Consider the following 54,498-nt stretch of genomic DNA (forward strand, 5'->3'; position numbering starts at 1 on the left):
ATGGCTTGCAGTAAATTTGCGACGTTGATGCTACCGAGGTAGCTGTCAATAGTCGCCAACGGGGTAACAATCCCCAGAGCGTAGAGAGCAATGAGGCCGAACACGGAGGCCAACCAGGACGCCCGGGCCTCTTTCACCTTCACCACGGTAGGGACCCTAAGTAGACAGAGGGCGCTCAACAGCGTGAAGAGTATTAGCCTCATCGTTCAGCAGAGGAAAGGATCGAGAGCAGAACGGCTGCGTGCGCGGGTCTTTTTAGACATCATGAAAGCAAAATTCTCCACCCAACGCTCTACGGGATCGTCCTCAATGTGCCGGCAACTAACGCTGATTGCGTCTGCGGTCTGATTCAAGAGCGATTGAGGAATCTCGGGTAAGGCCAGATCTAACTTCTCCAGATAAATGTGACCAAGCTCGTGATAAATACAGTGAAGCTTGTATTGCAACGAATTCTGAGGCGGAAAGAGGACGTTGATATGGTCCTCAAACTCGACCTTTAGTGCGGTCAGCGATCCCCATTCTCCATCATGTTCAACCAAGTTAATCGGCTTCTGACAGATCACTACCAAACGCTCAATAACTTCCGTCATCGAGGTAGTACCGGTACCGCACAGATCGCGGATCTTTTCCTCAACCGGAGGGAGAACCATTCACTTGTCACCATTCATTGACTCATCAATAATCTTGGTGATCGTCTTAAGGATTTCCGGGGAAGTCGCTCCCAAATTTCTCGCGGCGAAGTTCTTCACTTTGAGCTTTCGCATCTGATCAAGAAACTCCATCCGTGCTTCCACATCAGGTGGTGTCTCACTGTATAGATCAGTCAGATAAGTAGCGGGTACTTCGAAGACGAACTTTGCGATGCCTTTCAGGAGATCTTGATCCGTCACCAAACTGCCGGTGCCGTTGATCAAGTAGGACCAACGTGTCCGTGAAAGCTGGATTCCATTGGCGGAGAGTGCTTCCTCAACATGCGGGTACGTGAGTGCGGTGTTGTTGTCGGATTCCCAAATATCCACAAGGATGCCCATGCGGTCCGCTAGCCGTTCCTTCTTCTGCTGTTGCGTAAGGAAGACGCTACGGCCTGCTTTTGCCATCTTTATAGCTCCTCGCCAAGGTCAGCGGTTGTAGTGTAGGCCGCCACACAACGTAGAGGGACAGCTAACTTCAAATCTTACCTGATTCCACCAGGAGCGTATAAGAAGCGCGCAACCATTGAGTTGTGCATGTACAAAGCATGTATGTAAACTATCGCTTACTTAGCAAATGAAGCCAGAATCTCTATACCGCGACACGACTTGTATATCTACAGGTTCTCTTAAAACGGAGTTATGGTGGTCCACATGGAGGAATACCGTGCACCCAAGCTGATTGGAAAGAAGACACCACTGAACTGTCTGGTGCTCCCGGAGCAGCACCACAGCGCTTGGGTGGCGATGCAGCGGTACAACATGTCCTTCGGGGAGTATGTAGGCGCGCTGATCGACCGCGCAGAAGGACGCCCCAACAAACTTGACGGTATGCACCAGGAGGCGCTGCCCTTAGAACAGACGAGTTAAACGAAGAAGCCCCGCTTAGCGGGGCTTCGGTCCGTATAAAGTTTTTCAAGCTTTTCACCATCAGATCTTGGCGGGTCCTGGTGAAAGGCTTCGACAGTTACACCCTCAAGGAGTCTCTGTATGTCATTTACCTTACACGCAACTGTCCTCAGTGGTCCAGAAAACACACCGAGCAGTAAAGCTCATACCCCTGTAGTACGTCACCGATCAGTGTGCCGCGGCACAAGCGCACAAGCATTATGGGTGGCCCCAAAACTTTCGCGTTCGGTAGCCTCACGGTTGCCATCATCTCCGGAGTGCTACCGGAAAGTGAATAGCTAAGATGGTTATCCGCGCAAATAGACCTTCGATCACTTACGGACCCTCGTGAACATTATGTTTCTTAGCGACACGCCGTGTCGCGGTACCGGTATCGCGCATATTTTCGGGAAGGATGGAGCTATGAACACACAACCCGTGTATGTCACTCCCAAACTTGATGGCAATCGTGTTGCCCTTCGGGGTCGATTGTTACCGGAACAACATAAGCGTGCCCACGAGGCTGCGCACGCACATGGATTGTCTCTGAGTGAGTATGTAGGTGCGCTCATTGATCGGGACTCAGGGCTGTCGAACAAAATTGACGACGCACAGCAGGAGGCTTTGCCTATAGCAAAGGCTTCTTAAACGGCAAAAGGCCCGCAGACTGCGGGCCTTGCCTGAAACTCAATCTGTAGCTAAAAACCTCTAACCGCCAAGTTTCTCGGTTTGTAGCTACTTCAACAACAGCGGCTTTGTCATGCCCGCTTTTGCTAAGGAATGGTTCCATCATACACGCACACGCTTTTTTGGGTAAAACCCACTCCGCTGACACACCTAACGTGTCGGCGAGTGGCTCTGTCCATGCTCAAGCATGGGCTGCTCTCGCGCCTTTAATTGCCGGCGCCCCTGTCATGCGTTTTGCTACCCGCGGCGGGAAATATCCTCGCTCTCGCTCCAATCCGCCCCACATCACCAAAGCTCTTCCGGCTCGTGCTGTCGCAGTGATGGTCCATGGTGCAGATGGCTCCGTAGCAACTTTGTGCCTTGACCTTGACACCTCTAAAGCCCTGCAGGCAGTGGTTGACGATGATGCGGAGGCGATATGCGCCTTACTTACATCCTGTGGATTGAGGTTTGTGGCTGACCACTCCCCCAGCGGTGGACGCCATATTTACGTTCCTGTTATTGATCGGCTCTCTGCTGAAGACGCTCGAGAACTCGTAGAGGCTCTTGCTACGCGCTTCCCTAGCTTGGACCCAGGCCCACACCAGAACATTACTGATGGTTGCATTCGCCCACCTGGCTCTTTGCACAAGTCGCTCACTGGACACCAAGTCCTAGATACACCCCTTTCAGAGGCATACGACGTTTTGATTCGCCGTAACCCGGCCGCTGCTGTACAAGCGCTAAGACAGGCGCTGGCCGCATCTATTCTTCAAGTACGCGCCAAAAAGACCAGCAAAAAAAGCTTCCTTGCTGTCAAAGACACCAACCCCGGGGTCGGTCCCTCCACTGACTTGATCCTGCGCGGCTCCGTGTTGCGCAACATCGCTCGCACCGGCCGCTATGACCCCACACGGTACAAAAGCGACTCAGAAGCCCGCATAGCTGTACTAAATCACCTATGCGCCTGGCAGGTCAGCCTGCCAGAGATACAAGCACGACTCAGCACCGATTTCGCTGGTCTCCGGGCGCTCTACGGTAACGACACACGCCTGGAGAGGTTACTGGTCAAGGAATGGGAGAACGCATCCGCATGGGTAACCGAGAAACAACGCCATCAACCAGTGGGGAAAGGTTCTAGCAATAAATACGACACAGAGCCTCCCTTAACCCACAGCGGGGGTGCCGCTGAACCTCGATCTCGTCTGTCGACGATGAGCGAGATCAATGACATCGAAAATGTTCTTTATTCCGTTATTGACCAACGCCTCGCTCGTACCGGGCGTGAAGGAATCACTCTCCGCTTCCTTCTTCGGGCTGTTCTAGGTTTCGCGCGTGCGAAAGGATCTTTAGCGATCAATGTGGGCTGTAGGGCGTTCGCTCTCGCTATGGGGCACCACCACGGGACTATAGCCAGGTTGCTACCGCATCTAGTGAAGTACAGCGGCGGTCTTCTCTCTAAAATTGAGAACGCTCATGGCAAGCAGGCTGATATCTACCTGCTTGGTCTCCCTGAACACTGGCAAGACCTGGCTAACGCTACTGCGTGGAGAAAAGGTAAAATCTACGGCATTCGTCCTGTATTTCGAGCTCTCGGTGCACCAGCAGCCCTGGTATACGAGGCCATTGAACGAGGGCGGCACTCCCCCACCACCGCTGACATTGTCAGGGCTACAGGAATGAGTCGACCTACGGTGGCCAGAGAACTCACTACTTTGGCGGAACTGTCTATGATTGAGCGCCACCATGGCTACTGGCAGCTCATCCACAGCACCAACCTCACCACAATTGCCGAATGGTTGGGTGTCCAAGGAGATTACGAAGAACAGCGCAGCATCGTCAAAGCACAACGCCGAGTTTGGCACGCCCATCTTGAACGGCATCTTGTCCCCGTGATTTACGAAGAAGATCTCTACGACCAAGAACAATCGGAATGGGACCCCTGGATACCCAATGACTACGGAGAGCTCAGTGCACTTGAACGACACCTCCTAGCTGTTTAGACGGTTGGTGTGGATAAAGAGTCAGAGTTCTCGCTTCCTCCTCGCCGCCGTCACACCATCTCCGGGCTTCAGCCGTCACCAGCGACACAAAAAATCAGTATCTAGACGCCTTCACATGAACAAGCCCCACGGGCTCTGCGAGGAAGCACCGCTCCTGGAGGCAAAAGACTTTTGAGAGACGTGTTCCTCTTGTGTTCTCGGTAATCGGTCTTGCGTATGTCGTCGTGCTGGGCATCCAAATCGAACTGGACCGGCAACGTATGAAAGAGGCGGTTATAATCAACGTTAAGTCCAGTGGCGGGGAGGTCATGAGGATTGTTTGGCCCGCTCCCAGAGAAAAATCCGGGTACGCCGTAGTTATGTTCGATGGCCAGCGAAGTGAATGTCTGCTGCATCTTTTGGATCGGGATCCGTCCGTTTTCAAGTGCGAGCCGTCTGTCAAGCGTCAAGGAGGTACCGGTTGAACTTCCATGGTCTTTGCCCTAGCTGAGACGCAAGGGCCCGGCTATCGGTCAGATCCCACGCTACATAGGCCCACGAGCCGGGTCTCACCTACACCACAACACGATTGAAGCCAAATGTTATTATAATAAATAATTATGTCATGACGTAATGAAAGACAGCCATAATTATTTAGATCTATGCTTCAATGAAATAGTGAGGCAACTGAACCACCGCCTTGGGGACCGGTGAGATTCGATTCTAGTGAAGAAATAGGGATGATTAAATAATTACGTCAGGACATAATGAAAGATTGACGTATAGACGTACATCTGTCATTCTTTAAGTAAATATTCTTCAAGGAGGGCTTATGTCGACGGTGATAACAGCGGTGGGAAACCGTAAGGGTGGTGTTGGTAAGACATCAGTGACCCTCGGTCTCGCTATTGGGTTGAGCCTGCTGGGGAAACGAGTTCTCGTCGTTGATCTTGATCCACAGGCCAACGCTACGACAGCACTAGAAGCCGAGGGTGAATTTAATATCTTTGATGTCCTTTATGGGGGAGAGGCCGGCACTCTTGGGCAGGCCATCGTCGCTACTTCTTGGTTGGGCATTGATGCAGTGCCTGGCTCCGAAAGCTTGTCACGCATCGAGTCCGAAGTGCTCATGACACCTGAATTAAGGCTAAAAACGGCTGCGTGGACCTCAGTAGAGCTCGAAAAGTACGACCACATTCTGATCGATCTCCCTCCGGCCCTAGGCCGACTCACTCTTAACGGCCTGATTTGGGCAGATCAAGTCATTGCAGTCACTGAAGCCGCGGCGTTCTCCGTAAGGGGAGTGACTGAATTTCTGGAAACTGTAGCCAAAGTCCAGTCATTACCCCATCTGAACCCGGAGCTTAAATTCGCTGGCATCATCATCAACAAAACTAGTGCACCGTTGACGGGGGAGCATTCCTACCAAATAGGTGAACTCCAGGCCGAGTATGGTGACAGCGTGATGATGCCAGCCGTACCTCAACGGACAGCCATGCAGGACTCCGTTAGCTCACGAACGCCACTAACAAAATTGTCCGGTCCAGGTGCCGCTGCTCTGACGGAGATTTTCGTGAAGCACGCACGACGATTAAATGGGGAGAAATAATGGCATCGATTGAACGCAAATCATCAATTCGTAAAGCGCCGATTGCGGATGTTGTCGAGTCACTGACGAGGCCGTCAGAGACCATATCATCCGAGCAAGGTATGGATGGACGTACCAGGCTCGAAGAGCGTAGTGAGGTAATTCGCCCCGGCCCTGGCCGGCCCCGATCCAAGCGACGTATGGAGCCCTTCTCGTCCAAGATAGAAATTAGCCTACGAGACGATCTGGACGACTATCTTGCACAGCATAGGATGACAGTTGTCGACTTTCTGGACGAAGCATTTAGGGACAGGTTACAAAAAAAATAATTATATCTTTACATAATTATTTATTTTTATATTCGCTGCTTTGCCCAGATTCTCCGGGAGGTGAATCTCTGTCAGTAGTGAATGGTCGCAATGAGGATTCTTATCAGTTCGGGTTTTTTCAATTAGTCATTGGGGTTATCGGAGCTGTGGCTGGCGCGAGGCGCTTGGTAGTGTCGCGCAACAGTGGGTGCCTACCGCGACTCCATTTTTTTGTTTATGGGACATGACTGCAAGTCAGTGACGCACGTGAATTACATGGAATCGTAAAGTGTCTCGATCAGTTGTCACGCAACCCTAGGGCAGACCCCCTGCTAACCAGCGCCGACGATATGATGGCTACCCATACCACCGGGGCAGACGCTGCAGAGCTCCTGAATTGTCTCGTCGATACCGCTAGGCAAGACAGGCGACGCCTCGAGAGCGTGTTTGCCATTGTCGGTGTGATGGCGCCGCCGTTTTGTGGGCGGCAGCGTCGGGTAACGAGCCGGAATTTTCACCATAGTAGATGCGCTCAAATTCCTCTGGAGTCTGGTGACCCAAAGAAGAATGCAAGCGAAGGTTGTTGTACCAATGGACCCAGTCAAAGACGATCTCTACGACGTCAGATTCGGTCTTCAACGCACCGCTGCGGAAGGGCGATCCCTTCGCCACGGCTTCGTTCTTAAACAGGCCCATGACCATTTCTGCGGCGGCATTATAGTAAGCGTCGCCGCCGCTGCCAATCGAAGGCACCAGTCCCTCAATTTCCAGGGTGTCGGTGTAGCGGATCAAAGTATATTGGCTGCCGGCATCTGAGTGATGTAAAGCCCCTTGTCAACAGGTCTATTACTGTGTTTTCGACGCCACAGCGCCATTTTCAGGCATTGCTCCTCGAACGCTGTGTCCTTCACGGTGGAGGTTTCCCACTCCACGATGGCCCTCGAATATAGGTCAATCACCAAAGCCACGTAGACGAAGCCGGAATACACCGGGACATATGTGAAGTCCGTGACCCAGATGCGGTTGGGGGTGTTGGCGCTGAAGTTCCGGTTCAGAAGGTCTCCGGCACGTTTGCAGTCCTTGGCGGGGATGGTGGTGCGGGTCTTGCGCCCCCGGATCAGGCCGTTCATGCCTTCGTCACGCATGAGCCGGTCCACGGTGTGTTTGGAGACCACTGGGAAGTCGTTGCGGCGCAACCAGGCCGTCATTTTCCGGCGGCCGTAGAGGATTGCTGGCCTCGGTCTTCCCTTACGGTCTTATTCTTTGAGGCTGCGTAACGTGTCAATGACCTTCGCGTCCTCGATGGCCCGCAGGGCCGGCAGTCGTGTTTTCCAGGCTCGGTAGGTTCGTGCGGCGACCTGCACCCCCTGCTCACGCAGAGAGGTACAGATCGACTCTTTACACATGATCTTTGCATCGCTGTTGGTCAACGAAACGGCAGATTAGCGGCGGCGAGGGTCGAGCTCCCTCGTGAAAAAATCGATGCCGCTTTCAGGATTTCGTTAGCTTCCGTCAAGTCCCGATTTTCGACCCGCAACGCCTTGAGCTCATCAAGTTCAGCGGTCGTCGGCCCCTCCTTCACACCGGTATCGACCTGGGATTGGAGCACCCAGCGCCGCAATGATTTGGGGCCGACATCAAGCTTCGGGGCCAGGGCCTTGCAGGCTGCAAACACGGAGGGATATTCGGAGAGTCGGTCATTGATCATCCGCACGGCACGGTCGGAGACTTCGGCAGGGTATTTTTTGGGCATGGTTGCTATCTTTCTCAAGAAAGACAGCGGCATCAAATCTGGGACAGTTCACTAAAGACTATTCGAATGGTCAGTTGACCGCCAAAAAGCGAGTTTTTCTGGCAGAAACAACCGAATATTACTGCCCTTTTGGTTAGTTTGATGCAGAAATTTCATCTGTAGAATCTTCTTTCCAAGGAGAGGCCCCACGAGTTTCTAGTTTTTCTGAGCAAGGTCATATATGCTCTTCGAAACAACTCAAAAGTACCGAAATTGTGGCGTAAAGTTTCAGTTTTAACATTTTGGACAAATCTCTTTGGGGTAAATTTGGCTATTGCTGTGGCTATAAAAAATTTAAGTCGAAACTATCGTGAAGTTAAAGCTCTTTCAGAGATTAATCTTTCACTGGAGTCTGGTGAAGTTCTTGGGCTTCTAGGTCCAAATGGTGCGGGAAAGACTACTTTAATTCGTATCCTTCAAGGCGTTTTGCAACCGAGCCAAGGATCAGTAGAAATCTGGGGGTCAAACCCTAGCGCGTCTTTAGTGCGTACGAAATGTGGTAACACACCACAGGACGATGCCATTCCAGAAGGACTCACTGTTAACGAAGCCCTATCTTATGTGGCACGACACTACCCTGCGCCTCGATCTCTTGGGTCAATCCTCGAGCAATTTAGAATCCAGGACATTGCGAAACAACGTATGTCGAAACTCTCGGGCGGTCAACGAAGACGCGTGTCAGTTGCCATGGCATTCATTGGCTCCCCATCATTAGTACTGCTAGATGAACCAACAGCGGGGCTCGACGTTCAGGCGAGACGGGAAATAATTGAAACTATCCGATACGAGCTTTCTCGGGGAGTTACTGCCGTCATTACGAGCCACTATCTTGACGATATTGAGGCATTGGCAGGAACTGTAGCGGTACTCCAAGCTGGCTACTTGCGCACATCAGGTCCATTGGACAAATTTGTCGGAAAAACCGATGATACCGTCATAACAATTCACAGTCTCTTTCCATCACAAGTGGCAAATTTTTTCTCTGATCTTGATAGGTATGATATTCAAGATAATCTCATACGTGTCAAAACGACTCAACCCGAACTGATACTTCACAATCTCCACACGTCTTTTGTAGAATTTGAAATTCGCTCCTTAGAGCGTGGAAATCTTGAAGAAGCTTTTGTTGGTCTCTTGCGAACAGACAGGAGTTCAAGTGACAGCTGAAACAGTCAATACTTTCCGACTTGGTCTCACACATGCCCACTACCAGTTCCTGGATCGGATTCGATCGCCATTTAGTTTGGTACTCGGGCTCGGGGCGCCTGTAATGACCTTCACATTCTTCATCGTGCCACAACGTGCACTTGCAAACGACCCAGGTATCGCAACCGCGGCACTTGTGGCGTTCTGCGTTTTTGCAGTCATGGCAAACTCCCTTTTTGGATTCGCAGTAGAAATCGCACAGAATCGGGAAAAAACGTGGGGCGTATTTCTAAAGTCGCTTCCGGGATCAGTTTTGTCAAGATTACTGGGCTACGTGCTTTCCGCTGGATCGCTGGCGATTCTTTCAATTATTCCGCTACTAGTAGTGGCGTTCCTGACCACTGAAGCCCGCATTGATGGAAAATTCTGGATACCCGGTCTATTAACACTCGTACTTACCAGTGCTCCCTTTATGCTGATAAGCGCCGCAATTGGTTTCATTGTCTCTGCACGTACATCGGTTGCTATCGTTCAGGTGCTAATGCTTGGTCTTGCTTTTGCAGGCGGGCTATTTATGCCACCGAGCGCGTTTCCTCCATGGTTGGATGTTGTTTCTACTCTCTTGCCTTCGAGAAGCGCACTGGAATTGAGTTTGTGGGCCGCCACCGGTGGGAGCTTCCCTATAAATCACGCATTGATTTGGTTGGTTTGGATGATAATTTCCTTGGCAGCAGCCTTGGCATGTGCAACTTGGGACCGTACTAGAAGGGAGAGCCGATAACGTGGCTGTTAAATATTGGGGAGCCAGATCTGAGATTTTTACCAGTCGCTTTGATCCGTCACTCAACATGCAGATCGCGGATCTAGCTGCGCCTGGAGGTCCACTAGACAGCGACGATTGTCCTAAGTGGTGGGACGAGAAAGCGCCCACCATAATTCTTTCTATTCGAAGATACGACCTCAATGACCAGCTGGGTGTTAGAGAGGCGAGGATTCTGGAACGTGCTTCACCGGCAGTCATTCTACGTTGCTCTCCATTGGACAGGAGTATTCCTATTTATAGAGAGTGGTCTTCGTATGGGGGCCTGTTAGCGACGTCCTTTGACCCAACGGGTGTTGCATGGCTTGCTCTGGATGACCTAGTAGCCGCAATGACAAAGATGTCATCGGCAATTGAGAATAGAGCCGGCAAAGCCTATGACATCACCGGACCTCGGAAGTTTTCTATGAATGAAATGGCCGATATATTTGCCAATCAACTGGGCTCTAGTGTTTCCGCAGAGTATGTATCCCCTGAGGAAATGATGAAGTACTTGGTTCAGAATGGCGTCGATAAAGAATTCGCTAGATGGACCGTAGAGCTTCAGGCCGCAACCTCGGATACGCGTTTACCGGATTCCTCCACCACATTAGAGCGAATTTTGGATCGACCACTCACAAATCCTTTCGATTCTGTAAATATTTAGTTAGGAAAGATAAGTATGGTTTCTCTTCTATATTCATTTTCATTGCAAAAATCACTTGCCGTAGGCAAGGAATCAGTATTTGCATTGGAGAGTGAGCATGCAATCAGACTTAGCGCTGCTGGCATGCCAGAATTTATAACAAAGCTGAACGAAATAGGTCTTGATGCAGAATCAGGATTATCATGTGCTGAGCTATGCCACGCACTCAAAGTCAATGAAGACGAGCTTCAACCGATGCTGGACAAGCTTGTCGAAGTCGGAGTCCTAACTGTAAATGATGGGGCTAGCACCTCCTTCGCTGTGCTTGCTGCACAACGATCCGGTGGGGGCCATAAGCCTGCTGATGTTCAAGCCAATCTTGATCGAACATCTATCAGGATTCTTTCCAAGAGAGACTCCCCACTTACAGATGCAATCGCTGCTGCCTTGAATCGGGTTGGGGTGAGCGTGTCTGATAGCGAGTCTGCGGATTTGACTATTGTTATAGGAACATCTGCACTCGATACAGATCTCTTCGAATTCAACCAAAAAGCCTTGTCGGACATTGCGATCGGACCGTGGCTAGCCGTAGTACCCTTCGATGGTGGAAATGCCTGGGTTGGGCCATTCCAACTGCCTCACAGATCGGCATGCTACACCTGTTATCGTCTACGGCGGTCAGGCAACTTTGGTGATGAAGTCGTTCGCGGAGAGCTACTCGAGCTTACCGGTCTTCCTACTCCAAATTCCGTTATCCTCGATCACCCGGTCACTTTAGTCCAGGCAGGTATCGTCGCAAATATTGTGTCAGATTGGGCTGCACTAAGGGAGTATGCGCCATCAGCTATCCCAGGTGCGGTATCGAGGATTACTCTTGACACATCGGGAATTTCGGTTGATTCGAGTCGTGTTCTGCGAGTACCTCGCTGCCCAGAATGCTCGCCCGCCCGAGATATAGGATCTCCTCAAGTATGGTTCCATCGGGCAGACACTGATCTTGATTTCGAACATGAAGTCAACATGAGTATTGGAGTTCCTGTGGGTGCTTCGGGGTCTAACAATGAGTAGTTGGACTGCGCTTAAAGATTCACATCGAGTGCTAGAGACATTTGCTGACCCTTATGTAGGTCTAGTAAGTCAAGAATATGAGAAACTGAATGACTTAGACGATGTTCGTGGCTTTTCCTTCGGATCCCATGCTACAGATTCGCTTCACCTTCTGGGTGCCCGGGGGAACGCCTATAACGGTGGGGGAGCTAGGAGCCGACTAGCTGCTCGTCTGGCTAGCATTGGAGAAACTGTCGAGCGCTATAGTGCCGCTTACCTTCCAACTATCTCGGATGATTTATTCAAGGATAGCCAAGCTTCGGTGGTAGGCAAGGGCGGCGAAGTCTGGACGCCAGAGACACTCGGCCTATTTGCCCCAGAACAGTACGATAGCCCGGGATTCAAATATAAAAGGCTTCCACAAAATACCGATATTGTGTGGCGAAGAGGAGCTAACCTATCCACAGGAACTGAAGTTCTGGTTCCAGCCCAGTTCCTTTATTTTGTTCCGGATTGGCCAGGCGAACCGGTCTTGGGATATGCGACAAGCAACGGGCTGGCTTGTGGAATTCAAGATGTTGAGGCTTGCCTCTCCGGACTTTTTGAGGCAGTCGAGCGCGACGCATTTATGATCGCATGGTACAACAGGCTAAGTATGCCTCTAATCGACATCGAGTCCTCTCCGATCCTTTCGGCACTTGTGAATCGGCATGTTGAGACTACTGGGCTGAAATTGGAACTGATTGACATGAGTGCCTTTTGTGGGTTACCTGCAGTGGTCGCAATTGTAAGAAATCCCAATACCAGTGTCGCACCATTCGCTATTGGAGCGTCATGTGCTGCGACTATAGAACGCGCAGCTGAAAAGGCTATGTTTGAAGGCTTACACACTCGAGCCTGGATAAAATCTGAGCAGAGAGCAGACAACGTTCTCTTTAGTGACGATTGGACTAGAGACATTAATAGCTTTGAGGATCATGTGAAGCTTTACGCTAATCCGGAATTCACGCACCATGCAGATTTCTTGGATGCATCTGACAAGCGAACTAGGGTCGAGGATATCCCGAGATTCGATGACAGTGATCCCGAAATACTTTGGGAAACCCTAGTCTCACATTTGACGAACCGAGGACTGGAAGTGGGCGTCTTTGACATGACCAGTCCCGACGTCCGCGAGGGCGGCGCCTCAGTCATGAGAGTTTTGATTAAGGGTCTGATGCAACTGGACGCTCCTTATGGAGGACGAATGTATGGGGGTGGACGTGTACTCAAACACGCTCATGACCTAGGTATCTCAACAAAAGTACTGGCCCGTGAAGAACTCAATTCAATTCCTCATCCATTCCCATAACGAGGTAAATCGTGACTGATATTAAGAGAACAGATATAGACCGCCACGCTACGAACCTGGCTGACGTCGTTTATGGCAATGAATCCCTCCGATTTGACGACGCCGGTGAGAACTGGTTCGAGGCCACCAAAATATACAGGGACTCGATGTCGTGGGACGCCCCAGGGGTCGGAGCTCTGCTCAGATCTCAGGCGTTGCAGAAGATGAGTCAGCGAGCGGGAAAACGCTATACCAACCGGCCCGTCGTGCGGCTTCCGAAGGCCGCGGAAACGAAGGCTTCGTTTACTGATCTGCTAGCCAATCGATGGAGTGATGATGAATTTGCGCCAGGTCCCGTTAGCCTTGATGTCGTAACCGCCGTTCTTGAAGCGGGATATGGTGTTATTTCCAGACGAGACGGGTTACGTCGTCCTGTTCCTTCGGGCGGTGCGTTGTATCCACTGGATCTCTACTTGCTCCCTCGAAATGTCGAGGGTCTTGAGGACGTGATCTACCATTATGATCCTTTCCGTAGACTTCTGGTCGCTCTGGGTGATTTTGACGATTCAGAATTCTTGAATTCAACGCTTCGGGCCGATGCGCTCGAGAACATGGCATTCTCGGTGGTTGTATCAGCTACATTCTGGCGCTCTCGTTTCAAATACGGTCCTCGAGCTTACCGTTTCGCCTTTCTGGAGGCGGGCCATATTATGCAGAATATGCTTCTCATGGCGAACGCGCATGGCATAGGGGCCAGGCCTTATGGAGGTTTTATCGATGACGAACTAACAGATATTCTCATCGACCAGAATGGAGTGGATGAAGCTCCTATTTATATGCTGACAGCAGGCCGGCGTGTTGAATGAGTTCTTCCACCGCGGTGCTACTTGGCGCCACGGCCTGTGTACATTTGGCCCTCCCGCTACTCCTTCGCCTGCTAGCAAGGAACAAACGTGCGGGAGGCTTATGTTCATGGGGGCGAGCACAGTATCTCTATGATTCGTTCACCTTTGCGCTAGCTCTAGTAGCTGTATGTATCGGGTCGCGCGTCTTGGGAACCGTGGAATCTATGTGGGGTCCTCGCCCAATTTTGGGTGGAGTAGTCGGTCTCCTTATTGGAGGCTTACTACCTTTTTTGATAGCGGCACTGCGCGGTCGCAGGTTGATGTTTTCCAGTGGGCTTCATGAAACCAAATTGAGTTTGCAGTGGTTGATAATGAGCGCGACCGGCGAAGAAATCATTTGGAGATGGGTGGCCGTTCAGGCCTGCATATCTCTGGGTTTTTCGAATATCACGTCTTACTTCATTGCTTCAGTCGGTTTTATTGTGGTTCATATTGTGTCTTTTGGAATGAGATCCGTTCCATATATATCGATATTCACCATATGTGTGGCCCTTGTTGCAATGGATGGGGGCTTGCCAGCGGCCATTATCATGCATGTAATGCACAATCTTGTTATTTCAAGAACGGTTTCATCTCATGTTGTAGTCAGAAATGAAGTTGTCCCTCCTCGTACCTCTGAATGGTGATAAAGGTAACTAGTGATGAAATCCTTGCCAAGAAGCTCTCGCCGAAGGAACGCCATACGGTGGTTTGAAGACGAAGATCTTTATCAAATAAGTTCTGCTGTAGATGACCGCGAATCCGAATTCAGTCAGATTCTTGGTCCAGCCTTTGCCTTGGACCGGTTTGAAAGACTCTTCGGGCGGCCTGCGCGTTCTGTTTTAGATGCGGGCTGCGGCAGTGGCGCCATGCTTCAAGAATTCAAAAGACTTGGTGTCGTAAATTGCCATGGCTTTGACCCGTCTACTCAAGCGGTTCGTATGGCGGAATGTTCATCCGAAATTGTTTGCTGGGTAGGTGAGGCTGAAGAGGCTAGCACTTATGACCATTTGACCGTGCAACCTGACGTGATTGTTGTACACCTCACATTGGCTTTGTGGTCAGATCCGGTCCAGGGGCTAATCAATCTAGTGAGTGTCTTGCCTGAAGAGGGATTGATTTACGTTATGGATTTATCGAGTGATGCCGAAGGCCTCATTAAGGCAGGTAGGAATGAGCTCGAATGCGATTATCTCCGGGATCAAATTGATTCATCTTTCAACCTGACGGAAATCCAAGGGGTCCTTGCGATGGCTGCGCCCGGCTTGGAGATTGAGACTGGAAATGGTCCGATTGGTGGATTTAACCTGCCCGATCAAAAGGCCCAAGAATTATTGATGGGTTTTAGAACAATGGCCGCTTTGCGGCAGATTTCAACCATGGCTGGATCGGTAGCACCAGATGAGTGTTTCCTTAGTGGTTGGATATTGAAAGGAGGTGAATTGAATGAACGTTCCGTCAGTTAGTCAACTGCGCATCACAACCCATGGGCCGTCGAATGAGCTTTTTGAGCCCATGGCCGCTCGCTGCACAACGACTACTCTCATTTCAACGACTTGTACGTGGGCTTAGCCTGATGTACGAGAGCAGTGCGCTGGTGGACTGATTTGTCGAGTAAGATGTGTCTCCGCTGGTAACTGTTTTCTATGTATCCAATATCGAATCTAGAATTGAGAGGAGGTGGAAGATATTAATATTCCTTCAGTAGTCGAATTGAGTATTACGACACACGGGCCTTCAATTGATTTGTTTGAGCCAATGGCTGCCCGTTGCACGACAACTACGTTGATTTCTACAACTTCATGTTGGGGATAGTTATCAACCGGCATAGTTCATAGGTCTCATTCACGCATTTGGCGATACGTTCGAGATTCAAGAATTATGTTTTACGGTAGTAGTGGAAGAGTCCCCGCGCTCGGTTCGCGGGGACTCTTCTATGGGAGTTCAGTCAGCGATTTCTCAATAACTGCGAGTCTTTCATCGATGGAGTTTAACTTGGTGGTCACTTCATTGATTGACTTGCTAAACTTATCTGAGCTTTCGGCTTGAGCTGTTTTGGTCTTGGACCAGGACGAGACGCTGTAGGCGGAGTAGCCTAGAGTCGCGATTACAATAATAATTAGAGGAATCCAAAAATAGTCCATGACTTATCCTATCGATTAATCTGATTCAATCGTCAGTGACTGATGAATCGATTCGTTTACCGTGTCAATGTTGATAATTAGGTTGAAATTAACGAGTTCGTATTCTTTAATTGCTTGTCCAGTTTTTGACAGCTTGAGGTCTCCTTTTACTATTCCACAGTCTTCAAGTTTGGCTAGATGCATATATAGAAGTGGTCGTGATATTCCTACGCGACGCGCGAGTTCACTGACATGCAATGGACCGTCTGTTAGCTCAGCGATCGCCCGAAGCCTAGTTTCACTGCCTAAAGCAGAAAGAGACTGGACCAACTCTTCGAGTTTCATAGCGCTTCCCATCGTTGTCATAATAAACTTACATATGTAGGTTCTTGGTGTCAACATCTAACTGGAAATTGCCTAGATCCCGCGTTTCTTGGTCCGACAGAGGGCGGTGCCATACCCTCGAAGCAACAACATAGTTGAATAGAGGAGTCGCTAGTGGGGCGCAAGGCGTTGTCGTTTTCGGATCGGGCGGACACTAGTGATGGCCGCATGTGCCTTAGGCTGTGACGCCGTGTACGAACGCGGATACATCAAAGTCAACCAACAAGGGGTCATCGAAAAAGGCCCCCGCCCAGCAATGACCAATCACCTCACAGCCTTCGTCGAGGACCTAGTGGGTAAAGACGTCTCAGCGTTTACGGAACACACAGTGAAGTACTTCGCCTGGCACCGAAAATGGCACAACCAAAAGATTCAGTCTCCGACACCAGCGCACGTCCAGTAAGTCCTCTTATACCTCCATGTGCATGACTGATAGTAATGACTGACCGACCAGAGCCTTCTTTCGCACGCAGACAGAACACTCAACTTCTGGCATAGCTTTTGGGACACGCAAGTTACGCAGAATCTTGGTGTGTGTCGTGGGGAGATTGTCCCAATGGGGGACTGTTCCAGTTCTAAGGAAGTGGAACGGTCCCTGTGGACCGGTCTTTTCTCAGATTGCGAGGATCGATACAGGGGGGCAGGCTATTGTGCAGTTGCGTTCTATGACTACCAACTGAGGTGTATTACTGATGTGAGACAGTCTTTGAAAGGATTGTTCCCATGTCTTCTCGACCAACCTATTCCGATGAGTTCAAAGCTGATGCTGTTGCCTTGGCTGAATCCTCTGGCCGCCCTTTAGCTCTTGTAGCTGCTGAACTCGGCATCTCCCTGACCGCACTCAAACGCTGGATCAAGCTCTCCCACGAGGGCCACGAAGGCGGCGGCCGGAAACCTGATTTACCCGTGGATACCGCTAAATACAAGGCCATGGAAGTGCGGCTACGTGAGCTTGAACGGGAGAATGAATTCCTAAAAAAAGTTTCAGCGTGTCTATCGCCAGAGAACAACGGTAGATGACCTCTATCGTCTTGTTCAGCAGCAGGAGAACGCTGGAGAAAAAGTGGCCTGGATGTGCCGAGAACTACGCGTCCCACGGTCGTCGTATTATCGCTGGAAAGAAGCACCAGATACGCCCACAACCATTCGCCGCCGGGAGCTGACCGATCAGGTGGAGACTGTCTTTAAATCCTCCGACGGGATCTTTGGCCACCGCATGGTCCACGCAAAACTCAACACAGCCGGTGTTGATATCTCCGTGGGAACGGTGGCCTCGATCATGGCGGAGAATGGCTGGGCAGCCAGACGAATGCGGGCTTTCAGACGCACCACCATCCCCTCAGACCCGGAGAAAGTCTTCAAAGACTTGATCGGCCGAGACTTCACCGCTGCAACTCCAGGCACCCGCCTAGTCGGCGACATCACCTACTTGCGCACCGGTGAGGGGTGGCTGTACCTGGCCACCGTCATCGACCTATGCACCCGTATGATCGTTGGCTGGGCCATGGCAGATCACATGCGTGCCTCCCTGTGTGTCAGCGCGCTGACGATGGCCAGAGACCGCGGCCATCTACAACGTGGTGGAATTTTTCACAGCGATCATGGCGTGCAATACACCTCCCGTGAACTTGGATCCTGGTGCACTGGCAACAGCATCCGCCAGTCCATGGGAGCCAAGGGCGTATGTTGGGATAATGCCGTGGCTGAGTCAGTCTTCTCGTCCCTGAAGAACGAGTTCTACCACCACTACAGCTTTGACACCCGCCAAGAAGCCAGGCGGGCCACCATGCGCTACATTGAGGTTTTCTACAACCGGTGGAGACCACACACCCACAATGACGGCCTACCGCCGGCAACGGCCATGGCCAACTTCACCACCCAAAACCAGCAACAACACCTCGCTGCCTAACCCAGAAAAAAACTAAACAACTGTCCCAGATCCTTGACACACCTCAAACACCCCAGCCCGTCCGCGATGTTGGTTCCGAAGCGGACTGGCTACTCTCTCGCAGAGCTCTCATCGTTCGCGGTCTGCTCTATCCAGTCGATTGCCTCATCTGACAGTGAAAGTCCGTCGCGCCCGGCGTCGTGAATCCAGGAATCATCCGCCGTGGGCTGGCCTGCAACAACCGTGATCTGATCCATAATGTCTGGTGGGACGACGTCGCCGTTGTTGTCGATCAACCGTTGTTGGATTGAAGAGTCAAGTTGCGGCCACCAGTCCTGAATATTCATGGTCTCATTCTGACACCGCCCTGGCCGCAATGGGAACCTTATCCGGACAGTCGCCTGTGGTGGTGTAATTTCGCTACTATTTGCTGCACGCTGGCCATACGCTGAAGCACGCGGTAGGCCAATTCGTGGCGGAATCATGAACCTCGCCACCCACGAACTTTTTCCTGGGTGGTCGGTGCCTCATATGTCGGAGAAATTATGAACAGAGAAAGAAAAACCTATGCTTCGATGATCATCGTGGCGCTTTTATTCGTGGCATTCGCCATCTTTCTTTTCTTGGAGGGTCCTTCAACGCTACCGATACTGATCCTGATCTGCGCGGCCGTGCTGTGCTCAATTGGTTTGTGGGGCTCATTGAGAAACAGGAAAAAGTAGTCAAGATGCCGTCCGTAGCTTGAGGCGATCATGGCACGGCCACTATTCTTATCCGACAATCCAGACCTCGAAGGTCAGCAGTTCTATTTGGGAACGTTGACTGGGACAGCGAATACCAGCCTGCGACCCATATTCAGTGCCCTGGCTCACCGGACACACTGCCAGAAATGTCTACGGCGCCCCCAAACTCGCCTGACTCGGGCCCCCGACCAGAGACTCCGCATCAACCATGGGGTTACCCTGGCGATTCAAGATTTCGCCGCTGGCTGTAGTGAACTGAACATCAATGAAACTCGCCCCAGTGTTTGACGGGGCGATTCCTACGACGATTTTCAGATCGCTACGACCCGGTATATCAAATGCGGCTAATGACACGATCGTTTCATCTGTCAGAGTCAAGCTTCCACCCGTGGCGACGTCAGGTGCACCAATAATGAAGATAGAATCGCGATCTGTTTCCCCCATATTACAGATTTGTGTGCCGACGGCGGCGAGGACAGAACCGTTACAATAGCCGTTAAGCTTGCCGGTGACCTTAACCTCGTAATCGCCGTCCACATTCGGTTTTCCGGCGACCCATATAGTGGACTCCGCTGTCGTGCCTACATTATGGAAACCAGTAGCGGTGAGTGTCTCCTCTGAGGATGGGGCACAGCCGACTAGTACAGACGCTAAGATAGCCAGTCCGGCCAATTTGGGTTTCATTCGACGCCTAGAGCTCATTCGCTTTCCCCTGTTCCTTTCCAATCACCCTAGACTGCCCAACAGTGCTTCAAGGATTTGTAGACAATCTCTTGAGGCCTTGTTCTTGCCAGCGCGCTGCAATCTCCTCGATTGCCCTTGGTGACACCTACAGGAAAGCTTGGCCAAAAACGACCGATTTTGGAGGGCTGGCCAGTTCGAGGTGCATGTCATTTTTCGAAGGCGACTGTACTGAGTGTCCGAAGTCCGCTTCTGTACGCCAAAGTGCCCTCAGGGAACGGTTTACGGGACAAGCTGATGTTTATCAAAAGTAGACGAGCCGCTCAGCTTTGCCGAGACTTAGCTTGGTCTGTGCGGCGCGCTGCGATGGCTTCGATTTCGACTAGGAATTTCGGATCGATGAGTGCGGAAACTTGCACGAGGGTGCTGGCTGGTTTTGGATCTTCGAAGAACTCGCCAATGACTTCGCGGAGCTGAGGCAGATCGGCCATATCGGTGAGGAAATAGGTCAGTTTCACCACGTCAGCCAGGCTGTAGTCCTCTGCATCTAAGATGGCGGATAGCTGTTGGAAGACCACTCTCGCCTGTTCGCGGATTCCACCGTCGACGGGTTTTCCTTGTGCGTCCAGCGGTATCTGTCCCGAAATGAAAAGTAACGGGCCATCGGCGGTGCGGGTTTGACTGAAGGCGGGCGGGGTCATTTGTGCACCTGGTGTGCCGGGTTGATGTTGATCGAATCGATCGCGGCATTGCTTCCGAGGTCAAGGGCGGACAGGACCACTGATGCCACTTGGGTCGGATGTATCCATGCCCCGCCGTCGTATTCCTTTTGCTCCCAGGAATGCATTTGTTCCTGCATGGGTGTGTCGACACGGCCCGGATGCACCGATGTTACCCGGACGCCGCGCGGTCCTTCTTCTAGACGGAGTGCGTCTGCGAAAGCCCTCATACCGAATTTGCTGGCACTGTAGGCACCTGAGCCAGGGACCGAGCGGTGACCCAGTCCGGAATTCACCATGACTAGGTGACCGGCGCTTTGGCGCAATTGCGGCAGCAATGCCTGCGTGAGCGCCACGGGGGCTAGGAGGTTAAGTTCCAAGCTCTCCCGCCACTGGTCCAGGCTAAGTTCTTCGACCGTTCCCAGGTGGAGAACTCCTGCGCTGTGAATTAAGACATCTAGGTTTTGCACGCCCGAAGTGACAGAAGCGATGCCGGATTCCGTTGCTAGGTCCCCGATGAGCACCTTGGCGGAGGGCAAACCGGCCGCGAGGTTTTCCAGCGATTCACGATTGCGTCCTGCAAGGTAAAGGTGGAACGTGGGCGCCAAAGATTCGGCGATTGCCCGTCCGATTCCGCCTGATGCTCCTGTAATGAGTGCGGTTCGTTCCATCAAAATACCCCATAGTTCGTTGTGTCATTCATTTGGACCCTGTACGTAACGCCCCGGTCTGTCACCCCATGGGTGGTCGTACTTCTAGGATGCTTGGCGCGCACCCTGCGGCATTGCAGTCAACACTAGGGCTGCGGGTAGAAGCTCAACTCCAAGACTGCATGTGTTTTGGCTCACCTAGGCAAAAGTGACCGCTACCGCCGCACTTTCTGGTTTAGAGAATGCAGTCCCTGTCGCTTTCCGAAGGCGACTGCACTGGTGTCCGCAGTCCTCTGCACTGCGATTGTGCGTCCGTAGGCGGAACCTCCTGTGGGACACGCAGGTGCGGATTCGTGAAGGCCGACCGCCTGATTGCTAGATGATGTCCCAAGGGCTAGATTCGTAAACATCCGCGATGGCTTGAACAGGGGCCTCATCATTGAACACAACAGACCCGATCCTTGAGACGCCGACTACACCGACAGAATTCGTGAGGAGCGCTCCGGAGAATCCTGATATATCGTTGAGTGTGACGGACTGTCTCCGGGTCCTGATTCCTGCTTCAGCTAGGGCGGTATCGAGCATCTGCCAGGTGATGCCATACAGCGACGGTGCTGACGGCCACACGAGCGTTCCATCGGCTTCAATGAAGGCGATATTGGCGGTGGCTGTTTCGGAAATCTCGCCGTCCGCTGTTGTGAGAAGCGCGTCGTCGAAACCTTGTCTTGTTGCCATGCGACCAAAGTACAGCTGACCAAAACCGCCTACGTGTTTGATATGCGCGGCGGGACGCTGATAAACGATTGGAAGAAGGCCAGTTGGTGCACCGGCCGGTGCGACGGGTGGACGCAACGCGGTCATGACCTGCACGTTCCCCGGATCGCTTTCGAAGAGAGTCACGCGAAGGTATGAATTAGGTGCATCACTCGCGGCTTCCCGGACTCTGTCGAGGATGAGCGCTGGATCAGCGATGGTTCCGTAAAGCTCGGCGTGAGCGGATTGGAGGCGATCAAGATGGAGGGAAAGCCCTCGTACTCGCCCGTCGCGAATCTGCATCGCTGTAAAGTGCCCGTAGTTGACCAGGGCGAGTTGTGCAATTGCGTTGTCGAGTATTTCAAGGCCGTCAACTCTGATACTTACACTGTCTGTCATCATCTCAGCCTATGGCAGGGCAGATGCATGTAACTCGGACCGTCCGTAACTTGCAACAAAGAACTGCTTGGGCCGGTGGTCGTGCAGTTCCTACAAAGGGAAGGCCCTTACCGGGACGGATTTCAGCTCGGCCGTCAATCGGCAATTGGCAATTGGAGCTAGTGGATCGTATGGTCCGGGTTGGCGACATCGTAGTCGGTGCGGGAGTTCGCGATGTCTTCCCGGTGTGCAAGAGACCAGTCTGCGAGTTGCTTCACTAGGTGGGTAAGGCTGGACCCTAGGTCGGTGAGTTCATAGGTGACTTGTGCCGGGACGGTCGGGAAGACGGTCCTGGCGACCAGCCCGTCACGTTCCAGTCGGCGGACGGTGAGGGTGAGCATTCGTTGAGATATGCCGTCGATGGCGCGTCGCAGTTCCCTGAACCGCCGGGTGCCTGAGGCGAGTTCGACAATCACTAAGACTGACCATTTATCCCCAACTCGGGTCAGTACGTCCCTGATGCCGCAGTCGGGATGCTCTTCCTTTCCGCAAGGTTCGAGCAGTGCGGTTACTTCCATGTGCCCCTGTGACATCAAAGTGCCTCCTTGTGCGTTCTTCGGTGGGTACTGATGATGATCATAGTTACTTTTCAGAACCACAGTTAGGAATGCCTCATGATTTTAGTTACCGGTGCTTCGGGCCAGCTGGGCAGCGCCATCGTTGAATCCCTGAAGGCGGCAAGCTTGCCCCATATTTCGGGTACACGCAGCCCTGTCGTTGGTTCCAGTGATCGCTATGTGGATTTTGACGACCCTGACACCCTTGATCTCATCGGCATTGAAACTTTAGTGCTCGTTTCTGCAGGCTATGCAGAGGATGACATTGTCATTGCCCGCCATGAACGTGTTGTCGCAGCCGCGCAGCGCGACGGGGTGCAGCACCTGATTTATACGAGTCTGGCCACCGCTGGAGACCATCTGGGCTTTGCGCTGGCACACCGTTGGACCGAGCGCCGCATCCAGGAAAGTGGATTGCAGTGGACGATTCTCCGCAATGGGATCTATGCCGATCTGCTCGGTTCGTTGATGGCACCGGATGACGGCGTCATCACTTCACCGCTGGGCAAGGGTGGCGTGGCCGTGGTGACCCGGGAGGATCTGGCAGAAGCAGCCGCTGTTGTGGCGAGTAAGCCTGAGAATCACGCCGGGAAGATCTACGATCTGGTGGGTTCCCACGCGATCACGGCCGAAGAGGTCGCCCGGTATGCAGGACTTCCCTACAATCCTGAATCCCTGAATGTACGGCGAATGACACTTAATGCCAGCGGTATGCTGCCGTTTCAGCCAAGCATGCTGCTCTCGCTGTACTCGTCCGCTGCACACAGATTCCTGGAAGGTACGGGCAGCGATCTGCAACAGCTGCTTGGGAGGCCCCTAACGGATACGGTCCCGGTTGTGGTTGCAGCACTTCGATAGCGACAAGCACTAATGGGGAGGTCCTCACCAGCTGAGCGAACTATGAAAAGTGCATTGCACGGAAGGGGAATCCTAAATGGGGCCGATTGACGCGGACGTAGCTTGAATAGCGGCCGCGTCAGGGCACCCTCTAGGCATGCGCTTGGGCGATGGGGTTTCTGCCGTGTGACTACGGAATCAGTCGCTGGTCTCGGAGGCTCTGGAAGATTCTCATGAACATCGCTTCGCTGTCGACATATGTGTGGAAACCAGCACGCCTTGACTTCGAGGTGTCGGCGATGACGTCGTAGTCCCATGCAAAGACGAAGTCACCAAACTGCCAGGAGGCCACATCGGAGTATGGTGTCTTCTCCAGCGCGTGCTTCGTGACCATTGATTCCCAGAGGTCGAATTTGTCCGCCATCACCTCGTTCAAACTCATCTGCAAGGGTGGTGCTACGTCGAGGTCGAAGAACGCCGCAATTTTGGGCCACATTGAGGACCACCGGAACATGTCGCCATTGGTGATGTTAAATGCTTGGTTTTTGCTGCCGGGGTTCGTCGCAGCCCAGACGGTCGCTTCTGCCAACAGCCCCGAGTCCGTCATTTCGATCAGGCTCGTGTAGGCCCCGGGCTTGCCTGGGAATCGGAAAGGAACGCGGAGTTCTTTGCTGATAGAGGCGTACACGGCAATGACCATGGCCAGGTTCATGGGATTGCCGAGTCCGATGCCGGCCACAACCGAGGGTCGGAGTGCGGACCACGACCACGTTGCGTTGGCCTGTCGGCGTTCAAGGAATTGTTGCTGGTCGACGTTGAATTCCGGCGGCATGTGCGGGGGATCATCCTCACGAGCTGGGGTCGTAAACGCCCCCAGATGAGCACCGTATACCTTGTAGCCTTGCATTAGGCTGATGTGTTCCAGGTTCGGGGCCACTGGCTCGATCGCGTCGACGACATTGGTCAGCATTGCCAAATTCGGCGGTACCAGTTCCGCCCAACTGGCCCGATCCTGATATGCCGCGTAGAAGATGTGCGTGACTTCGGTCAGTCTGGAGAGCTTCAGTGCGGCGTCTTCCTTGTCCAGGAGGTCAACAGCGATATGCCGAACCGAGCCCTGGCTGACACCTCCCCGCCGCGACAGTCCGATGATCTCCCACCCACCGGCGCGGTCGAGGTGCTCGATCAGATTGCCCCCGATCACACCCCGTGCTCCAACGACCAATGCAGTTCTCGTAGCCATGAAATTCCTTTCATCGTAAAAACGTGATTTAACGATCTAAGTAGTATCACATAATCGTAGGATCGCGATATTACGATCTGGAGGTATGCTGGAGGCATGGGAGAACTAAATGACGATCAACTGGTGAGCGCGTTCAAGGCCCTCGGTCACCCAACTCGCTTGGAGATTCTGGGCTGGCTCAAGGACGGAGATTCGTTTCCGCCGCAAGATCGGCCAGCGGAGGAAGTTGGGGTGTGTTTGAAGCACATCCAGGCTCGTGCGGAAGTTTCCCAATCCACCGCCTCGCAGTTCATGGCGACGTTGCAACGCGCGGATCTTGTGATCTGTACCCGCATCGGCCAGTTCTCTCACTACCGACGCAATGAGCAGACCATCGCCGAGCTCAGCAAGGCCATCGGCAGCGACGTCTAAGTGCCCTGTTGTCATAGGATCGCCGTACAGCCACAAACAAGCTGGCGCTCCTACAGGTGACCGCAAGTCGAACCCTTACAGGTCACCTCGGGTGACAGAGTCAAGCCCTAGCAGGACGAGCTGTCTTTCGCCTGCTGGCAGACTGGACCTGTGACCTCACCCATGATTGCTTCTCTGACTGCCATCAATTCGCTCGTTGAGAATAGCAAAGGACTGATTTGAAGTGCGACGAATGCCACTAAGAGGATGGCTTACATTTTCCTTCCTCTCCTTCCTTGCCATCGGTGTTACGTATTTCATCGGGATATTCGCCTCCGGCAAGGACATTGACGAGACATGCGCGAAGTCAGGCCAGCTGCTTGACAATACCTATCGGGCGCAGAACTGGCTAGAACCAGGGCAGTTCTTCCCTTTACATAACAAATGCAACGCCGCTTATGACATGATCCCGGTCTGGGTCAATCCTGCTCTGGTGATCTTCGCCGTTCTAACGGCCACATTTGTCTGCGCGTTTATCGTCGCGGCAGCCAAACGCTTGAAAGCACACCGACGAGAAAGCCAAGTTTCAAACAATCCCTGAAACCTGTGGATCGCAGCAATAAATGGGGCTTTTTCGCAACGCTGAATGTCATCCCCGGGTGCCCGCAAGAAACCCTCTGTGGGAAAAGGATTAAGTGGCGGCAGTTTGGGGTGAGAATTCATGGCACTATATTGGGTCCCGGCCAGCGGGTCCACGAGTCATCACCTTCCTAAACGATCGAAGGTAGCAGGCTGCTTTTCGCGTGTTCTGGCGGTAGTGTCGCCATATGCCCGCGATCATAGAACCGAGAAGCAAACTGATTCCGGATCCGGCCACAGTTGCTGCCCTGGTGGCTCAACTGGTGCAAGGAACTTGGCCCAGCTCCGATCAGGAACAGGAGACCCTATTCAGGCGCCTCCACTTCAAAACCGGAGAACGCTTGGATCACGCCTCGGACGAATCATCTACGGCATCATTCACCCTCCTCACTGAAGTGCCAGGCATTTCCTTCGCCTCATGGGACTCGTTTCGTGGCAAGTTCCTGGGCGTCCACTTTCACCTATATGCCTTCCCTGAGGCGCAGGCTTCTGCGAGCCTCCTAGGCCACGACCTCGTGTCGAACAATTTGACGGATCTCTATGGCCAGCCAATAAGGCCGTGGGAAGACGAAGAAGTGCCCCCCAGCATCTGGAAGGCAAATGGCCGCGAAATAGTCACCCATCTCTTCGCCATGCGCGACAGCACCCTGATGCTCAGCATTTCCGATGAAGTGCTTGCTGCGGATGCCGAAGCAGAAGCAATCAATAGGTCCCGCTCTCCAGGCAAGAATGAGCAGTCCCCATAGGGGGAACGCTGAGCGGGCACGATAGTGGGCAGGAGCGTGTTTCTTTTTGTCGAAGGTCAGCATGACTGTGCAGTCATTGCAGGAAGAAGGGGTCCTGAGCCGAGGGTGAGCCCTCCTGTGTTGGTTCCCATCCGCGCAGCCGAGCCATGCCGGTGCCGCCTTCGTAGCTGTACTCGACCCAGATCACGACGTAGCGTCCACGACGGTTAGCTTCTGCCCACGCCAGGACATCGTCAATGCTTTCCGCGTTCTCCAGACGGTTCTCGTAGCTGGCGCGGGTTTCGTCCCAGAAGTCCACCCTATATACGGGACGGGGCTCTTCCTCGCTGACATATCGAGGGTCAACGCCAGTGACCTTCAGGTTTTTCGTGCCCATGAGCACACTCTACGTGCGCGGCTAAGCATTCGTCAGAGGCCCACGAATTTCAATTGAGGAACGTCCTGCGGGACTAGTTCGACTCTAGTGGCTGTCAGTCAGTCGCGTTGAAGTTCAGGTCACCTGTCGATGGGCTTCAGAAATCGGTAGTGAGGATGTTCTCGTGAATTTTCTTCCAACCGGAATCCTCGATTTTTGATGTGTCGTAGCCATCGGATACAAGCATGGTCGACTTCTGGTCTGGACCGGTGGTGTTCAGTAATTCACCGGAGCGAGGAATCCCTGTACTGCATGCCGCGATCGACTGGCCTGGTTTTTTACTGGGGTAGATGGCGACACAGAGTGTTTGGCTAGCCGCGTCTCGTCCAAGGTAGTACTGCTTGCCGTTTTCCTCGGCAACGAGTAATACTTTTTCGATGTCCAGGTCAGGAGCAAAGGACAGTTCCGCGGGCAATGTGTCGCTAGAAGTGGCTGGGCGTTCCAGAGCGTTGAAGACTGGTTCGCTGGAACATCCCGACAGCAGTAGCCCCGAGATGGCAGAGGCGACGAAGACGAACGTAAGTCGGTTTCTCATGGACTAACCCCCAGTTAGCGCTGTTCAACAATGTCTTGAGCTTGCAGCCTACCCTTTTTGATCTGCCTCTTTCGGGCCGCGCCATGTTTTTGTGGCCAGAAAGAGGCTGCGATCGTACCCCATAGGCCACTCGGCACTCGGTCTACAGGAAAACCAGCCGGCGGTTTTATCGCCGTTGCGTATTCCTAAGGGGAAGCTCCTTCGGGACGCCGTAGGCAGTTGATCTAGGCCTTTCGATTATTTGATTGAGTCTTCCCAAGCATAAATAAGTGCCGTGGATCCTTCCGGGTACAGGGGCTGCTCCATACAAGAGATGTTGAACCAAGCGACTGTACTTCCCTCATCCAGAACGTACAGTTTTGAGTCGAGCGAGATCGAGTCGATTTCAGCAGACTGGACGCCGCAGACATGAACTATCTCATGCCCGGGTTTTCCCTCGTATTCAAAAAAGTTCTCGATGACTCCGAGTAACTGAACTGCACCGAGTTCGATTTCCAGTTCCTCAAGGAACTCCCGTCGCAGCGCTTCCTCGGCGGTCTCGCTGAACTCGATTCCACCGCCGATTGCGCGCAAGTAGTCCGTGCCCTTCACAGCGTCGTGCCCTACTTGCGCGAGAATGTGGCCATTTTTGATCGGCAAGCCCACAGCAAGGTTCCGGATTGAAGACATGATCTCAACTCTACATTTCCGGGACTGATCAACTGATTTTTCACAGCATCCTTGAAGGCATGGGAGTGCCCACGGGGGAACCTTGAACGGAACAGATTGACACCTGCGATGTCCTGGCGCCAGGTCCGCAGCAAGTGAGTCCAGCCGGTCAGAACCTGCGGGCCGGAGGCTAGGGTCCGTTGGACACGTTGCATAACTGGCATGCTATTACTATGGCCTATTCACTCCCCGATGACACGGAAACCGGCGAGCACCTCAAACGCGGACCGCTACGAGACTTTGGTCCACGGAGGCCCGACGACTCCTACGCATCCAAGCGGCATACTTTGAGTTTTCATGATTTCCCCGTGCCGCGCCTATTGGCATACTCTCTGCGGATCGCTGGCTTGAAGACTGGTGGACCGGGCGAAAAGGTTGAGTGGTGGGCCTCATTCACATACAAGGGTGTTGGTGCATCGCTAGCGCACGAGAAGTTCGGCCTGCGTCTCTATCTCCCGGCCGATCTAACGGAAGACGCGAGCATAGAGCTTCTTGCTGAAATTCAGACGCGGCTTCGATCAGCGGTGCGAGCTGTTGAAAAAGTCCTTCTGGCAAGGGCGCCAGAGATGCTCGGGCAGGGCCACGCCACTGTTGTGAACCAACATTTCTCTCTTGAAAGGGCTTACGCATACTTCCGCTCCCGTGCGCTTGATCCTACTTTGATTGAAGACGAGTACAAGGTCTACGGTTTGGACGAACTCCCTAAAGGACTTGCAAGCGCATCCACTTTCCAAGACGGAAAAGCGTTGATGCAGCTAAACGCCTTCCATGACATGATCGCAGCCATTACGGCATATCTCAGCAGACTGGAACACGATCTAGTGCTGGCGTTTGCATTCTCTAACTTCGATCCTGACTCGGACAATCTAACCTCGTTCATCGGGTCACGTTGGGGGGAAAAGTTCAACCGGGTACTGAACACGGTCAGCGGCTCTCATCAATACCGCAGCCAGCTCACTGCGGTCGTGGAACGGTGGCGCAACCCGTACTCACACGGTGGCTTCGAAAAGGGGCATGCCGCTACGATATATCTCCATGCACCGGGCATCGGAGCGGTTCCAGTCGGTCTCACGAAAGCCAGGGAAAGCCCCCTATTTTCTTTCCTGCCGGCGACTGAGTCCACGATCCAAGAGGTTTTTCACCTGTTCGACGAACTAGATGCATGGATACAATCTCAACTGCCTGACGCCATTCAGTGGATCAGGTCGGGTCTCGATGTCCGATTCGATCCTGATTTTCGAGCACTGGTAGAAGAAGCTCTGGAGAGTGACAAATTCGAAGAACTCGTGAGCCACTTCGAGCACCGCAAGGCCATTGCCGACAACATGGACTATTAGCTTCGTTTCTGCAGCGCTTTGTGATCGACTACCTCATAGTCCCGTAAGCCGGTCCTCTAGAGGAGCGCCCGGAAGCCGAACGGTATATGGGACGGGGATTGCATTCATACTTCGGTAAGCCGGGTACTCTTTGAACCAACAGAGGAGGAGGTAAATGCGAAAAATGAGTGCGTTGGCGATCCGGGGCTCGATCAGGTTCGTGGCAGGATGCTTGGGCATGGGTGTTGGGTGGATCATTTGGTCAGCACTCTGGGCCAATTTCACAGCCGAGGTGTCCCCGGCGACTTTCGAAAACGTACGTAGCTCAAGCACGTTTGGTGCCATGCTCGGACTGCTTGCAGCATTTCTTATTGTCGGCTCTGGGATGCTCTTATCGATTCTGGCTGATCAGGCAGTAATCCGGTTCAACCGCGCTAAACCCACAAGTTCAGTCTCATAAATTCTGCAAATACGGCTTCATTGCCAGTTCGGGAACGCTGAGCGGGACGGTCGAAACCTTACTGACGGCACCAGCGTAATTAACACGTACGCAAAGTGTGAAGCATGTGGGTCTACGGGGCAGGGATGCCGTGCTCCGGGTCGTCTTGGAATATCCGGGCTAGAAGGCCGCGCTTCACCGCGTTCCTCAAGAAGAGTGCGCTTGCTCCGAAAGCGATAGAGGCGAGAAGCCCGAAGAGCATAGCGGGGGTGCCAATGTTTGCAATGAAAGTGGCGTGCATGATGATGCCGACCAGTGTTGCTGCGGTGAAGAGGAGGCAGGTTGTCATGAAATTGACCCAACGCATTGGTGACCCGGGGACAGTTGCTCCCCGCTTCACAATTGAGAGAATTTGCCAGACCGCCAGCAGTGCCAGCTCAAAGCCAGCGATTGCAACGACGACTGCGTCCGTATAGGGAAGTTCCAGGTAGGCGACCTCGGGATATGCTGCCGCTAAGGTCCTCGCGACGTGTGGCGTGATGAAGATTTGAGCCAGGATCGACCCAAGCACAAGCATGACGACGGCGATACGCAGGAGTGGGATCTGTTGGATGTTCATGCTTCATCCAAACACGGCTGAGCCTTTCACTTCATCCACCCGCAGGGGGAACCCTCTGTGAGGCAGTGGGGTCAGGTTTGAAGTCCGTTGCGAGTCGTCTGTGACAGTCGTCCCGCCTAGTCTTTTGTTTCCGCCTTGTGTGATGGATTTGGATTTTGAGAAGTCCCTGTTGCCCGGCACGGTGGGGTCCGCCTCTCTAGCCCTCCGAATTCCAGAAGGATGATGTGCGCTGGCTTTTTGCAGAATTGGCGGAGTTCTATAGCCTTAGCCCATGTTGCAAGTTCCCTATCCATTGGTCTCAGAACGGCTGGTTCTTCGCCGGTTTGAAACGGGAGACATTGATGATTACTTCGCGTATCAGCAGCTTCCTGAAACGGCTAGGTACTTGTTCGGTGAACCTCGCAGTTATCAGGAGTGCCTTGGGCGGGTGCAGATGTACATCGATTCGCCCTTCCAGCAGGAGGGCGATTGGGCGAGCTTCGCTGTTGAACGTCGCGATATGGCCGGTCTCATTGGCAAGATTTCCCTTAAATGGGGGGCTGGCGGTAAGCCAGAGACGGCTGAATCTGGCCCTCAGCGGGTTGGCGAACTGGGCTGGTCCCTCGCGCCAAAAGCGCAGGGCGCCGGGTTCGCCACCGAGGCAGCCCGGATGGTTCTCAATATGGCATTCGGTGAGCTAGGGTTCCATCGATTGGAGGCACGGCTAGACCTCCGGAACAGTACCTCTGCAGCCATTTGTGAACGACTCGGTATGCAGCTCGAAGGTGTACATCGAGACTGCAGTTACCAAAAGGGCGAGTGGATATCGGATGCGGTCTACGCTGCCTTACGCGACTGACCACGAGCTCCGAGGTCACCTAGAGTTTTGAATAGAACGGACCGTCCCAGTCGGGAAGGGCCTATGGGTCATGGATATATTGCTGCATTTCGCCTTGCTTCGGACGCAGGAGAAGGCTAGAGGTGAGTCTGCCTGTGCGAGTGATCCCGTTCGTTGAATCACTCGCACAGGCAAGTTTTTTTGTGTACCGCATTTGAAAGGGCTGGTTAGGGCGCTGAGTCAACCACGGTGGTGCGGATGGTTGTCCAGCCGATCGTTGCCCCGGCCGGTACCGAGCCCATGGCTTCCAGAGCAACCTGCCGTTCTCCAATTAACTGGCCCGTGGCCGAGTCGATGATGATGTCTTGGCGAACGTTTGATGCGCCTTCAACCCGGCCGATTGCCACCCCGCGTTGGCCGTCCAATGTTGCTTGGTTGTCGGTGACGGAAACCCCTGGAATGAGTGATGCGGCCTTGTAAAGTGCCGCACGCAAATCTGCAGGTACTAGGCCAGTGCGTAGCAGGTCAGCAATCCAGACGAGCGCTTCGCCGTCAAGGGACTGGCCGGCACCAAGGGTCTTTAGATAGATGTCGTTGAGCAACATGCGCGGGTCCCTGGAGTATCCGGCCAGTTCCTTTTCACTGGGTAAAGTGCTGGGCGACCCGTAAAAGGCGCCGTTGGCAGCCCTGAGGTGCTCGGAGGTGTCCCCGATGTCCTTCGCTTGCTCCAAGGCAGTTTCCTTGGCCTGCGCGCTAAAGAATGTGGTGGGTACGCGACCCGAGCGGTCCCAGACCCATTCCTGGTCACGGTCTGCGGGCACGTAGATGGACATCTTCTCGGTGTCCAGCCAGGACACAGGTGTACCGGCCACGAATTTATCGCCCTCCGCTACTGCCGGGGTTGATTCAGACAACCATAGGTTGGTGCTGTCAATCTTCAGGTATTGCCCCGGCGCCAACACCGGGTCCGTGCTGTTGATGGCCAGCTTGGCTGCGTTGTTCAAAACTTCGGCTGCCTCGGCGCTGGCAGCTCCCCGCCAGCCTGCCAAACCAATCACGTTCCCACCCACCAGAGCCGTGACAAGTCCCAGCGTTGCTGCTGTCATCAAAGTGATGCGCAAGGCCTTCCGGGGACGGCGTTTGCTTTTCTTGACACCCCCAGGGGCGATGCGATGGAGCAGCTGATCACGGCCGCTGTCGATCACTGAATCCTTGACGATTGGAATGTCGTTACGCATTTCACGCAGTAGCTTGAGCTCGTCCATGCTCTGCCTCCTCAGTGTCGTTTCGGAAAGGGCCGGCGGCGTCCTTCAGGATGCGGCGGGCCCGGTTGAGTCGTGACCTCACAGTGCCGATCGGCACCTTTGTTGCCTCGGCAATGCCCTCATAGCTCAGCTCCGCCCAGGCGAAAAGAAGGATGCATTCCCTATCAGCTGCAGAGAGTGCGCGCAGCGCACCGGCCATGGCCGAGGCGGCTACCGCAGCGTCCAGCCGCTCGGCAATCCTGTCAGTGCTGTCCACATAGGAATCACGGCCAGAGGACTTTGCCAGGACTTTGAGGTTTTTCGCCTCGGCCCTGTGGTGTGTGCGCAGCAGGTTCGTTGCGATGCCAAATAGCCAAGGCCTGGCATCCTCGCGTGCTTGGTCGAAGGAGTCCCGCCGCTCAAAGGCAACGAGGAAGGTTTCGGCCATAACGTCTTCGGCTGCCGATTCACCGGCGCGGCGGGCGGCGTACCTGTGGATCATGCGTGCGTATTTGTCGTAGAGCTCGGTGAAGGCCTGAGGGCTCTCACGGGATCTGCGAATGATGTCGGCGTCTGTAGTCACACTATGTATTGCCCATTGGGAGGAAAAGAGTTCACGGAGAAATGGAAACCTTCAGAATATTGTCCAGGAAACGGATGGACAGGGCCGCCGAATTGACATCAGGTGGTTGGGCGATGGGACGAGAGCGCACTAGCCCCGGTCGCGCCTCAACCCTAGCAAAGAGGCCATTCCCAAGATTCCTAACCACTGTCATCATCTCCGTCTGCACAAACTTCAGCACTTAGATGACCAGTCGTCCGTACCCGTGGGAGGACACCTCGATGGCAACTAAAATGCCATCCATGACCGTAAGGCGTGTCTCACACATACGTTTAAAGTTGTCCCGTAAGCCGGTCCGCCAACGGACGTATCTGCTGCTGAGCTGCTGCCTTGTCAGCGGTGGCTAATGAAGTGTCCGTATAGGGTGTCCGGTGAGCTGTCCGGTGCGCGGGCGTCATACGCTACAGGGTAAATGGCTTTGGGTGACGTTCATCTGGGTGGGGGAGTGGTCTGGCCTGTCTCGATTCTAGGGGACCAGCGGTACAGTGGTTGGCGATAAGCGCATGGTCATTTCATGCCCTGGATTTCTATCGCCGACCCGCCTCGACAAGATTCAACTTTGGGTGGTGATCCAGCTTTGGGCGTCGATCTCTGCGATGCGCCGGTAGAGGGTTGCCCGGGACATGCCTAGGTCCCTAGCGACGTGGGTGGCGGATTGGCCGGCATCGATGAGTCGTCGGGCATTGTCGATCTGGCTATTGGTGAACTGTGGTCGACGTCCGCCGAGGTCTTTGCCGGCGGCGCGGCGTTTGGTCACTGAATCGGTGATGCGTTCTCGTTTGATGTCTAGCTCCATTTGGGCCAGTGCTGCCATGACGGTGAAGACCATGGAACCCATGGGCGTGCCCGTGTCCACGTCGCCGCCTCCTAGATTCAACACACGCAGCCCGATTCCGCGCTCCCGGAACCCCTTGGAGAGATCTAGCATGTTAGCGGTGGATCGCCCGAGCCGGTCCAGGGTCGTGATCACGAGGGTATCGCCCTCGTGGAGGGCTTTGAGGGCTTTATCGAATCTTGGTCGGTTGGCTCTGGCGCCGCTGACTCCGTGGTCGGTGTAGAGGTCATCGCGGCGCACCCCGGCGCCGAGTAGGTCAGTGATTTGCCGGTCGGCGTCCTGTGCGCTGGTCGATACGCGTGCGTACCCGATGAGCTTGCCCATTTATCGTCTCCAAAGTGTCGCGCAACAGTGGTTGCCTACCGCAATCCCAGCCCTTGCTTGTAAGACATAGTAGCAAGACAGTGAAAACGTTGAATTGCTCGGGAACTTAAAGTGTCTCGATCGGCTGTCTTGTATCCCTAGGGTTAGGGGACGCTGAATTTGCCCGCATGTAAAGGTGGATGCGATAGCAACTGTTCTGCACCAAGCTGGTCAATTGGTCTAGGCAGGCTTAGTCGACAGTGTGGACTGTAATTTTGTTGACCCGTGGGGCGGTCCATTTTAATGACGAGGAAATATGGAGTCATCACCGTTGACGCATGTCGTTTGAGGCTTCATAGTCAAGTAGGACGTGCGTGCTCATACTTCGAGGACTAGTGCAGGTCGCTTAGGTCCTGCGCCATCATTCCAAACAACGGAGTTATCAGTGACACTGCCTAGTACCGATGAAGAACCTGTCGTTTCTGAGGAGCTCGCCGATTACCGGATCACCATCAGGAACTGCAACAGCATCGGTGAAGCGATAATTTCGCTTCGCTCTGGATCGTTGAACATCAAGTACGGTCCCAATGGGCTCGGCAAGAGCACTATCGCGCGCGCGCTAGCTCTGGGCGCTGCAGACGGCGGAAGCCTCGAGGAGCTGACGCCTTTTAAGCACAGAGCCGCAGAGGAGGGGCTCAGGCCCGAGGTCGACGGTGCTGAGTTAATCGGTTCGGTATTGACATTCAACGACGACTACGTGTCTCAGTTCGTTTTCCAACGCGACGAAGTGCTGAAGAACAGCTTTGAGATATTTATCAATACGGATGAGTACAAACAAGGGCTCAAGGACATCGCGACGATGTTTGTAGCACTCAAAGACACGTTCACTGAAGAAGCGGAATTTGACGAGGCTCTCATCAGTTTCGGGGAATTGCGAGACGCCTTCAACGTGACCAAAGGCGGCGCGCTGGCTAAGACGAGCAAGGCGCTCAAAGCCTTCGGTGTTGGAGGCAAGATTAAGAACATTCCGACACCACTCCTCGGCTACAAGGGTTTCATCGACAGCGCCAATCCAGCTAATTGGATCACCTGGCAGTCGAAGGGAAAAGAATTCCTAGAACTCTCGGACAATTGCCCTTTCTGCTCTGTAGAGAGTGTTGACAAGGCAACCGCCACTCAAGTCTCCGTGGAATACGAGTCAGCAGCTGTCAAGAACATGAGCGCGCTCCGAATCGCCATTAACAAGCTTGGGCGCTATATTGAGCCAACCTACCTTGAGCAACTCGAGGAATTGACTACATCCCTCAAAGAGATGACGCCAGAACAGACCACGTTCCTAGTGACACTTCGAAGCCAGATCGAAACGCTCCTGCGCAAGCTCTCGGATGTTCGGGCACTTTCATTCCACGCCCTTCGGGACGAAAGCAACGTAGCGGACGTCCTCGATGAACTAAAGATAGACCTTAAACTCCTCCATGCACTGAACTCTGAGGCCACAGTCTCAGTCGTGGAGCTCATCAACGGCAAGTTGGACCAGGTCGGAGCGCAAATAGGTGATGTCAAGCGTCGAATCGGCGAACAAAATACGCGAGTTGCCAAGCTCATTCGGGAGAACCAGAAAGCGATCAACGGCTTCCTTACCTCTGCTGGTTACCGATATTCAGTTCGCATCGAAGCAAATGGGGATTCCTACAGAATGCTTCTCGAGCACGAGGACGCCCCTGGACACTTAGAGTCAGCTGCAAGCCACCTCAGCTACGGTGAAAAGAACGCCTTCGCCCTCGTACTATTCATGCACCATGTTCAGCGAGCTAAACCCGATCTCGTCGTTTTAGATGACCCAATCTCCAGCTTTGACAAGACGAAGAAATTCGCTATTCTCCATCAGCTTTTCCAGGGCAAAAATAGTCTCCGCAATACCACATCACTTTTGTTGACTCACGACATCGAGCCTGCTATCGACATGGTTAGGTCCGGGACAGCGGGTAAATTCCGCGAAGTTGCACCAGTCGTCCACTTCCTCGTTGGTAAGTCCGGCACTGTAACGGAGCTTCCCATCGAGAGTGCAGACATCAAGACCTTCTCGCAGGTTTGTGAAACCAATATTGCCTCCTCCAGCGATCCCATCATCAAATGTATCTACCTTCGTAGGTTCTTTGAAATCCATGGCTCCCGCGGTGCTGGGTATGAGCTTTTGTCAAACCTTGTCCACTTGCGGAACGTGCCTATCCGAAAGTCGATGGCCGTAGGTGATGTTGAGTTGACAATGGAAGAAATGGATAGGGCAACCAAAGAAATTCAGGAATATATTACCGAATTTGACTACGCAAAGTTACTGTCAGAGCTCAGGGACACTGAAGCGCTAGCGGCACGGTTCCACGGTACTGATGTCGGCTATGAGAAGGTCCAACTATTCAGGATTATGTCCACGCTGCACCCTGTCGCTCTAAAAGGCGACGACGTGTTTACGAAGTTCGTCAATGAGACTTACCACATTGAGAACGAATACGTTATGCAGCTGAACCCTAGAGACTTCGACGCTGTACCGGAATACGTGATCGCTTCGTGCACCGCCCTGCTGAGCAAGGTCGAAGCTTAACTTACCCGATGTCCGTGTCTCCTGCCGACACCTACTCTGAAGTTCTTTATGCGCGTTCTTCAGTGGGCGAGGATTGGGTCCCGCTGCAGGCCAAGTCCTGGTGATAATGACACGGGGCTCAACTATGCTTCTAGGCAGGCGTCGGCGGGGGGCGCGCGTGTCATAGCGTGTTCGGCACAATGTCTTATAACCTATGTGTCTTGTATCCCATAGGTTTCGAGACGGTCAATCAGTAGCTACTGACACAGAAATGTAGATTGAGTCTCAGGCGCCTACAGCTCGCCCCTATTCATTTTTGTGGTTGTTCTGTATCCATTGCAAAGCATCTGAGAGAGTAAGAAGGCCCATTGATGACCTGAGGTATTCTCGAACCGCAGGTTTGTGTCCTGGATGGTCGATTGCGTGGCGGAGCAATACGTACAAGGCGGTTGTATCGAGGATCAGGCCCTTCTCAGCAGCGAAAGGAAGGATCTCGTCCTCACGGAGGATGGTGCTACGGACGTAAGGATCCTTTTCGATCTCGCGATTTAGTAGGTACCACTGACCCGGGATGCGTACAGGCTTTTCTTCGAAGACAAATTTAGTCACGTACCCTTGCAGCGCTGTTATTTTGCCGCCTTTTGCGTTTCCACGGACCCCGGTAGCCTCACCGAGGACCAGCCATTGAGAGTCATCCGAGTCCGAAATCCTGAAATCTTCACGGCGTTCTTTCTCGTCCCATTCCAGATCCATGTCCCTGACTGTGAATCCTAATTCTTCCAAAGCATCACGAAGAGCGTCTTGCAGCGGGTCATCTTGCCCGGATAGGAGTTGCCGGCTTCCTGATGAGGCTACTTCTCGGGCAGCTTCCAGCTCGGATTCAAGGGTCTTGAGAACGGCATCGAATTTCGTCTTCGCTTCTTCAAACCTAGTTGTTTCGTCAGCAATTTTTCCAGCGATGGCTGTCTCACCCGCTGAGTACCATTCAGGGGAAGCCCACCAGTCAGGAATCCCTGGGAACTTCGTGGAATCGCGTCGACGCCAGTTCACGAACGCAGCTGTGATCCAGGGCCGTAATGTACTGACCTCGCTTGGAACAAACCACACTTCACCTCGCCCGGGCATATTAAGGCTTCCGGCTAAGACAAGTCCCTGAGGACCAATGGCGAAGCTGTCCAAATCGACACCTTCAGGGACCTCGCCGGGATTCATCAACCCCGTTTGAGTGGGACGGCTCTCCGCTGCTTGAATAAGAGATTCACGCAGTTCACGGTCTAACCCTTGTCGGACTGAGACTTCGTGCCCTGCGACTCCCCATTCGAGCCTTAATGTGACAGGATCCTCGGTCTGATTCAGAGCCTTGACGCGGTCTAGGGTTCCGTAACTGCCGTACCTTGTGCTGGGCAGTACATTGAAAATATACAGGTGCTCTGCCGCTCTGCTATATGACCGAGGGGTACCAAATCCACCGCTCGCAATCAGGTGCTCTCTAATCGTGATGAGAGCATCCCATTCATTCTGATCAACTTCAGCGAGGTCGGCAATTACTCTTACTGTTCCAGGTAAGTCCCCTTCACCATTTACTCGCTCAGCAAACCCCTTACTATCATCGAGGATTAGGATTCGCGGGTATTCGCGACGGTTTGCGACTGCGTGTGTAACTGGCAATGATCTTCCAATCTAGATGAGAGGCTCAGGTCTTTGGAGGCTCACTTGGGCGGTTCAAAACACACTTTTTGGCCATTCGGCCGCGGGAGAGGGTTACATTCTGTCCACAGCTCTGGCTCAAATCTAACCCGATGTAAAAATCATAGAGGAACGTCCATAGACAGCTCCCCATTCAGGTCGGAAAAGTGGTGAATGACAGTACTCGAACCTGTGCAAGAGTCTTTTGGAAATAGGGACGGTCCATTCGTGGGATCGTGATAACTGTCTCATAACCGAGGTGTCTCGAAACCCATGGGATACGAGACAACTGGGTCTGCCCAAGAATTAGTTGACAGGGTCGGCGGGCAATATGGATCGCGCCTCTGTTTGGACCCCAGGCCGATAAGCTCAGGTGCATTCGAGAACGAACCGGGGAGAACAATGAGCGGCATGTCTGCTGGATTCTACAAAAAGAAGATGCCCGAGAAATGGCGGCGGCACTTCATGCTGTATCGCGCCAAGGTCAGCATCTATCTCGATACTCCGGATTTCGGCCTGCCACTCATGATCGATACCTCGGAAATAATGAGCTTTTTACCCCACGATATTAACCGGTCATCTTTCGTAGGCAAGATTGGACCGGTCAAGCCCGGTGCTGAGGCGCTCTGGATTGAAGCCGCACTTCCCGAAGGAACGCCATCGCGCCCAACTGCTCGGCGCATCGGGGCCATGGTCCATCAAAGCCAAGTGCGAACCAACGTGATGCGTGAGGCGTGGACAGATGCAGATAACGAATATCGGGTCGAAATGTATGTGCGAGACAAAGATAACCTTTCGGTGAAGCTCGAACCGGACGTTCGATTCAGGCTCAATGCCAATGGCTTTCTGGATGGGGTGGAGTTCATCTCCTACGGGCCGAAGGGCAGCGCTGTTTTAGGACCTGACTATGCTGGCATGAGTTCATCCGTTACCGAGTACGGAACGACAGACCCTGATAAGTCAGGGGCATTGGAAGTGATGAACAGGGTTTTCTTTGCACTCGCTCTGATGAATTGCCGCAATGTGGAGCTCCGGGCGCGCGCCGGCGCAAAGGGTGCGCGGGGCGCTACGGCGACCGGTGACGCGTTCCACGAGGTCGTCATTGATGGCAAAACCAGAGCCTCAAAAAATTCCGACGCCAGCTCTGGTGACACAAACAGAAATCACCTTGCCCGGGGCCATTTCAAGACCTTCACTGAGGAAGCGCCTCTGCTGGGAAAACACGTGGGCACCTATTGGTGGGGCTGGCAGGTCAGGGGTCAAGAAGGCAAAGGAACAGTCGAGAAGGTCTTCACCCTCAAGTAGCCACCAGCGCAACAGGGGAGGCGAACGGACCTATTCCCAAAACAAAAAGCCCCGCCTGATCCTCGGATCAGGCGGGGCTTTTGTGTCAGGCGTCAGAGGTTTCTCAAACTGTCAGCCGGCGTCGCCAGCGGTCACAGGCTCCAGGCGCCAATCTCGCACTCCGCGGCTCTTGGTGAATTGCCATTCACTGCGGCACTTGTCGCAGAGGATGCGCACGTCATGCTCCCGGAAGCCAGGCGTGTTGTCATGTTCCTCGATGACTTCACCATCACCACAAGGACACTGGTACGTGTAGATCTCTAGGGACCCTGCGCCCCATCCGGGGGTGTTGCTTGCGGTGTCACTGATCAGCCCAGTGCGGATACCCAAATCCTCACGTTGATCCGCGGGTGCAACCCCGGCCCACTCTTTGATGGTAGTTAATGCTGCGTCTCGCGCATCGCGGGATGACGAGACTTCAGCCAGGATGTCCAGCAAATCCTTGGGAGCGCGAGCGATCCTGTTGGAGCTGTCCCGGACGCCGGCGGCGTAGTCGCCGGTCACGTCGCCGACCAGGTCATCGCGACCAGCCTGCTGAATCAGCCACCCATGGAATGAGAACACCTCAGTCGACGGCGCCGGCCGCTCCCAGCGATCAAGGACAGGCTCTCCGGCGGCACACTGCTCAAGCACTGTTTTGAGGTGAGTCATCCCCGCCGGGCGGTGGTGATGCCCTCGCGGCTTGGGTTGACCAGCGTTGACCATGCGCTTGACGTAGTCATGCTCGGTCTCTGAAATGCCGATCATGAGGTTGAGGCCACCCTCTTGCTCCACCATAGGAAGTCCTAGCGCGGCAGCCGCCCAGATCAGTCGTCCGTTGGTGACATACGAGCAGTGCGGCGCAAGGAATTTCTCTGCGGTGTGTTTCAGGGAGTAGCTGCTCACTTCCGGTGTTTCTCCTGGCGCTATGGGAGTGAACATGCGCAAGAAGTCCACCAGCAGCGTCAGCTCGATGAAGTCGCTGGTCTGGTTGAAGCTCCACGCCTTGTCTGCGTAATAGCCGGCTTCACCGAGGATGAAGTCACCACCGTCTGCACCCACGAGAAGGTGGTCTTCGAGGGTGTTGATCAGGTGGCGGGCACTGGTTCGCTCAGCCAGGAATCCCTGGGCAAAGGGCGACTCAACCTGTCGGAGTGCAGTTGTGTAGTTGATGTCAGTGAATGTTGCCCAGGCGCGAGTATCTTGCTTGATCTTGCGATCGCGGGTTTCACGGGGGTCGTTAATGTTGGAGCTCATCTCAATCTTCAATCCGGGCATCGCAACCCACGTCAGCAAGCCCTGTTTGATTTAAGAGAGATCTCTATCCAGGTACTGCGATTCTGGATCTGTGGCAGTTGTCTTCGGCGTCGTCGTTACGTGGGAACTCAGACTCAGAGGAAGGCAGACCAGACTGCCTTCCTTCCATTATACAGGCAAGAAAAGGGTGGGTTGCAGAAGCGCTCTGGGGTTGCGCGGCGGGAGACAGCCGTCCGCGGCGTATCAATGGTTTCAATGTCAGAGGCCTGTGACAGGCTGGCTTCATGACGTTTGAAGAAGATCGGACTAAGCTGCCTCGGGCCTACGTTAAGCTCCCACATGACCACCTCTATCAAGACCATGAAAAAGACTTGCTGGACACTATCAAGTGGTGTCTTGCCCAGGCTGGCGGCGATGCAAGCAAAATCGGCATTCAGGCCGGTCACAAGGATGATCTCGAACAGGATCCCTTGCTTATTTAATTCGCGACCATGGGAGCCAAGGTCTATTTAGACTTCCGAGGGAGGATGGCTGATCTGCCGTCTGGACCTGTGTTGATGTACCGCCCACTGGATTTGCACCTTTGGGCTGTAGATAACAAGCGAATGCCGTCAGCCGTGGCAGCTTTTGGGATCACGGGACCAGAACACTTCGCAGACAGATTCGGCCTTCAAACCACTGCATTTGGGTGGACCACTCATCCAGGCCAAAGACCCCATAGTGGCCCAGTGCTCCTGTAACTGTTGTGAGGGGCAATGAAGTGTGAGAACTTCCGACTGTTATAGGGGATTTATCCGGCTTGGTGTTGTGTCAGGTTGGATTCTTAGGTTCATGGGCTTCGGCGTCCGGAAAACGAGATATGGAGTCCAATCTGACAGATTTTAGCCCCATATTGGACGTCTGGCGGGGCTACACCCCAACTTGGCGGCTCACGACACGTCTAGGAGTACTGGACCACCCACAATGCCACACCGCCGACCGCCTTCCACTGTCTGGATTGCCCCTGGCGACACCTTCATGAGTACCGGGCCGAAAGGGAAGATCCACGGTATTCGCCCGGTAAGGATGGCTTGTGAAAAAGTGAAATATCCGACGCTAGAGCTATTTCCCGCCAGAAGTATGTACCCGGTGACCTGCAATCTGTCCAGTCTGTAGCTCTGTGGCCGACCTTCGCAGGCATTATGTATCGAAAAGACCGGGTGACGTTACATTGGCGCGTACACGGGAAGCGCTACATTATGGGCTGCGTGGTTCGACGGTTCCAAGAGGCAGGGTGGAGTGTCTCACGAACGATCGTTATCGAACGCTGGGTGAGCCGATGGTGTTGAGTGGGAACTCTCTTAGCGCTAACGACTGTTCAGTTCCTACTCAACCCCCAGCTTGTGAATGAGAGAGTATCTGAATGGGAATTAAAGAACGCCCGGAAGCCATGTCGCTTGCTCATCGGGGTTTCACCGAAGCGGCGTGGCGCACGCTCTATTCAATGCAACGGAAACACATTCTATCGGCGGCCGTGGCGGCGACCGAAGCCGTGAATTGGGTCTGCGCACTGGATGAGCAGCTAAGGAAAGAAGGTGGTGGATATGTAGGGCGAAGAGATGGCGACGAAGAAGGCCGGGTGATCCCTGGTTTGCGCTATGCCCGTGATCGTTCCATGCACCAGGTAGTCATTTGCACTAGTGAAGACGCCAGATCGTTCTATAGGCCCCGCCGTGGTGTGGTGTACATAGCTTCATCGTTTCCGATTTGGGCGCCTACCGACAGTCTTCCAGGTTCTGAAAATAAGGACCCATACGATCTGAAAGGATCGTATGAGAACTATGTTGCCGAACAGCGTGCGCACAAGCCATTATTCGAAGCATTGAACTTCATTACCCGAGAGCTGACAGGTCTAGTCTCTCTTGTAACAATCGATCAGCCCGATTGGTTCCAGGAACTTACAGACGAGGAAAGGGTGGCCGTCAGCGAAGGTCCAATGATGCAGCTTTGACTGTCCGATGGTGATCAAAAGGTATTGAGGTCACGCCAGATACTCTTGCTCATCGTTGGACAAAACCTTAGCGTCGGATATTTTACTTTTTCACAAGCCACCCCATATACCCAGCGGTGTCGAGGTGCTGGTGAAGTTGAGGTAGGGAGTACAGCTCGTCGGTGAGCCAGTGGGCGTCCCATGCTTCGTGAGTGGGATTCTTGGTCATGAGCCCGGAGTATCCGCTGTCTCCGTCTACTGAGCGGCGTAGGCCCTCGACGACGGCGGCCGAGTAGGCCAGTGCTTTGCGGGAGGCGTATTCGGTGCGGGTCACGGGTTCCTGTAGCGCCCAGACGGCGTGCGCATGGCCGTTGGTGGGATTCTCCACGATCGCATTGGGGAGCCACTCATGACGATCCCACATGGCGCGGAGGTGAGCATCGCTGTGGTCGATGTCCACGACGAGGAGGTTTGAGAGCGCCTTAGGGTTCGCCTCAATGTAGCGACGTTCTAGCGCCGGGCCGCGGCCCATCCGGTAGATCCCTTCCTTGAGATCGTCGGATGCGTAGGGCCAAAGCGGGAACCAGAGTTGTTCCCATTGATGCCCCGTGGGTGCTGTAGTGGTCATGTAATGACTCAACCACGTTCAAACCACGACACAGGGGATTTCACCCTAGCGTGTTCAAAGTCCGCCCGAAACCAAGTCAGATGTTTCTTGTAGCCGCCGCTTCAGGGCCCAGTGCTCCTATAGCTGCCATGAGGGGCACTGCTGTGGAAAACTCCGCTTACTTCAAGGGCTTTTCGGGTCTCGCATTGCGTCAGGGCGGGTTTTTAGATTCATGGGCTGCGGTGTCCAGAAAACGAGATATGGAGTCCAATCTGACGGATTTTTGCACCATATTGGACGTCTGGTTGGGGTAAACCCAACCAGACGTGTGATTGTCCCTGGCGACACGTTCAGGAGTACTGGGCCCAATGCATGAGGTGTGACAGATTTCAGGTCCTCAGTTGAAGCAAAATCGAAGGCAATCCAATGCACGTATACTACCGTGCGATATGGTTTCGGCAGACGTTATTATTGGTGGATGGACTATGAACAGGCTGCAAGTTTTTGCCCGAACTGCGGGAACGGGTTCCTGACCGACTCCACACGTCCGGGGAGGCCTCAAGTGTGGTGCTCTCCGGCGTGTAGGCGTGAGGCTTCAGCGAGTCGTTTAGGGGCTGCAAAAGCGCGGAATCCGGTACGTGTGGAAACGGTGGCTACTGAGCGGATCAAGTACACCAGCGTTCCGATAAGTAAACTCAAAGAAGCGATCGCACAAGACCCACGGTTAGCGACTGAGTTGGCGAAAAAGCTTGAACAGATCACGACCGAAACATACGACCAGGTAACGATCACTACGATCCGGGAAGCCCTCGATGCGGCCGGTCTAATTGCGGTAAAAAAGGCCAATCAGAACCTCGACGTACGCGAGAAATCTCTAAAAATTCGCGAAGATCGGTTAGAGGCCCGTGAGCGAGCTTTAAAGAGCCGAGAGCAACACCGGCCAGCGACCACTCAACACGCACCGGGATCGTCATTCAGCCGCCCACAATAGCCATGGTGGGAAGAACATGAGGCAAAGCGCCGATAGCTAGTCGCCCAACAAGGTTCGAATCTGATCAACCCTTGACGAACAATGGAACAGTATCCCAGTATCCGGCGGTAAAGGCTCGTAGGCCAGGCCAGGCCAGGCCATCGCCAGAGAAGGCGGAAAATATTTCCGGCTGAGTACTCTTGTAAGCCATGGGTTTCGAGACACTCAGGTTATGAAACACATCAACAAAATCGAGCGACGCCCGATTAGAAGAGCATTGTCAAAGAAATGGGCGGCTACTTGCGTCATCATATTATTCCGTCAACGGCTCATTCCTCCCCTCCGAGCTGCGCATCCGTTGCCTCACTAAGGGATGGTTCGTATGGCCAACTAACCGCGTCGATCAAATCGGACCATTCTTGCATGATCGCTTGTCCGTCAAGAATATTCTGCGAGCCAGTTTCATATTTCTTTAGAGGCGGGCGCAGGTCTCTGGAGAGTCGAGCGAGACCGCGACCGGCTTTAATAGCTTCTTGTACGCTTTCGGTCGCTTTCTTGCCTGATTCCACCATTGATTGCACAGACTGCTGTGCCGCAATAAATGAGGCGCGGCCTGCCGATGTCTGCAAGTGCCCAAGCTCTGCAAGGGCCCGAAAGGATGGATCAATTTCGAGGAGATCCTTCATATATTGCTCACCGGCCTGTTCGATGTTCCTCGCTGGGACGTCCAGGTCTTCAGCCACTCGTCGAAGAATCACAATTTTCGAGGCGAACGGATTGCCATTCCCACCTACAGCATTGAGTTCCCCCGTACCCTCATTGAGGATCCTGTTGAATTCATTAGAGGCTTCCTCAAACCTACCCATGGTCTTCATCCAGGCATTTGAACGATCAGGTAGTTCCGCGACGAGCTCGATAGCTGACGGAGCATCGTCGTATGGGTCATCTTGGTCATCGGTCGCCGAGGTAGCAATAGTTTGGAGCGATGAGTTTGACCTTCGGAAGAGCTCACCAGCGCCGGAAGCCGCCGCGTCTTTAGCAGGCTGGGTTTGAACTTCACGCATCAGCTGACGAAGCTCCTGAGCCAGCTCATTGATGGCTAGACGATGTTGGGCACTACTTTCATCGACTAGTCTCAGATCTTCCCAGTTTTTGTACTGAGTTTCGGCGGCGATGGCTTTTGCTCGGTCAGTGCTCTCTGCAACAAGGTCGTCTACAGGTGCGTAGCGAAGCGCTAGGAGATAGCGAGGGACACCCAAAGACCTGGTCGTGTTAAAGAACTCGAAGAACTCCCGACGGCATTCGTTGCTCGCGAAAAAAGAGGGGGACAATACGGGGATGAAGAACGTGGTTGTTTGCAGAGCCCCATCGATGCGCTCTTTCCATTTCTGCCCCCACCGTAGGTCAGATCTATCCACAAATATTTCAAGTTCTTGGCCTGTTAGAACCCGATATTCAGACTGAATTTGTTTCGCCAATCGTCTGATGCGTCCCTCGTCCGCTTCATCGTCAAGGTGGGAATAGCTTAGAAAGCCAACGGCATTGTCAATTTCAGAGTCCATAATAAGATTCTGCCTCATCGATGTTTTCATAAAAGACAGTCTCGCATCCCTAGGCCCCGTGCTCCTATAGCTGTCCTGAGCCACCATGAAGTGAAAACTCCGCTTGTTTCATTGGCCAAACGAATAGGTGGCGTGATTATCGCAGCCGGTTCCACCAGTGGGCCGGCCTTCTAGCCGACTCCTCCTTTTCGACCTGCGGTCCAGGGGCTGCAGGTGTTCTAATGAGGCCTGATTCGAGCATGAGCAGGGCACGCTCGGCGGTCTCTGCACGTTTCTCGTGAGCCAAAGCTACCTGTTCACTGGCCACCCTATGAGCGCGCTCAGTGGCCAGGCTGATTTCCAGCGTCTTTATGCGGTTTTCTAGGTTTATCTGGTTCACCTGAGCTAGTGCATCTTCAGGGTGAACTATGTCAGTGACCACACCTTGGCCAAGGGGTGGAACAGGGATGAATCCCGCGGCCAGGAGGTCGGTGAGCGGGATCCGCCATTGGCCAGCCCGGTCGAGGTATGCGCCAGGGAATTTTCCTTGATCAAGACGACGACGCAGTGTTGAGCGGCTAGCCCCAGTGCGCTCCACGGCTTCCCGCATCGTCCACTTCGGGCGGGTTTCAGTCATGCGCTCACTACAGGTGCGTCGGCTTCTTTGGAATAGGTCGCCACCAGTCCCAAGGAGACGCCTAGCTCGGCGGCGATGACACGCATCGTCATGCCCTGAGCGCGCTTCTCAGCTATCAACCGGCGCCGTTCATTGGCCCGTCGTTCATATTCGCCCCGAGGCTCTGCCATGATCCGTTGAATTGTGCGTTCAGAAACGCCTAATTGAGCAGCTAATTCCTTGGCAGTGTGTTGCCTTCTTATCGGTTTTAAAGCAGTCATTTTTTGTCCGCTTTCATGGCTCGCGACACTAGTTCTTCTAATGTTTGTCCGCCGCGGCGGGTGAGGCCGGATTGGATCCCGCCTTTGCGTCCGCGTGCGGATTGGATGGTGCTGAAGGTGGCCTCGTAGACGGCGGGTCCGTCTTGCCACATGCGGGATTTAGTGATGATCCATTTGTGGATGCTGGTGGCGATTGCTTTGCTTTCGGAGAGCGGGAGCGGTTCGCTGAATGTTGCGTTGAGGGAGTGCACTTCGTCGTTAATGACGCGGTGTAGTCCTGAGGGGTCTCCGAAGTGGTGGCGGAGTTCGCGGTATGCCCAGGTGCGGGCTGTTTCGAAGATGGTGCAGTTACGACCGAGGCCTACGGGATCACGGCGTTTGGTGCGTTGCCAGGAGACAGGGGGCATATAGGGGTGGCTTGTGAAAAAGTGGAATATCCGACGTTAGTCTGATTTGTGGCTCTTCAGAATCCAGAGTGTTTTCAGGGCTGCCGTGAGCTGACCCTGTTGTCACCGTGCGGACAGGGCGAGAACCATCAGCGATTCCGACATGAAAGTGCGGGCGTCATCATCTGGGCACCTGGTAGGGAACGGCATGTCCTATCTCCTCTCGGACTTTTAGCCACTCGGCAAGGCGCGGCTCGGTCTTTTCCGGAGGAATCAGGTGGATGAGCTGTGGCGCCCCAAAGAGCTTCGGTCCGGTTGCGGACTTAGCCTTTAGTTCCTTGAGTGCTTTTGGTACACGTTCATCCCTCAATTGCAGTAATGCGCAGTCCATGCTGAAAAGATCGAGAAATAGGTCTCCGAAGTGAAGAGTTCCACCGGAAGGGTAGAAGACACGCAATGCCTGTGTGACTGGACCGTCCTGACCGGGGGGTGTCCGTAGACTTAGACCATCTTTGGAGATGTGCCAGTCGACGATAGAAGGCCTGCCTGCAAGGACCAGTGCGTCCAGCTCCCCGTCAAAGTGCTCGAAGGCGTTTCTAATCTTCCTGACGTTGAGCACCGGGAAGTCCTCGTCTAGCTGGAGGATGTCATTGAGCTGATGCGAACGCTCGGTGAGCCTTTGCTGCCTCTGTGTTCTGGTCGACTTCGGATGGTGTGACGCGTCATTTGGCTGGACCATCCGCTGAATGACAATACAGGCGAAGAGGGAAGCTTGCAGGTCGCCCCAGACCATCGTGTCGTGAGTGTCAGTCTCCGGTCGCATCGCCCTTAGCCACGCCCGCGTTAGGAAGCGGCTGGCAATTTCTGCCTGCCGCCCCAGTTCCTCAACATAGACACTGAGTTGAAGCGCTTGGGTGATTTCCTCGGTCTCCCCAGATATGGACCGCAGCTTGTTCATGGTTACAGCCTATGTGGGCATCCCGAGAACGCACGTTCTGGTGTGCATGTTGGCAGCATGGAGTTTTTGGGCTGGGGTACTGGTAGCGAAATATTGGACGCCAAGCCTGGCGCGCTGCTCGGTAACGATCGTTGCTGAGACACTTCAGCCCTTGTTCTCGGACCCGTAGAACGACGATGCCTATGATGTAACACTTCCCGTGTACGCGCCAATGTAACGGCCAACGGTCTTTGCGATACACAGCGTCTGCGAAGGTCGTCCCCACAGCTAAGAATTGGACAGATTGCAGGCCGGCGGCGGCACACTTGTGGCGGGAAAACACGCTATCGTCGGATATTTCACTTTTTCACAAGCCGCGCCAAGACGCCCGTGGAAAACGAGCCGACAGCTACCTCCTAAGCCTGCCGAAACAATTCGAGAATGTGGCACAAGCCACCGCTTGGCGAAAGGGCAAGATCCACGGCATCCGCACCGTCTTCAGAGCACTCGGGGCACCCTCAGCACTGGTCTACGAAGCAGTGGAGCGAGGGCGCCACTCCCCCACCACGGCTGACATCGTGAGGGCAACGGGGTTGAGTCGACCCACGGTTACCAAAGAACTCACCATCCTGGCAGAACTATCCATGATCGAACGCCACCACGGACTCTGGCAGATCATTCACACCACCAACCTGGGAAAAATTGCCGAATGGTTAGGTGTCCAAGAAGACTACGAACGGCAAAGTGCCCTCATCAGGGAACAGCGCCGGCAATGGCACGCTCACCTTGAACGATTCACGGAACCAGTGATTCACGAAGAGGACCTCTACGACCAGGAACAAAGCGAATGGGACCCGTGGATCCCCTACAACAACGACCAATCCGCCTTGCAACGTTTCCTGCAGGCCGCCTAACCCGTGGTGGCTCATAAACATGTCCAAGCAGAAGACCAGCGCGGCACCCTCAGCTAGACCAAAAGTCCTGATTGGGGCGAGAAGTTCGTGGCGGACTTCGCGGCGGCTAAGCAACATCGTCACCGTTCAAACATTGACCCCTGTACCAGCCATGCACGAGGTCCGGACTTCATAACCGCTCCATGTTGTGGGCCCGCAATTCGCTGTGCCGCGCAATGCATCTAATATATCCATAATAACTTGTGGATACATTAGAAGCGACGCATCAAATGGGGCGTGAATATCCACTAGAGCCATTGGACTGACTTATATTAATGGATAGAATGGATCTATTAGACTCTTTGGACACGATGGATACCATGTGTTTGAATATCTAATGTATCCATTGTGGCCTGTAGATACATTAGATGTTTTTACCTTTCCCAAAAATGACGCATCAAATGGGGCGTAAATATCCACTGGAGTCATTGGACTGACTCACCTTATTGGATATAATGGATCTATTAGATAGATTGGATAAACAATGACAGCGCACATCAAGGCCCTCATCAACCAAAAAGGTGGGGTGGGCAAGACAAGTTGCACCATTAACTACGCTAGGGTTGCCGTCAATGCTGGCATGAGGGTTTTGGTGATAGACGCTGACCCTCAGGGGAACCTGAGTGGGATTTTGGCGGCAGAAGAAGTTCTCGCTGATCAACTGAGCTTCGCAGATGTACTGGTGGGGGAGAGGGTTGCCGAGGCGACAGTTGCCGGCATTTGGCCGAACCTGGATGTACTTCCAGGGAATCAGAACACGTCGAAGGCAACCCAGCAGCTCCACACGGAGCATGGGCGCGAGTACCGCCTCAAAGAAGCGCTAACCGCCGTCCAGGACGACTATAACCTCGTGCTTATTGACTGCGCCCCGAGCCTTGACCTGCACACCGTCAATGCCCTGACCGCAGCAGATCAAGCGGTTGTTATCACCCAGCCTGGCAAGTTCTCACTTGATGGGCTCAGTGAGTTGCTGAAGAGCTTTGACAGCGTTCAGAAGTACTACAACCCACTCTTGACGGTCGCCGGCATCGCTGTGAACGGACTCAGAAATACCATCAGCCACCGCTCTTGGATCAGCGAACTGGAAGAGTTCTCACCTTGGCTCATTCTCACCCCATACATTCCCCTGTGGAGTGTCATTCAGGATGCTCAGGAAGCTGGCTATGGCCTCGATGAGTGGAAGGCGGATGCCGAAAAGGCGCGTGAGGCATATGAAATCTACGCACGGCACTTTGTAGGTATTGAAGGCTTGGACCTCCATGGGCACCTCAGTGCACTCTTCCCCAACCATGATTACTCGCAGCTGAAGGAGAAATAGGCGCAATGGCACAACGACCAGCACCCAAGAAGAGCAATTTTGGGGCATCTCACCCCATCGAGCACGTCGAATCGCAGGTTGCAACGCAGCCTGAAATGCAGGCTGTGCCCGCCAGGCAAACGCCCGAACCGCCTACCCCCAGCCAGATTGTTGTGCCCGCCGTTGAGGTCCCTGAAGGGAAGAAGAAACCAGGACCGGCCCCACAAGGGCGTCATAAGTCCAAGGCCGCACTGTTCACCGACGAAGAGGTCATCGACCGCCTACGTGCAGCCTGGTTCCATACGCCCACCATGTCGGGAGAGCGGGAAGCCTCATTCTCCGACTTCCTCCTGGAGGCTGCGCTTGTGCGCACCAGGGAACGTGAAGAAAAGTACAACAAGGGTGCAGAGTTTCCCCCGGTCAAGGCGGGAAAGATCGGCGCCGGGCGGAAGGGGTAACTTCTCGAATAGGGCGTACTGATCCAATGTATCCATAAGATCTATTGGATATACCAGCTGTGGTCCAAACCGTCACTGCTAGCAGCTCGCTGCTAGTCCGTAACCCTCGACAGCAGATACTTGATGTACACAAAGATTCTTATACCGGCAGTGAGTATGAATTTTCCCGTGATCCTCTGTGATGGGCCGAGCAATGAGGTGCTTTGCCAGGAACTCAAGAGCAGGGAATGGGTGCCTTGGCACAGCCAAGACGTACGGGCGGGAGATTATCATCCTGGGCCGGGCCGGGCCGGTGTCCAGGGCGGGCCGGACTGGTCCATGAAACGCGACATGCTTTCACCGCGCTACAGCACCCATCCGGAGGAACTCTTACTGGGGTGGCTTACTGAAAAAGTAAAATATCGAACGCTAAGATTCTGGTAGCGCGGATCCAACGAGAATACTGTGACGGGCTGGCACGCCGTTCTTCTTCGAAGGGAATCGACCTGAATGTCTATAGGCTTCAGGGCCTGGAGGACCTAGCATCGACGCCGCGTCACCGAGTCGCGCATCCGAACGAGTGCCGCATCCCCCTTCGTCGCGAGAAGTGGAGGTAGCGGCCCCGGATTTTGTCGCACTTTCGACGGGCCATTTATGGGCAGACCATTGGGAAGCCCTGAGAGTCAGCCAGGTGCTCTTTGGGTAAAGCGTGCCAAATTGCTGCTGCGCCGGGCGGAGGTCCTTCCTAACCGAGGTGGCGCGACTTATTACACCATTGGCCACAACCGCATTAGCGGTTTGCCCGCGAATTAGATCCGGCGCTAGATGAGAAGCCTTTTCGGAGTGGGCCATGCGAGACGGATGTGATGGTTCCCAAACCACCATCCGTAGGTCAACATCTGCATGGCGTCGGAGTCGGATCGTCGCACCTCGGCAACCCGATGGCCTGGCCTGTCAGGCACGGGCAATGTGAGGATGCGGTTGGGAGCTGTGCCGAGTCCCACGCCGAGTGCTTTGCCCGCGGCTTCCTTTGCTGTCCAGATCTCGGTCAAGCAACTTTCTTCACTAACAGCCAACTCAGAGCGTTCCTCGGGCGAGAGGGCCCATGCAAGGTCAGTGGTGGCTTCGTCGGAGAGCTGGCGCTCGACATCAACACCGACAGGGGTTGCAGCGACCGCCAGAACGGTGACGGCGCTGGTATGGGACACGGAGTAGTAGCTATCGCGATGTCGTAGTGGGAACGTCCGCTCTGGGCTGCGGTAATAGTTCAGCGCTTCAGGGCCAAGATTCTCGGAGATGAGCTGTGCGGTAACTTCTGCCGCCTTGGTCGACGCAATGCGGAGAGAAGCGGTGTACGGCGTGGGGGCATGTCGAATGTTAACCAATATTTTTACTGGATTTGATGTATGCACACGCAATATCCTAAGTTGATGTATGTACATCAAACAACATGCGCTAGGGCCTGCCCGGGACACTCACGCCTTAGCCGAGAACACGTCAGGAAAGGAGCAACCATGATCACTTCAACAGTAAAAGCCGGCCCCGAAACCTTTCACATGGCGTTGTCGACAGATCGCCTCAGAGAGAGAAACGACGTGAGTATGAGCGGTGGCTTTCAAAGAAGCTCCGGAACATACCGCGCCACGAAGAACCCCCAGCTCCTCCGGGAGTGCGTCAAGGTCATCTGTCAAGGCGGAGTGGCTGCGCTCGTGCCGACGTCGGCAGCTGATGCTTATTTGGACACGATCGCTACCCAGGTCGAGGGATTTGCCCGAGCATATTCGGTCTCTTCTGGCTCCGAGGTCGGAGGGATCCTCGCGCTTCCTACCTCCGGCTCAACGGGATCCCCCAAACTCGTAGCTATTCCAGCCACAGGCATCGCTCAGTTCCTCGATTGGGGCAAGAACTACTTTAATTTCAATAGCTCAGCAGTGTCGCTCAGCCTGAGCCCATGGAACTTCGATGTCTCATTGTTGGACACCTGGGCGGTACTGGCAGGGGGCGGGACAGTCGTCGCCGTGGAGTCTGCACGGTTGCACGACGCCAAGTACTTGGCGGATCTGATGCGGCAATACCAACCAACTTTCGTTCAAGTTGTACCCTCCACCCTTGACGCCTTGATTAAGGCAGCCGGGGATGATGTTTGTGGATCAGTCCATGACGTTGTGCTCACCGGTGGTGTGGCCTCCCGAGCCACCCGTGCAGTAGCTGCACGGCTTTTTCCCGCGGCGGTCTTTCACAACGTCTACGGCGCAACTGAGGTCAATGATTGTCTGATTGCGACGATGTCAGCCCAACAATTCGCCTCATCGGAGACTCTTCCCTTGGGGATCCCCATAGCAGGTTGTGAGATCTTTCTGAGGTCAAACGGTGAAGTTCAGCCGGTAGGGCCATTGATGGAGGACAGCGAGGGTGAACTGCTGGTCCGTGCACCGTGGATGGCGTTGGGTTACATCACCGAGGGCGAGCTGCAACCCCTGCCGTGCACCCAGGTCGATGCCTACGGCGCTCTCTACCCGATGAAAGACCGGGCCATTTCCGCCGCGGGATGTTTGGAGTACCTAGGGCGCAGCGATCGAACGATTAAGCTGCGAGGGCAGCGCATCAACCTTGACGAGATCGAACATGCCGCCCGTCAGACGGATCTGACAGCAATGACCTGCGCATGGCTCGATGAATCTACATCGACACAACAGCTGCATCTGGCTTACACCTCACCTGAACGCGGTACAACGCCGGTGTCCGGTCTTCAGCTCCGACTGAAGATGAGCCGGCTCCTTCCCGCTTTCTCCATGCCCAACTATCTGCATCCCTTTGACCGTCCGTTCCCGCTTAACGGGAACGGGAAGCCAGACCTGCCCGCAATCAAGACCCTGATAGAGAGCAAATAGGACATGTCCCTAGTCACTGAAGTCAAGCAATACATTGTTGACAAATTCGCCACCGACATCGCACCGGATGAACTGCCCTCGGACATTGATCTGCTGTCAACCGGCATCCTGACCAGCGTAACCACGGTCCAACTGCTCGGCTGGTGCGCAAGAACCTACAGGATCCCCATCAACTCCATTTCTATTAACCCTGAGGAACTGAAAACCCCCGAAGGCATCGCGGGTTTCATCGCGTCAAACCGTACTAACCCAATAGCCTAACCCGAAGAGGAAATACATTATGTTCACCCGCTCAAAGAATGAAATCGCTCCCGTCGAATGGGGCAACGGAACCAGCCACCGTCTGCTGGTTGAAGCCGA

The 54,498-nt window shown here is 53.9% G+C and carries 67 protein-coding genes and 1 pseudogene (2 of these 68 running past the window's edge); 36 read left to right on the top strand and 32 right to left on the bottom strand.

The genetic code is table 11. From position 1 onward, the window contains the following. The 3 genes in view from QMG40_RS15700 to QMG40_RS15710 are tightly spaced (at most 60 nt apart) and all read right to left on the bottom strand, a layout consistent with a single transcriptional unit that may run on beyond the window. Nucleotides 1–146: the beginning of a hypothetical protein gene (locus QMG40_RS15700; RefSeq protein ID WP_283532059.1), read on the bottom strand. 712 nt of this gene lie to the left of the window's left edge; 146 of the gene's 858 nt are visible here — the first part of the coding sequence; the start codon lies at nucleotides 144–146; the stop codon falls past the left edge of the window. Between the two features lie 60 nt (nucleotides 147–206). Then, entirely contained in the window at nucleotides 207–650 is a 444-nt protein-coding gene (locus QMG40_RS15705) for a hypothetical protein (RefSeq protein ID WP_283532060.1), read from the bottom strand. Then, the gene (locus QMG40_RS15710; protein ID WP_283532061.1) at nucleotides 651–1,097 is read right to left on the bottom strand and encodes a hypothetical protein; all 447 of its coding nucleotides are present in this window, start codon (nucleotides 1,095–1,097) and stop codon (nucleotides 651–653) included. 246 nt (nucleotides 1,098–1,343) lie between these two features. On the opposite strand from QMG40_RS15710, the gene QMG40_RS15715 reads away from it, so the two are divergent. From QMG40_RS15715 to QMG40_RS15730, 4 genes are all read left to right on the top strand, one after another. Further along, nucleotides 1,344–1,559, top strand: a complete 216-nt coding sequence (locus QMG40_RS15715) for a hypothetical protein (protein WP_283532062.1) — start codon at nucleotides 1,344–1,346, stop codon at nucleotides 1,557–1,559. A gap of 441 nt (nucleotides 1,560–2,000) precedes the next feature. Then, nucleotides 2,001–2,225: a hypothetical protein gene (locus QMG40_RS15720; RefSeq protein WP_283532064.1), complete on the top strand. Its 225-nt coding sequence runs from the start codon at nucleotides 2,001–2,003 to the stop codon at nucleotides 2,223–2,225. Between the two features lie 194 nt (nucleotides 2,226–2,419). Beyond that, the gene (locus tag QMG40_RS15725; RefSeq protein WP_283532065.1) at nucleotides 2,420–4,246 is read left to right on the top strand and encodes a helix-turn-helix domain-containing protein; all 1,827 of its coding nucleotides are present in this window, start codon (nucleotides 2,420–2,422) and stop codon (nucleotides 4,244–4,246) included. An 811-nt stretch (nucleotides 4,247–5,057) separates the two neighbouring features. Further along, nucleotides 5,058–5,834 (top strand): ParA family protein, encoded by a 777-nt coding sequence (locus QMG40_RS15730; protein ID WP_283532066.1) that lies wholly within the window; start codon nucleotides 5,058–5,060, stop codon nucleotides 5,832–5,834. Between the two features lie 701 nt (nucleotides 5,835–6,535). Here QMG40_RS15730 and QMG40_RS15735 read toward each other — a convergent pair. The 4 genes from QMG40_RS15735 to QMG40_RS15750 are packed head-to-tail and all read right to left on the bottom strand — an operon-like array spanning nucleotide 6,536 to nucleotide 7,874. Next, entirely contained in the window at nucleotides 6,536–6,913 is a 378-nt protein-coding gene (locus tag QMG40_RS15735) for an integrase core domain-containing protein (protein WP_283532067.1), read from the bottom strand. After that, on the bottom strand, nucleotides 6,910–7,350 hold the full coding sequence (locus tag QMG40_RS15740) for a DDE-type integrase/transposase/recombinase (RefSeq protein WP_283532147.1): 441 nt from the start codon (nucleotides 7,348–7,350) through the stop codon (nucleotides 6,910–6,912). The genes QMG40_RS15735 and QMG40_RS15740 overlap by 4 nt, the downstream gene beginning before the upstream one ends. A 27-nt stretch (nucleotides 7,351–7,377) precedes the next feature. Then, complete coding sequence (locus QMG40_RS15745) at nucleotides 7,378–7,551, bottom strand: hypothetical protein (RefSeq protein WP_283532068.1); 174 nt, start codon at nucleotides 7,549–7,551, stop codon at nucleotides 7,378–7,380. Continuing rightward, a complete protein-coding gene (locus tag QMG40_RS15750) occupies nucleotides 7,548–7,874 on the bottom strand; it encodes a hypothetical protein (protein ID WP_283532069.1) in 327 nt (108 codons plus the stop codon). Before QMG40_RS15750 ends, QMG40_RS15745 begins: the two co-directional genes overlap by 4 nt. Nucleotides 7,875–8,126: 252 nt before the next feature. Between QMG40_RS15750 and QMG40_RS15755 the strand changes: the two genes are divergently transcribed. The 10 genes from QMG40_RS15755 to QMG40_RS17450 all read left to right on the top strand — a co-directional run bounded on the left by QMG40_RS15755 (nucleotide 8,127) and on the right by QMG40_RS17450 (nucleotide 15,580). Then, nucleotides 8,127–9,080, top strand: a complete 954-nt coding sequence (locus tag QMG40_RS15755; protein WP_283532070.1) for an ABC transporter ATP-binding protein — start codon at nucleotides 8,127–8,129, stop codon at nucleotides 9,078–9,080. Next, on the top strand, nucleotides 9,070–9,840 hold the full coding sequence (locus tag QMG40_RS15760) for an ABC transporter permease (protein WP_283532071.1): 771 nt from the start codon (nucleotides 9,070–9,072) through the stop codon (nucleotides 9,838–9,840). The genes QMG40_RS15755 and QMG40_RS15760 overlap by 11 nt, the downstream gene beginning before the upstream one ends. A gap of 1 nt (nucleotide 9,841) precedes the next feature. Then, complete coding sequence (locus QMG40_RS15765; protein WP_283532072.1) at nucleotides 9,842–10,525, top strand: Rossmann-fold NAD(P)-binding domain-containing protein; 684 nt, start codon at nucleotides 9,842–9,844, stop codon at nucleotides 10,523–10,525. 15 nt (nucleotides 10,526–10,540) lie between these two features. Next, complete coding sequence (locus QMG40_RS15770) at nucleotides 10,541–11,572, top strand: TOMM precursor leader peptide-binding protein (RefSeq protein WP_283532073.1); 1,032 nt, start codon at nucleotides 10,541–10,543, stop codon at nucleotides 11,570–11,572. A gap of 28 nt (nucleotides 11,573–11,600) precedes the next feature. Next, complete coding sequence (locus QMG40_RS15775) at nucleotides 11,601–12,902, top strand: YcaO-like family protein (RefSeq protein WP_283532074.1); 1,302 nt, start codon at nucleotides 11,601–11,603, stop codon at nucleotides 12,900–12,902. An 11-nt stretch (nucleotides 12,903–12,913) separates the two neighbouring features. Beyond that, entirely contained in the window at nucleotides 12,914–13,747 is an 834-nt protein-coding gene (locus QMG40_RS15780) for a SagB/ThcOx family dehydrogenase (protein ID WP_283532075.1), read from the top strand. Nucleotides 13,748–14,046: 299 nt separating this feature from the next. Then, nucleotides 14,047–14,412, top strand: coding sequence for a CPBP family intramembrane glutamic endopeptidase (locus QMG40_RS17440; RefSeq protein ID WP_459253030.1), 366 nt, complete (start codon nucleotides 14,047–14,049; stop codon nucleotides 14,410–14,412). Between the two features lie 15 nt (nucleotides 14,413–14,427). Next, nucleotides 14,428–15,231 (top strand): class I SAM-dependent methyltransferase, encoded by an 804-nt coding sequence (locus tag QMG40_RS15785; RefSeq protein WP_283532076.1) that lies wholly within the window; start codon nucleotides 14,428–14,430, stop codon nucleotides 15,229–15,231. After that, nucleotides 15,212–15,337 carry a plantazolicin family TOMM peptide gene (locus tag QMG40_RS17445; protein WP_459253028.1) on the top strand — a complete coding sequence of 42 codons (126 nt, stop codon included), beginning with the start codon at nucleotides 15,212–15,214 and terminating at the stop codon, nucleotides 15,335–15,337. Before QMG40_RS15785 ends, QMG40_RS17445 begins: the two co-directional genes overlap by 20 nt. A gap of 108 nt (nucleotides 15,338–15,445) precedes the next feature. After that, nucleotides 15,446–15,580 (top strand): plantazolicin family TOMM peptide, encoded by a 135-nt coding sequence (locus QMG40_RS17450; protein WP_459253029.1) that lies wholly within the window; start codon nucleotides 15,446–15,448, stop codon nucleotides 15,578–15,580. A gap of 344 nt (nucleotides 15,581–15,924) precedes the next feature. On the opposite strand, the gene QMG40_RS15790 is transcribed toward QMG40_RS17450, so the two are convergent. Continuing rightward, nucleotides 15,925–16,233: an ArsR/SmtB family transcription factor gene (locus QMG40_RS15790; RefSeq protein ID WP_283532078.1), complete on the bottom strand. Its 309-nt coding sequence runs from the start codon at nucleotides 16,231–16,233 to the stop codon at nucleotides 15,925–15,927. Nucleotides 16,234–16,462: 229 nt separating this feature from the next. Here QMG40_RS15790 and QMG40_RS15795 point away from each other — a divergent pair, with 229 nt between their 5' ends. The 3 genes from QMG40_RS15795 to QMG40_RS15805 all read left to right on the top strand — a co-directional run bounded on the left by QMG40_RS15795 (nucleotide 16,463) and on the right by QMG40_RS15805 (nucleotide 18,181). Further along, nucleotides 16,463–16,675, top strand: a complete 213-nt coding sequence (locus QMG40_RS15795) for a hypothetical protein (RefSeq protein ID WP_283532079.1) — start codon at nucleotides 16,463–16,465, stop codon at nucleotides 16,673–16,675. A 320-nt stretch (nucleotides 16,676–16,995) separates the two neighbouring features. Next, a complete protein-coding gene (locus QMG40_RS15800; protein ID WP_283532080.1) occupies nucleotides 16,996–17,292 on the top strand; it encodes a transposase in 297 nt (98 codons plus the stop codon). Between the two features lie 43 nt (nucleotides 17,293–17,335). Then, nucleotides 17,336–18,181, top strand: coding sequence for an IS3 family transposase (locus QMG40_RS15805; RefSeq protein ID WP_349361627.1), 846 nt, complete (start codon nucleotides 17,336–17,338; stop codon nucleotides 18,179–18,181). An 89-nt stretch (nucleotides 18,182–18,270) separates the two neighbouring features. Here the strand turns inward: QMG40_RS15805 and QMG40_RS15810 are convergent, their stop codons facing one another. The 7 genes from QMG40_RS15810 to QMG40_RS15840 all read right to left on the bottom strand — a co-directional run bounded on the left by QMG40_RS15810 (nucleotide 18,271) and on the right by QMG40_RS15840 (nucleotide 22,677). Further along, a complete protein-coding gene (locus QMG40_RS15810; RefSeq protein ID WP_283532082.1) occupies nucleotides 18,271–18,507 on the bottom strand; it encodes a hypothetical protein in 237 nt (78 codons plus the stop codon). Between the two features lie 218 nt (nucleotides 18,508–18,725). After that, on the bottom strand, nucleotides 18,726–18,941 hold the full coding sequence (locus QMG40_RS15815; protein WP_283532083.1) for a hypothetical protein: 216 nt from the start codon (nucleotides 18,939–18,941) through the stop codon (nucleotides 18,726–18,728). Between the two features lie 112 nt (nucleotides 18,942–19,053). After that, entirely contained in the window at nucleotides 19,054–19,605 is a 552-nt protein-coding gene (locus tag QMG40_RS15820; RefSeq protein ID WP_283532084.1) for a hypothetical protein, read from the bottom strand. 302 nt (nucleotides 19,606–19,907) lie between these two features. Continuing rightward, nucleotides 19,908–20,285, bottom strand: coding sequence for a RidA family protein (locus QMG40_RS15825; RefSeq protein ID WP_110107732.1), 378 nt, complete (start codon nucleotides 20,283–20,285; stop codon nucleotides 19,908–19,910). After that, nucleotides 20,282–20,974: an SDR family oxidoreductase gene (locus QMG40_RS15830; RefSeq protein WP_110107730.1), complete on the bottom strand. Its 693-nt coding sequence runs from the start codon at nucleotides 20,972–20,974 to the stop codon at nucleotides 20,282–20,284. The genes QMG40_RS15825 and QMG40_RS15830 overlap by 4 nt, the downstream gene beginning before the upstream one ends. 354 nt (nucleotides 20,975–21,328) lie before the next feature. Continuing rightward, nucleotides 21,329–22,105, bottom strand: a complete 777-nt coding sequence (locus tag QMG40_RS15835; RefSeq protein WP_170121025.1) for an aminotransferase class IV — start codon at nucleotides 22,103–22,105, stop codon at nucleotides 21,329–21,331. 158 nt (nucleotides 22,106–22,263) lie between these two features. Beyond that, complete coding sequence (locus QMG40_RS15840) at nucleotides 22,264–22,677, bottom strand: winged helix-turn-helix transcriptional regulator (RefSeq protein ID WP_283532085.1); 414 nt, start codon at nucleotides 22,675–22,677, stop codon at nucleotides 22,264–22,266. A gap of 81 nt (nucleotides 22,678–22,758) precedes the next feature. Here QMG40_RS15840 and QMG40_RS15845 point away from each other — a divergent pair, with 81 nt between their 5' ends. Continuing rightward, nucleotides 22,759–23,559: an NAD(P)H-binding protein gene (locus tag QMG40_RS15845; protein ID WP_283532086.1), complete on the top strand. Its 801-nt coding sequence runs from the start codon at nucleotides 22,759–22,761 to the stop codon at nucleotides 23,557–23,559. Nucleotides 23,560–23,728: 169 nt separating this feature from the next. On the opposite strand, the gene QMG40_RS15850 is transcribed toward QMG40_RS15845, so the two are convergent. Then, complete coding sequence (locus QMG40_RS15850) at nucleotides 23,729–24,781, bottom strand: SDR family oxidoreductase (protein WP_110107722.1); 1,053 nt, start codon at nucleotides 24,779–24,781, stop codon at nucleotides 23,729–23,731. A 96-nt stretch (nucleotides 24,782–24,877) separates the two neighbouring features. Here QMG40_RS15850 and QMG40_RS15855 point away from each other — a divergent pair, with 96 nt between their 5' ends. The 3 genes from QMG40_RS15855 to QMG40_RS15865 all read left to right on the top strand — a co-directional run bounded on the left by QMG40_RS15855 (nucleotide 24,878) and on the right by QMG40_RS15865 (nucleotide 26,556). Further along, nucleotides 24,878–25,192: an ArsR/SmtB family transcription factor gene (locus QMG40_RS15855; RefSeq protein ID WP_283532088.1), complete on the top strand. Its 315-nt coding sequence runs from the start codon at nucleotides 24,878–24,880 to the stop codon at nucleotides 25,190–25,192. A 232-nt stretch (nucleotides 25,193–25,424) separates the two neighbouring features. Beyond that, nucleotides 25,425–25,772, top strand: coding sequence for a hypothetical protein (locus QMG40_RS15860; RefSeq protein ID WP_283532148.1), 348 nt, complete (start codon nucleotides 25,425–25,427; stop codon nucleotides 25,770–25,772). A 226-nt stretch (nucleotides 25,773–25,998) separates the two neighbouring features. Further along, nucleotides 25,999–26,556: a hypothetical protein gene (locus tag QMG40_RS15865; protein ID WP_283532089.1), complete on the top strand. Its 558-nt coding sequence runs from the start codon at nucleotides 25,999–26,001 to the stop codon at nucleotides 26,554–26,556. 73 nt (nucleotides 26,557–26,629) lie between these two features. Here the strand turns inward: QMG40_RS15865 and QMG40_RS15870 are convergent, their stop codons facing one another. The 3 genes from QMG40_RS15870 to QMG40_RS15880 all read right to left on the bottom strand — a co-directional run bounded on the left by QMG40_RS15870 (nucleotide 26,630) and on the right by QMG40_RS15880 (nucleotide 28,175). After that, nucleotides 26,630–26,932: a hypothetical protein gene (locus QMG40_RS15870; protein WP_110107711.1), complete on the bottom strand. Its 303-nt coding sequence runs from the start codon at nucleotides 26,930–26,932 to the stop codon at nucleotides 26,630–26,632. Between the two features lie 136 nt (nucleotides 26,933–27,068). Then, complete coding sequence (locus QMG40_RS15875; protein WP_283527112.1) at nucleotides 27,069–27,506, bottom strand: hypothetical protein; 438 nt, start codon at nucleotides 27,504–27,506, stop codon at nucleotides 27,069–27,071. Nucleotides 27,507–27,743: 237 nt separating this feature from the next. Continuing rightward, nucleotides 27,744–28,175, bottom strand: coding sequence for an NUDIX domain-containing protein (locus tag QMG40_RS15880; protein ID WP_283532090.1), 432 nt, complete (start codon nucleotides 28,173–28,175; stop codon nucleotides 27,744–27,746). A gap of 212 nt (nucleotides 28,176–28,387) precedes the next feature. On the opposite strand from QMG40_RS15880, the gene QMG40_RS15885 reads away from it, so the two are divergent. Both QMG40_RS15885 and QMG40_RS15890 read left to right on the top strand, forming a co-directional pair. Continuing rightward, nucleotides 28,388–29,551: a hypothetical protein gene (locus QMG40_RS15885; RefSeq protein ID WP_283532091.1), complete on the top strand. Its 1,164-nt coding sequence runs from the start codon at nucleotides 28,388–28,390 to the stop codon at nucleotides 29,549–29,551. A gap of 154 nt (nucleotides 29,552–29,705) precedes the next feature. Beyond that, the gene (locus QMG40_RS15890; protein WP_283532092.1) at nucleotides 29,706–29,990 is read left to right on the top strand and encodes a hypothetical protein; all 285 of its coding nucleotides are present in this window, start codon (nucleotides 29,706–29,708) and stop codon (nucleotides 29,988–29,990) included. A 112-nt stretch (nucleotides 29,991–30,102) separates the two neighbouring features. Here QMG40_RS15890 and QMG40_RS15895 read toward each other — a convergent pair whose 3' ends face one another. Then, nucleotides 30,103–30,588, bottom strand: coding sequence for a DUF2975 domain-containing protein (locus tag QMG40_RS15895; RefSeq protein ID WP_283532093.1), 486 nt, complete (start codon nucleotides 30,586–30,588; stop codon nucleotides 30,103–30,105). Nucleotides 30,589–30,859: 271 nt separating this feature from the next. On the opposite strand from QMG40_RS15895, the gene QMG40_RS15900 reads away from it, so the two are divergent. Beyond that, nucleotides 30,860–31,426, top strand: coding sequence for a GNAT family N-acetyltransferase (locus QMG40_RS15900; protein ID WP_283532094.1), 567 nt, complete (start codon nucleotides 30,860–30,862; stop codon nucleotides 31,424–31,426). Between the two features lie 206 nt (nucleotides 31,427–31,632). Here the strand turns inward: QMG40_RS15900 and QMG40_RS15905 are convergent, their stop codons facing one another. The 3 genes from QMG40_RS15905 to QMG40_RS15915 all read right to left on the bottom strand — a co-directional run bounded on the left by QMG40_RS15905 (nucleotide 31,633) and on the right by QMG40_RS15915 (nucleotide 34,430). Beyond that, nucleotides 31,633–32,670: a CU044_5270 family protein gene (locus QMG40_RS15905; protein WP_283532095.1), complete on the bottom strand. Its 1,038-nt coding sequence runs from the start codon at nucleotides 32,668–32,670 to the stop codon at nucleotides 31,633–31,635. Next, nucleotides 32,645–33,232 (bottom strand): RNA polymerase sigma factor, encoded by a 588-nt coding sequence (locus QMG40_RS15910; RefSeq protein WP_283532096.1) that lies wholly within the window; start codon nucleotides 33,230–33,232, stop codon nucleotides 32,645–32,647. The genes QMG40_RS15905 and QMG40_RS15910 overlap by 26 nt, the downstream gene beginning before the upstream one ends. A gap of 592 nt (nucleotides 33,233–33,824) precedes the next feature. After that, the gene (locus tag QMG40_RS15915) at nucleotides 33,825–34,430 is read right to left on the bottom strand and encodes a recombinase family protein (RefSeq protein WP_283532097.1); all 606 of its coding nucleotides are present in this window, start codon (nucleotides 34,428–34,430) and stop codon (nucleotides 33,825–33,827) included. A gap of 424 nt (nucleotides 34,431–34,854) precedes the next feature. Between QMG40_RS15915 and QMG40_RS15920 the strand changes: the two genes are divergently transcribed. Further along, nucleotides 34,855–37,008, top strand: coding sequence for an AAA family ATPase (locus tag QMG40_RS15920; protein WP_283532098.1), 2,154 nt, complete (start codon nucleotides 34,855–34,857; stop codon nucleotides 37,006–37,008). 285 nt (nucleotides 37,009–37,293) lie between these two features. Here the strand turns inward: QMG40_RS15920 and QMG40_RS15925 are convergent, their stop codons facing one another. Continuing rightward, complete coding sequence (locus QMG40_RS15925; protein WP_283532099.1) at nucleotides 37,294–38,655, bottom strand: hypothetical protein; 1,362 nt, start codon at nucleotides 38,653–38,655, stop codon at nucleotides 37,294–37,296. A 429-nt stretch (nucleotides 38,656–39,084) separates the two neighbouring features. Between QMG40_RS15925 and QMG40_RS15930 the strand changes: the two genes are divergently transcribed. Beyond that, a complete protein-coding gene (locus QMG40_RS15930; protein WP_283532100.1) occupies nucleotides 39,085–39,978 on the top strand; it encodes a hypothetical protein in 894 nt (297 codons plus the stop codon). A 111-nt stretch (nucleotides 39,979–40,089) separates the two neighbouring features. Here QMG40_RS15930 and QMG40_RS15935 read toward each other — a convergent pair whose 3' ends face one another. Next, nucleotides 40,090–41,253: a CSL-type zinc finger protein gene (locus QMG40_RS15935; protein ID WP_283532101.1), complete on the bottom strand. Its 1,164-nt coding sequence runs from the start codon at nucleotides 41,251–41,253 to the stop codon at nucleotides 40,090–40,092. A 284-nt stretch (nucleotides 41,254–41,537) separates the two neighbouring features. Between QMG40_RS15935 and QMG40_RS15940 the strand changes: the two genes are divergently transcribed. Together QMG40_RS15940 and QMG40_RS15945 are read left to right on the top strand one after the other, a co-directional pair. Further along, complete coding sequence (locus QMG40_RS15940) at nucleotides 41,538–41,735, top strand: hypothetical protein (RefSeq protein ID WP_283532102.1); 198 nt, start codon at nucleotides 41,538–41,540, stop codon at nucleotides 41,733–41,735. Nucleotides 41,736–42,655: 920 nt separating this feature from the next. Continuing rightward, the gene (locus QMG40_RS15945; protein ID WP_283532103.1) at nucleotides 42,656–43,243 is read left to right on the top strand and encodes a hypothetical protein; all 588 of its coding nucleotides are present in this window, start codon (nucleotides 42,656–42,658) and stop codon (nucleotides 43,241–43,243) included. A gap of 82 nt (nucleotides 43,244–43,325) precedes the next feature. On the opposite strand, the gene QMG40_RS15950 is transcribed toward QMG40_RS15945, so the two are convergent. Beyond that, entirely contained in the window at nucleotides 43,326–43,850 is a 525-nt protein-coding gene (locus QMG40_RS15950; protein WP_283532104.1) for a replication initiation protein, read from the bottom strand. A gap of 619 nt (nucleotides 43,851–44,469) precedes the next feature. Between QMG40_RS15950 and QMG40_RS15955 the strand changes: the two genes are divergently transcribed. After that, entirely contained in the window at nucleotides 44,470–44,820 is a 351-nt protein-coding gene (locus QMG40_RS15955) for a hypothetical protein (protein WP_283532105.1), read from the top strand. Between the two features lie 308 nt (nucleotides 44,821–45,128). Here the strand turns inward: QMG40_RS15955 and QMG40_RS15960 are convergent, their stop codons facing one another. The 5 genes from QMG40_RS15960 to QMG40_RS15980 form a co-directional block, all read right to left on the bottom strand. Further along, complete coding sequence (locus tag QMG40_RS15960) at nucleotides 45,129–46,361, bottom strand: toll/interleukin-1 receptor domain-containing protein (protein ID WP_283532106.1); 1,233 nt, start codon at nucleotides 46,359–46,361, stop codon at nucleotides 45,129–45,131. A 136-nt stretch (nucleotides 46,362–46,497) separates the two neighbouring features. Next, nucleotides 46,498–46,977, bottom strand: coding sequence for a helix-turn-helix transcriptional regulator (locus QMG40_RS15965; RefSeq protein ID WP_283532107.1), 480 nt, complete (start codon nucleotides 46,975–46,977; stop codon nucleotides 46,498–46,500). Then, complete coding sequence (locus QMG40_RS15970; RefSeq protein ID WP_283532108.1) at nucleotides 46,974–47,147, bottom strand: hypothetical protein; 174 nt, start codon at nucleotides 47,145–47,147, stop codon at nucleotides 46,974–46,976. The genes QMG40_RS15965 and QMG40_RS15970 overlap by 4 nt, the downstream gene beginning before the upstream one ends. 86 nt (nucleotides 47,148–47,233) lie before the next feature. Then, complete coding sequence (locus tag QMG40_RS15975) at nucleotides 47,234–47,644, bottom strand: primase C-terminal domain-containing protein (RefSeq protein ID WP_283532109.1); 411 nt, start codon at nucleotides 47,642–47,644, stop codon at nucleotides 47,234–47,236. Between the two features lie 160 nt (nucleotides 47,645–47,804). Continuing rightward, nucleotides 47,805–48,581 carry a hypothetical protein gene (locus QMG40_RS15980; RefSeq protein ID WP_283532111.1) on the bottom strand — a complete coding sequence of 259 codons (777 nt, stop codon included), beginning with the start codon at nucleotides 48,579–48,581 and terminating at the stop codon, nucleotides 47,805–47,807. Between the two features lie 422 nt (nucleotides 48,582–49,003). On the opposite strand from QMG40_RS15980, the gene QMG40_RS15985 reads away from it, so the two are divergent. The 4 genes and pseudogenes from QMG40_RS15985 to QMG40_RS16000 form a co-directional block, all read left to right on the top strand. After that, nucleotides 49,004–49,474: a LexA family transcriptional regulator gene (locus QMG40_RS15985; protein ID WP_283532112.1), complete on the top strand. Its 471-nt coding sequence runs from the start codon at nucleotides 49,004–49,006 to the stop codon at nucleotides 49,472–49,474. 523 nt (nucleotides 49,475–49,997) lie between these two features. Further along, the gene (locus tag QMG40_RS15990; RefSeq protein ID WP_283532113.1) at nucleotides 49,998–50,831 is read left to right on the top strand and encodes a ParA family protein; all 834 of its coding nucleotides are present in this window, start codon (nucleotides 49,998–50,000) and stop codon (nucleotides 50,829–50,831) included. A 5-nt stretch (nucleotides 50,832–50,836) separates the two neighbouring features. After that, a complete protein-coding gene (locus QMG40_RS15995; RefSeq protein WP_283532114.1) occupies nucleotides 50,837–51,268 on the top strand; it encodes a hypothetical protein in 432 nt (143 codons plus the stop codon). 276 nt (nucleotides 51,269–51,544) lie between these two features. Then, nucleotides 51,545–51,691 (top strand): annotated as a pseudogene (locus tag QMG40_RS16000) (DUF4113 domain-containing protein); the annotation flags it as partial. A gap of 377 nt (nucleotides 51,692–52,068) precedes the next feature. On the opposite strand, the gene QMG40_RS16005 reads toward QMG40_RS16000, so the two are convergent. Continuing rightward, on the bottom strand, nucleotides 52,069–52,659 hold the full coding sequence (locus tag QMG40_RS16005) for a 4'-phosphopantetheinyl transferase family protein (RefSeq protein ID WP_283532115.1): 591 nt from the start codon (nucleotides 52,657–52,659) through the stop codon (nucleotides 52,069–52,071). Nucleotides 52,660–52,761: 102 nt separating this feature from the next. Here QMG40_RS16005 and QMG40_RS16010 point away from each other — a divergent pair, with 102 nt between their 5' ends. The 3 genes in view from QMG40_RS16010 to QMG40_RS16020 are tightly spaced (at most 19 nt apart) and all read left to right on the top strand, a layout consistent with a single transcriptional unit that may run on beyond the window. Beyond that, on the top strand, nucleotides 52,762–54,138 hold the full coding sequence (locus tag QMG40_RS16010) for an AMP-binding protein (protein WP_283532116.1): 1,377 nt from the start codon (nucleotides 52,762–52,764) through the stop codon (nucleotides 54,136–54,138). A 3-nt stretch (nucleotides 54,139–54,141) separates the two neighbouring features. Then, complete coding sequence (locus QMG40_RS16015; protein WP_283532117.1) at nucleotides 54,142–54,399, top strand: hypothetical protein; 258 nt, start codon at nucleotides 54,142–54,144, stop codon at nucleotides 54,397–54,399. A 19-nt stretch (nucleotides 54,400–54,418) separates the two neighbouring features. Beyond that, a protein-coding gene (locus QMG40_RS16020; protein WP_283532118.1) for an ectoine synthase crosses the window boundary here: on the top strand, nucleotides 54,419–54,498 show its 5' portion. The gene runs 295 nt beyond the window's last position; only the first 80 of its 375 coding nucleotides appear in the window; its start codon is at nucleotides 54,419–54,421; its stop codon lies beyond the right edge, outside the window.

The sequence above is a fragment of the Arthrobacter antibioticus genome (genome assembly GCF_030063205.1).
Lineage (GTDB): Bacteria > Actinomycetota > Actinomycetes > Actinomycetales > Micrococcaceae > Specibacter.

Coding starts and splice junctions, on each gene's coding strand:
- QMG40_RS15705 (WP_283532060.1), bottom strand. CDS start 650: ATGGTTCTCCCTCCGGTTGAGGAAAAGATCCGCGATCTGTGCGGTACC.
- QMG40_RS15710 (WP_283532061.1), bottom strand. CDS start 1,097: ATGGCAAAAGCAGGCCGTAGCGTCTTCCTTACGCAACAGCAGAAGAAG.
- QMG40_RS15715 (WP_283532062.1), top strand. CDS start 1,344: ATGGAGGAATACCGTGCACCCAAGCTGATTGGAAAGAAGACACCACTG.
- QMG40_RS15720 (WP_283532064.1), top strand. CDS start 2,001: ATGAACACACAACCCGTGTATGTCACTCCCAAACTTGATGGCAATCGT.
- QMG40_RS15730 (WP_283532066.1), top strand. CDS start 5,058: ATGTCGACGGTGATAACAGCGGTGGGAAACCGTAAGGGTGGTGTTGGT.
- QMG40_RS15750 (WP_283532069.1), bottom strand. CDS start 7,874: ATGCCCAAAAAATACCCTGCCGAAGTCTCCGACCGTGCCGTGCGGATG.
- QMG40_RS15770 (WP_283532073.1), top strand. CDS start 10,541: ATGGTTTCTCTTCTATATTCATTTTCATTGCAAAAATCACTTGCCGTA.
- QMG40_RS17440 (WP_459253030.1), top strand. CDS start 14,047: ATGTTTTCCAGTGGGCTTCATGAAACCAAATTGAGTTTGCAGTGGTTG.
- QMG40_RS15785 (WP_283532076.1), top strand. CDS start 14,428: ATGAAATCCTTGCCAAGAAGCTCTCGCCGAAGGAACGCCATACGGTGG.
- QMG40_RS17445 (WP_459253028.1), top strand. CDS start 15,212: ATGAACGTTCCGTCAGTTAGTCAACTGCGCATCACAACCCATGGGCCG.
- QMG40_RS15790 (WP_283532078.1), bottom strand. CDS start 16,233: ATGAAACTCGAAGAGTTGGTCCAGTCTCTTTCTGCTTTAGGCAGTGAA.
- QMG40_RS15800 (WP_283532080.1), top strand. CDS start 16,996: ATGTCTTCTCGACCAACCTATTCCGATGAGTTCAAAGCTGATGCTGTT.
- QMG40_RS15810 (WP_283532082.1), bottom strand. CDS start 18,507: ATGAATATTCAGGACTGGTGGCCGCAACTTGACTCTTCAATCCAACAA.
- QMG40_RS15820 (WP_283532084.1), bottom strand. CDS start 19,605: ATGAGCTCTAGGCGTCGAATGAAACCCAAATTGGCCGGACTGGCTATC.
- QMG40_RS15825 (WP_110107732.1), bottom strand. CDS start 20,285: ATGACCCCGCCCGCCTTCAGTCAAACCCGCACCGCCGATGGCCCGTTA.
- QMG40_RS15830 (WP_110107730.1), bottom strand. CDS start 20,974: ATGGAACGAACCGCACTCATTACAGGAGCATCAGGCGGAATCGGACGG.
- QMG40_RS15835 (WP_170121025.1), bottom strand. CDS start 22,105: ATGACAGACAGTGTAAGTATCAGAGTTGACGGCCTTGAAATACTCGAC.
- QMG40_RS15840 (WP_283532085.1), bottom strand. CDS start 22,677: ATGTCACAGGGGCACATGGAAGTAACCGCACTGCTCGAACCTTGCGGA.
- QMG40_RS15845 (WP_283532086.1), top strand. CDS start 22,759: ATGATTTTAGTTACCGGTGCTTCGGGCCAGCTGGGCAGCGCCATCGTT.
- QMG40_RS15850 (WP_110107722.1), bottom strand. CDS start 24,781: ATGGCTACGAGAACTGCATTGGTCGTTGGAGCACGGGGTGTGATCGGG.
- QMG40_RS15855 (WP_283532088.1), top strand. CDS start 24,878: ATGGGAGAACTAAATGACGATCAACTGGTGAGCGCGTTCAAGGCCCTC.
- QMG40_RS15860 (WP_283532148.1), top strand. CDS start 25,425: ATGCCACTAAGAGGATGGCTTACATTTTCCTTCCTCTCCTTCCTTGCC.
- QMG40_RS15865 (WP_283532089.1), top strand. CDS start 25,999: ATGCCCGCGATCATAGAACCGAGAAGCAAACTGATTCCGGATCCGGCC.
- QMG40_RS15870 (WP_110107711.1), bottom strand. CDS start 26,932: ATGGGCACGAAAAACCTGAAGGTCACTGGCGTTGACCCTCGATATGTC.
- QMG40_RS15875 (WP_283527112.1), bottom strand. CDS start 27,506: ATGAGAAACCGACTTACGTTCGTCTTCGTCGCCTCTGCCATCTCGGGG.
- QMG40_RS15880 (WP_283532090.1), bottom strand. CDS start 28,175: ATGTCTTCAATCCGGAACCTTGCTGTGGGCTTGCCGATCAAAAATGGC.
- QMG40_RS15885 (WP_283532091.1), top strand. CDS start 28,388: ATGGCCTATTCACTCCCCGATGACACGGAAACCGGCGAGCACCTCAAA.
- QMG40_RS15890 (WP_283532092.1), top strand. CDS start 29,706: ATGCGAAAAATGAGTGCGTTGGCGATCCGGGGCTCGATCAGGTTCGTG.
- QMG40_RS15895 (WP_283532093.1), bottom strand. CDS start 30,588: ATGAACATCCAACAGATCCCACTCCTGCGTATCGCCGTCGTCATGCTT.
- QMG40_RS15900 (WP_283532094.1), top strand. CDS start 30,860: ATGTTGCAAGTTCCCTATCCATTGGTCTCAGAACGGCTGGTTCTTCGC.
- QMG40_RS15905 (WP_283532095.1), bottom strand. CDS start 32,670: ATGGACGAGCTCAAGCTACTGCGTGAAATGCGTAACGACATTCCAATC.
- QMG40_RS15915 (WP_283532097.1), bottom strand. CDS start 34,430: ATGGGCAAGCTCATCGGGTACGCACGCGTATCGACCAGCGCACAGGAC.
- QMG40_RS15930 (WP_283532100.1), top strand. CDS start 39,085: ATGTCTGCTGGATTCTACAAAAAGAAGATGCCCGAGAAATGGCGGCGG.
- QMG40_RS15935 (WP_283532101.1), bottom strand. CDS start 41,253: ATGAGCTCCAACATTAACGACCCCCGTGAAACCCGCGATCGCAAGATC.
- QMG40_RS15940 (WP_283532102.1), top strand. CDS start 41,538: ATGACGTTTGAAGAAGATCGGACTAAGCTGCCTCGGGCCTACGTTAAG.
- QMG40_RS15945 (WP_283532103.1), top strand. CDS start 42,656: ATGGGAATTAAAGAACGCCCGGAAGCCATGTCGCTTGCTCATCGGGGT.
- QMG40_RS15950 (WP_283532104.1), bottom strand. CDS start 43,850: ATGACCACTACAGCACCCACGGGGCATCAATGGGAACAACTCTGGTTC.
- QMG40_RS15960 (WP_283532106.1), bottom strand. CDS start 46,361: ATGGACTCTGAAATTGACAATGCCGTTGGCTTTCTAAGCTATTCCCAC.
- QMG40_RS15965 (WP_283532107.1), bottom strand. CDS start 46,977: ATGACTGAAACCCGCCCGAAGTGGACGATGCGGGAAGCCGTGGAGCGC.
- QMG40_RS15970 (WP_283532108.1), bottom strand. CDS start 47,147: ATGGCAGAGCCTCGGGGCGAATATGAACGACGGGCCAATGAACGGCGC.
- QMG40_RS15975 (WP_283532109.1), bottom strand. CDS start 47,644: ATGCCCCCTGTCTCCTGGCAACGCACCAAACGCCGTGATCCCGTAGGC.
- QMG40_RS15980 (WP_283532111.1), bottom strand. CDS start 48,581: ATGAACAAGCTGCGGTCCATATCTGGGGAGACCGAGGAAATCACCCAA.
- QMG40_RS15990 (WP_283532113.1), top strand. CDS start 49,998: ATGACAGCGCACATCAAGGCCCTCATCAACCAAAAAGGTGGGGTGGGC.
- QMG40_RS15995 (WP_283532114.1), top strand. CDS start 50,837: ATGGCACAACGACCAGCACCCAAGAAGAGCAATTTTGGGGCATCTCAC.
- QMG40_RS16010 (WP_283532116.1), top strand. CDS start 52,762: ATGATCACTTCAACAGTAAAAGCCGGCCCCGAAACCTTTCACATGGCG.
- QMG40_RS16015 (WP_283532117.1), top strand. CDS start 54,142: ATGTCCCTAGTCACTGAAGTCAAGCAATACATTGTTGACAAATTCGCC.